Annotated in this window: 48 protein-coding genes (2 of these 48 cut by a window edge); 23 read left to right on the forward strand and 25 right to left on the reverse strand. The window is 29.6% G+C overall.

All coding sequences use genetic code 11. The features are described 5' to 3' along the window. The 13 genes from WG950_RS09690 to WG950_RS09750 all read left to right on the forward strand — a co-directional run. Nucleotides 1–1045, forward strand: the 3' portion of a protein-coding gene (locus WG950_RS09690; protein WP_340931971.1) for an ATP-binding protein. It extends 767 nt beyond the left edge of the window; only the last 1045 of its 1812 coding nucleotides appear in the window; the start codon falls outside the window, past its left edge; the stop codon is at nt 1043–1045. Between the two features lie 53 nt (nt 1046–1098). Next, on the forward strand, nt 1099–1755 hold the full coding sequence (locus WG950_RS09695) for a response regulator transcription factor (RefSeq protein ID WP_340931972.1): 657 nt from the start codon (nt 1099–1101) through the stop codon (nt 1753–1755). A 168-nt stretch (nt 1756–1923) separates the two neighbouring features. Further along, complete coding sequence (locus WG950_RS09700; protein WP_340931974.1) at nt 1924–3354, forward strand: NarK family nitrate/nitrite MFS transporter; 1431 nt, start codon at nt 1924–1926, stop codon at nt 3352–3354. A 126-nt stretch (nt 3355–3480) separates the two neighbouring features. Beyond that, nucleotides 3481–7002: a molybdopterin-dependent oxidoreductase gene (locus WG950_RS09705; protein WP_340931976.1), complete on the forward strand. Its 3522-nt coding sequence runs from the start codon at nt 3481–3483 to the stop codon at nt 7000–7002. Next, the gene (locus tag WG950_RS09710; protein ID WP_340931977.1) at nt 6999–8432 is read left to right on the forward strand and encodes a rubredoxin domain-containing protein; all 1434 of its coding nucleotides are present in this window, start codon (nt 6999–7001) and stop codon (nt 8430–8432) included. Before WG950_RS09705 ends, WG950_RS09710 begins: the two co-directional genes overlap by 4 nt. Next, nucleotides 8433–9179 carry a Crp/Fnr family transcriptional regulator gene (locus tag WG950_RS09715; protein ID WP_340931979.1) on the forward strand — a complete coding sequence of 249 codons (747 nt, stop codon included), beginning with the start codon at nt 8433–8435 and terminating at the stop codon, nt 9177–9179. 277 nt (nt 9180–9456) lie between these two features. Further along, entirely contained in the window at nt 9457–10839 is a 1383-nt protein-coding gene (locus WG950_RS09720) for a CmpA/NrtA family ABC transporter substrate-binding protein (RefSeq protein WP_340931981.1), read from the forward strand. Nucleotides 10840–10866: 27 nt separating this feature from the next. Continuing rightward, complete coding sequence (locus tag WG950_RS09725) at nt 10867–11976, forward strand: ABC transporter permease (protein ID WP_340931982.1); 1110 nt, start codon at nt 10867–10869, stop codon at nt 11974–11976. A 156-nt stretch (nt 11977–12132) separates the two neighbouring features. Continuing rightward, complete coding sequence (locus WG950_RS09730) at nt 12133–12978, forward strand: ABC transporter ATP-binding protein (protein WP_340931983.1); 846 nt, start codon at nt 12133–12135, stop codon at nt 12976–12978. Between the two features lie 11 nt (nt 12979–12989). Next, nucleotides 12990–13808 carry an ABC transporter ATP-binding protein gene (locus WG950_RS09735; RefSeq protein ID WP_340931984.1) on the forward strand — a complete coding sequence of 273 codons (819 nt, stop codon included), beginning with the start codon at nt 12990–12992 and terminating at the stop codon, nt 13806–13808. Between the two features lie 135 nt (nt 13809–13943). After that, entirely contained in the window at nt 13944–15236 is a 1293-nt protein-coding gene (locus WG950_RS09740) for an alginate export family protein (protein WP_340931985.1), read from the forward strand. 209 nt (nt 15237–15445) lie between these two features. Beyond that, complete coding sequence (locus WG950_RS09745; protein ID WP_340931987.1) at nt 15446–15907, forward strand: (2Fe-2S)-binding protein; 462 nt, start codon at nt 15446–15448, stop codon at nt 15905–15907. An 18-nt stretch (nt 15908–15925) separates the two neighbouring features. Further along, the gene (locus tag WG950_RS09750; RefSeq protein ID WP_340931988.1) at nt 15926–18079 is read left to right on the forward strand and encodes a xanthine dehydrogenase family protein molybdopterin-binding subunit; all 2154 of its coding nucleotides are present in this window, start codon (nt 15926–15928) and stop codon (nt 18077–18079) included. Between the two features lie 66 nt (nt 18080–18145). Here WG950_RS09750 and WG950_RS09755 read toward each other — a convergent pair whose 3' ends face one another. The 6 genes from WG950_RS09755 to WG950_RS09780 form a co-directional block, all read right to left on the reverse strand. After that, on the reverse strand, nt 18146–19162 hold the full coding sequence (locus WG950_RS09755) for a helix-turn-helix domain-containing protein (protein ID WP_079737684.1): 1017 nt from the start codon (nt 19160–19162) through the stop codon (nt 18146–18148). A gap of 498 nt (nt 19163–19660) precedes the next feature. After that, a complete protein-coding gene (locus WG950_RS09760; RefSeq protein WP_340931990.1) occupies nt 19661–19813 on the reverse strand; it encodes a hypothetical protein in 153 nt (50 codons plus the stop codon). After that, nucleotides 19814–20356, reverse strand: coding sequence for a hypothetical protein (locus WG950_RS09765; protein ID WP_340931992.1), 543 nt, complete (start codon nt 20354–20356; stop codon nt 19814–19816). A gap of 129 nt (nt 20357–20485) precedes the next feature. Continuing rightward, complete coding sequence (locus tag WG950_RS09770; RefSeq protein WP_340931994.1) at nt 20486–22273, reverse strand: CHASE3 domain-containing protein; 1788 nt, start codon at nt 22271–22273, stop codon at nt 20486–20488. A 1-nt stretch (nt 22274) separates the two neighbouring features. Then, on the reverse strand, nt 22275–22721 hold the full coding sequence (locus WG950_RS09775) for a response regulator (RefSeq protein WP_340931997.1): 447 nt from the start codon (nt 22719–22721) through the stop codon (nt 22275–22277). After that, entirely contained in the window at nt 22722–23291 is a 570-nt protein-coding gene (locus tag WG950_RS09780) for a helix-turn-helix domain-containing protein (protein ID WP_340931998.1), read from the reverse strand. Between the two features lie 94 nt (nt 23292–23385). On the opposite strand from WG950_RS09780, the gene WG950_RS09785 reads away from it, so the two are divergent. Further along, entirely contained in the window at nt 23386–24558 is a 1173-nt protein-coding gene (locus tag WG950_RS09785; RefSeq protein WP_340931999.1) for a DUF3095 domain-containing protein, read from the forward strand. Nucleotides 24559–24609: 51 nt separating this feature from the next. Here WG950_RS09785 and WG950_RS09790 read toward each other — a convergent pair whose 3' ends face one another. The 4 genes from WG950_RS09790 to metG form a co-directional block, all read right to left on the reverse strand. Further along, nucleotides 24610–25314, reverse strand: coding sequence for an OmpA family protein (locus tag WG950_RS09790; protein WP_340932000.1), 705 nt, complete (start codon nt 25312–25314; stop codon nt 24610–24612). Between the two features lie 5 nt (nt 25315–25319). Further along, the gene (locus WG950_RS09795) at nt 25320–25778 is read right to left on the reverse strand and encodes a lipocalin (protein ID WP_340932001.1); all 459 of its coding nucleotides are present in this window, start codon (nt 25776–25778) and stop codon (nt 25320–25322) included. 1114 nt (nt 25779–26892) lie between these two features. Next, nucleotides 26893–29289 carry a hypothetical protein gene (locus WG950_RS09800; protein WP_340932002.1) on the reverse strand — a complete coding sequence of 799 codons (2397 nt, stop codon included), beginning with the start codon at nt 29287–29289 and terminating at the stop codon, nt 26893–26895. 142 nt (nt 29290–29431) lie between these two features. After that, nucleotides 29432–31486 (reverse strand): methionine--tRNA ligase, encoded by a 2055-nt coding sequence (gene metG / locus WG950_RS09805; RefSeq protein ID WP_340932004.1) that lies wholly within the window; start codon nt 31484–31486, stop codon nt 29432–29434. A 125-nt stretch (nt 31487–31611) separates the two neighbouring features. Here metG and WG950_RS09810 point away from each other — a divergent pair, with 125 nt between their 5' ends. Further along, a complete protein-coding gene (locus WG950_RS09810) occupies nt 31612–32619 on the forward strand; it encodes an LD-carboxypeptidase (protein ID WP_340932007.1) in 1008 nt (335 codons plus the stop codon). 2 nt (nt 32620–32621) lie between these two features. Then, nucleotides 32622–32981 carry a YraN family protein gene (locus WG950_RS09815; protein ID WP_340932010.1) on the forward strand — a complete coding sequence of 120 codons (360 nt, stop codon included), beginning with the start codon at nt 32622–32624 and terminating at the stop codon, nt 32979–32981. On the opposite strand, the gene WG950_RS09820 is transcribed toward WG950_RS09815, so the two are convergent. Beyond that, entirely contained in the window at nt 32970–34340 is a 1371-nt protein-coding gene (locus tag WG950_RS09820) for a TlpA disulfide reductase family protein (protein ID WP_340932012.1), read from the reverse strand. The two genes, WG950_RS09815 and WG950_RS09820, sit on opposite strands and share 12 nt — an antisense overlap. Before the next feature lie 104 nt (nt 34341–34444). On the opposite strand from WG950_RS09820, the gene WG950_RS09825 reads away from it, so the two are divergent. Further along, a complete protein-coding gene (locus WG950_RS09825) occupies nt 34445–35239 on the forward strand; it encodes an SDR family oxidoreductase (RefSeq protein WP_340932014.1) in 795 nt (264 codons plus the stop codon). Here WG950_RS09825 and WG950_RS09830 read toward each other — a convergent pair. Further along, nucleotides 35236–35595, reverse strand: a complete 360-nt coding sequence (locus WG950_RS09830) for a hypothetical protein (RefSeq protein WP_077810545.1) — start codon at nt 35593–35595, stop codon at nt 35236–35238. The two genes, WG950_RS09825 and WG950_RS09830, sit on opposite strands and share 4 nt — an antisense overlap. Nucleotides 35596–35676: 81 nt before the next feature. Between WG950_RS09830 and WG950_RS09835 the strand changes: the two genes are divergently transcribed. Together WG950_RS09835 and WG950_RS09840 are read left to right on the forward strand one after the other, a co-directional pair. Then, a complete protein-coding gene (locus WG950_RS09835) occupies nt 35677–36192 on the forward strand; it encodes a CvpA family protein (protein WP_077810544.1) in 516 nt (171 codons plus the stop codon). Between the two features lie 43 nt (nt 36193–36235). Next, nucleotides 36236–36613: a hypothetical protein gene (locus WG950_RS09840; RefSeq protein ID WP_077810543.1), complete on the forward strand. Its 378-nt coding sequence runs from the start codon at nt 36236–36238 to the stop codon at nt 36611–36613. A 55-nt stretch (nt 36614–36668) separates the two neighbouring features. Here WG950_RS09840 and WG950_RS09845 read toward each other — a convergent pair whose 3' ends face one another. The 13 genes from WG950_RS09845 to WG950_RS09905 all read right to left on the reverse strand — a co-directional run bounded on the left by WG950_RS09845 (nt 36669) and on the right by WG950_RS09905 (nt 50426). Further along, entirely contained in the window at nt 36669–37298 is a 630-nt protein-coding gene (locus WG950_RS09845) for a carbonic anhydrase family protein (RefSeq protein ID WP_079737669.1), read from the reverse strand. Between the two features lie 12 nt (nt 37299–37310). Then, nucleotides 37311–39173 carry a SulP family inorganic anion transporter gene (locus WG950_RS09850; protein ID WP_340932017.1) on the reverse strand — a complete coding sequence of 621 codons (1863 nt, stop codon included), beginning with the start codon at nt 39171–39173 and terminating at the stop codon, nt 37311–37313. A gap of 58 nt (nt 39174–39231) precedes the next feature. Continuing rightward, nucleotides 39232–40017 (reverse strand): hypothetical protein, encoded by a 786-nt coding sequence (locus tag WG950_RS09855; protein ID WP_340932019.1) that lies wholly within the window; start codon nt 40015–40017, stop codon nt 39232–39234. A 12-nt stretch (nt 40018–40029) separates the two neighbouring features. Continuing rightward, nucleotides 40030–41613: a SulP family inorganic anion transporter gene (locus WG950_RS09860; protein WP_079737666.1), complete on the reverse strand. Its 1584-nt coding sequence runs from the start codon at nt 41611–41613 to the stop codon at nt 40030–40032. A gap of 84 nt (nt 41614–41697) precedes the next feature. After that, complete coding sequence (locus WG950_RS09865) at nt 41698–41994, reverse strand: hypothetical protein (RefSeq protein ID WP_340932022.1); 297 nt, start codon at nt 41992–41994, stop codon at nt 41698–41700. 36 nt (nt 41995–42030) lie between these two features. Further along, on the reverse strand, nt 42031–42789 hold the full coding sequence (locus tag WG950_RS09870; protein WP_340932023.1) for an SH3 domain-containing protein: 759 nt from the start codon (nt 42787–42789) through the stop codon (nt 42031–42033). A gap of 1 nt (nt 42790) precedes the next feature. Continuing rightward, nucleotides 42791–44563, reverse strand: a complete 1773-nt coding sequence (locus WG950_RS09875; protein WP_340932026.1) for a BatD family protein — start codon at nt 44561–44563, stop codon at nt 42791–42793. Nucleotides 44564–44587: 24 nt separating this feature from the next. Further along, nucleotides 44588–45406, reverse strand: coding sequence for a tetratricopeptide repeat protein (locus tag WG950_RS09880; protein WP_340932028.1), 819 nt, complete (start codon nt 45404–45406; stop codon nt 44588–44590). Nucleotides 45407–45471: 65 nt separating this feature from the next. Next, nucleotides 45472–46521 (reverse strand): vWA domain-containing protein, encoded by a 1050-nt coding sequence (locus WG950_RS09885; protein ID WP_340932030.1) that lies wholly within the window; start codon nt 46519–46521, stop codon nt 45472–45474. Next, entirely contained in the window at nt 46522–47529 is a 1008-nt protein-coding gene (locus WG950_RS09890) for a vWA domain-containing protein (protein WP_340932031.1), read from the reverse strand. It lies immediately after the preceding gene. Then, nucleotides 47516–48433 (reverse strand): BatD family protein, encoded by a 918-nt coding sequence (locus tag WG950_RS09895; protein WP_375240732.1) that lies wholly within the window; start codon nt 48431–48433, stop codon nt 47516–47518. Before WG950_RS09895 ends, WG950_RS09890 begins: the two co-directional genes overlap by 14 nt. A gap of 67 nt (nt 48434–48500) precedes the next feature. Then, the gene (locus tag WG950_RS09900) at nt 48501–49370 is read right to left on the reverse strand and encodes a DUF58 domain-containing protein (protein ID WP_340932033.1); all 870 of its coding nucleotides are present in this window, start codon (nt 49368–49370) and stop codon (nt 48501–48503) included. 66 nt (nt 49371–49436) lie between these two features. Next, nucleotides 49437–50426, reverse strand: coding sequence for a MoxR family ATPase (locus WG950_RS09905; protein WP_340932034.1), 990 nt, complete (start codon nt 50424–50426; stop codon nt 49437–49439). Between the two features lie 148 nt (nt 50427–50574). Between WG950_RS09905 and WG950_RS09910 the strand changes: the two genes are divergently transcribed. From WG950_RS09910 to WG950_RS09925, 4 genes are all read left to right on the forward strand, one after another. Next, a complete protein-coding gene (locus WG950_RS09910; protein WP_079737660.1) occupies nt 50575–51141 on the forward strand; it encodes an RNA polymerase sigma factor in 567 nt (188 codons plus the stop codon). Nucleotides 51142–51208: 67 nt separating this feature from the next. Continuing rightward, nucleotides 51209–52198 carry a FecR family protein gene (locus WG950_RS09915; protein ID WP_340932036.1) on the forward strand — a complete coding sequence of 330 codons (990 nt, stop codon included), beginning with the start codon at nt 51209–51211 and terminating at the stop codon, nt 52196–52198. Nucleotides 52199–52218: 20 nt separating this feature from the next. Further along, the gene (locus tag WG950_RS09920) at nt 52219–55155 is read left to right on the forward strand and encodes a TonB-dependent receptor (RefSeq protein WP_340932038.1); all 2937 of its coding nucleotides are present in this window, start codon (nt 52219–52221) and stop codon (nt 55153–55155) included. Nucleotides 55156–55315: 160 nt separating this feature from the next. Then, nucleotides 55316–57671, forward strand: partial view of a TonB-dependent receptor gene (locus tag WG950_RS09925; RefSeq protein ID WP_340932039.1) — the 5' portion only. 422 nt of this gene lie beyond the right edge of the window; only the first 2356 of its 2778 coding nucleotides appear in the window; its start codon is at nt 55316–55318; the stop codon falls past the right edge of the window.

Here is a 57671-nt window from a genome sequence, read left to right on the forward strand (position 1 = left end):
AAGAGCTTTAAGTCATGCGATGGATGAGACTCTTTTGTTTGCTCGAATATCTCAATTTGGCAATATTATTCATGTTGGAAATAAGTTTTCTAGATTGTTTAAACTATCAAGATTTAAGAAAGATATCTTGTTTTGGAAATTTTTAAGTACCAATGAAAATGAACAACAAAATATAGAAGATTTAATTAATAAGCATAATAAAACGGGTTGGCAAGGAGAGGTCAAAGCAACAACAAAAGACAATCAAGATGTTTGGTTAGAAATGTCGATAATACCTTATAGAGTTAGTGATGATAAATCAGAATTATTGATAATAGGTTCAGAAATTACAAAACGAAAAGCAGCACAATTAGAAATTGATAGACTTTGGCAAGATAGTTTTGATGAGAAAATGAATCAACAAAAAATAATTTCAAGTAAAATTATAGAGAACCAAGAAAAAGAACAAAATAGAATTGCGAAAGATGTGCATGATGGCATTGGGCAAATGCTAACTGGTCTTAAATATAATTTAGAAAGTATCAATTTAGATAATATTGAAAAGTCTAGAGAGAAAATTGAAAACCTTAAGTTGTTAACTACAAGTATTATAAAAGGAGTAAGAACAGCCACTTTTAATTTAACACCTCCAGAACTTTCAGACCACGGTATTGTGCCAGCAATAACCAAGCTAACAAGAGAATTAAGTAAGTTAACCGGTAAAGAAATTTTATTTCTTAATAAGACAGATTTTAATTTAAGGTTAGATTCTTTAACAGAAATAAATCTTTATAGAATTGTACAAGAAGCTGTAAATAATGCGATAAAATATGCAGCATCATCTTATATTTTAGTAACAATGTCGCATAGCAATAAAATACTTAGTATTGTTATTGATGATGATGGTAAAGGTTTTGAGCCTAATAAGATTAAGAAAGTTAAAGATGGAGATGGCGGAATGGGAATGACCTTTATGAAAGAGCGTATAAAGTATATAGATGGTAGACTTTTTATTTCTTCTCAGCCAAATGAAGGTACAAGAATTACGTTAAATATACCTATTTAGATGTACGTATTTTTACGTAAAAATAGTATTTTTGTTGGTCTAAAAAGTTAGGTATGATAAATGTAGTTTTGGCAGATGACCATGTTTTAGTAAGAAATGGTATTAAAGCATTATTAGAAGATGAAACGGGTATTACTGTTATTGGCGAGGCTTCTGATGGTAAAGAAGCAATACGTATAATTTCTACTAATAAACCAGATATTTTAATCGTAGATATTCGAATGCCAGAAATGAATGGTATAGAGGTGGTTGCAGAAATAAGCAAAAACCATAAAGAAATTAAAACATTAGTTTTATCTATGCATGATTCTGAAGAGTATGTGGTAAAATCTATACAAGCTGGCGCCGATGGTTATTTGTTAAAAGGAGCAAGTAAAGAGGAGTTTTTAAAAGCGCTAACAAAAATTGCAGCTGGTGGTAAATATTTTACTGGTGATGTATCTTCTATTATTATGAATAATTTTGTTAATGGAAACGCGAGTGCTGCAGTAGAAACAAAAATGCAAAAAGAACTTCCTTTTAAGTTAACCAAAAGAGAAAAGCAAATACTTAGTTTGGTTTTAGAGTTAAAAAATAATAAAGATATTGCAGAAGAACTTAAAATTAGCAAAAGAACAGCAGAGGTGCATCGTTTTAATCTAATGAAAAAATTAGAGGTTAAAAATTTAATGGAGCTTACAGCTAAGGCTAAAGAATATCAATTAATATAAATTCTTTAGACATCTTTTTATATTACAATCGTTTTTTTAATATAAATTTTACATTTTTCTTAAAATCATTCTTGTGTAATTATTAAATTACTAATAATTAAAATATACGTATAATTATCATTAAAATTAAGTATTTATACTTAGTTTTGTGAGGTAAATATATGTATCATGCCAATTTTAGCACAAGAAAAATCAACAAAATTAAGTTTATTAGATTTTAAAAATGTTTCTACTAGAACATTTTGGATTACTTCCATATCATTTTTTATGTGCTTTTTTGCATGGTTTGGCATTGTGCCTTTTATGCCAGATGTTGTTAAAGACTTAGGCTTAACTCCAGATCAAAAATGGAATTCAATTATTTTGGCAGTTTCAGGAACTGTTTTTGCACGTTTACTAATTGGTAAGTTATGTGATAAATACGGTCCTAGATATTGCTATACATACTTATTAATGTTGGGTGCTATTCCTGTAGTTCTTTGCGGATTAGTACAAACACCAACACAGTTTTTAATTTGTAGGTTATTTATAGGTTTTATTGGTGCATCTTTTGTAATTACACAAGTGCATACATCTTTAATGTTTGCGCCAAATATTGTTGGTACAGCAAATGCTACTTCTGCAGGTTGGGGTAATTTAGGAGGAGGAGCAAACAGACTAGGAATGCCTTTAATAGCAGCAGCGGTTGTAAGCCTTGGTGTTGCAGAAGCAGAAGCTTGGAGGTATTCTATGATAATTGCTGGTGTTATTTGTTTTTGTATGGGTATTATTTATTTCTTTTTCACAAAAGATACTCCTAAAGGAAACTATAGCGATTTAAAAGCTGCTGGAGAAATGGTGGTAACTAAAAAAGATCAAATAGGTTTTTTAGAAGTTTTAAAAGATTACAGAGTTTGGATTTTATTTATAGTTTATGCTGCTAGTTTTGGTATAGAATTAACGGTTTATGGTACTATGGATGATTATTTGCAAAATACTTTTCAATTAGAAAGAGTAACTGCTGGTAATTTAGTGCTTTCATTTGCTTTGATGAATATTTTTGCCAGAACATTAGGAGGTTTTTTTGGAGATAAATTCGGGAAACTAAGAGGTTTAAGAGGTCGTGTTTTGTTTTTGTCGTTTATTTTAACACTTCAAGGAATTGTGCTAATTTCTTTTTCTGGAGCAACAAGCTTAATAGTAGGTGTTGTTTTTTTAATAATGTTTAGTTTAAGTGTTCAAATGGCAGAAGGAGCAACCTTTTCTGTAGTGCCGTTTATAAACAAAAAAGCTATTGGTGCTGTGTCTGGTATTGTGGGTGCTGGTGGAAATGTAGGCGCATTTTTAGCTGCAATATTATTAAAAACCAAATCTTCATTTGCAGAAAAAGCTGCAATTACGGCTAACGAAGGTTTGGGTGCAGAGGTTATAAAGAACGCGCAATCAATCGCTTCATCTAGTGCAGTTTCAAGTGGTTATTTAATAATTGGTGTTATTGTTGTTTTAACAGGTTTGGTTGCATTATCTATTAAATTTTCTAAAGAAGAAGAACAGCTAGAAAGTAAAAAATATACAGAAGAAATAATACCTCAGTTAATTCCTATAAATGTAAAAAGTTAAAATTTATACTCTTTTTTATTGATTTATAAATTCAAGATATTCTTTTTTAAGAAAATCAGAATAATAAAATCAATCTTAGGTTTCTAGAGTTTTAATGTCGTATTTAGTATAAAATCTTGGTCTAAAATGATGAAAAAAGAAATAAAAACAACTTGTTCATACTGCGGAGTAGGATGTGGAATTGTTGTAAAAAAGGATATTAATAACAAGATTTTTGTTGAAGGAGATAAAGAACATCCGGTTAATAAAGGAATGTTATGTTCTAAAGGAATGAACTTGCATTATGTAGCCAATGATACTTCAGATAGAATTTTATATCCAGAAATGCGTTGGTCTCGATCTCATCCAAAAGAACGTGTTTCATGGAATGATGCATTAGATAGGGCTGCAAGCGTTTTTAAATCTGTCATAAAAAAGCACGGTCCAGACTCTGTTGCATTCTATGTTTCTGGCCAGAGTTTAACAGAAGAATATTACATTGCAAATAAGCTTACAAAAGGATTTTTAGGTACAAATAATATAGATACAAACTCACGTTTATGTATGAGTTCTGCTGTTGTTGGCTATAAGAAAACATTTGGCGAAGATAGTGTGCCTATTTCTTATGCAGATATCGAGTTGGCAGATTGTTTTTTAATTACAGGAGCAAATCCTGCTTGGTGTCACCCAATTTTATTTAGAAGGATAGAGCAGCATAAAGAGAAAAATCCGAATGTAAAAATTATTGTAATAGATCCAAGGAAAACAGATACAGCAAACTTTGCAGATTTACATTTACAATTAAAACCAGGAACCGATATCGTTTTATATAATGCCATTGGAAGGCGTCTATATAAAAGGGGTTTAATTGATGAGGATTTTATTAAAAATTACACTCAAGGTTTTCAAGATTATAAGAAAGTTATTTTAGAAACGAGTCTTAAAAAAGCTTCTAAAATATGTGGGGTTCTAGAAGACGATATCGAAAAAGCAGCAGAAATTATAGGGCTTTCAAAGGGTTTTATAAGTATGTGGGCAATGGGTTTAAATCAAAGTGTAATAGGTACAGATAAAAATACTTCTCTGCTAAATTTATCTTTAATTACAGGGCATGTTGGTAAACCAGGTTCAGGGCCTTTTTCATTAACAGGGCAACCTAACGCAATGGGTGGTCGTGAAGTTGGTGGAATGGCAAATTTATTGGCTGTTCACAAAGATTTAAATAATGAAGAACATAGAGCAGAAGTTGCTCAGTTTTGGGGTGTTGATAAAATATCTGCTAAACCAGGGCTAACAGCCACAGAAATGTTTGATGCTTTAGAAAGTGGTAAATTAAAAGCAATTTGGATAGCTTGTACAAATCCGTTAGTAAGTTTACCAAATTCTCATAGAATTGAGAAAGCGATGGCAAAATCTAAGTTTGTAGTCGTGCAAGAAATATCAAATAAATCTGATACTGTAGCTTATGCAGATTTAGTTTTACCTGCAGCTGGTTGGTTAGAAAAAGAAGGAACTATGACCAATTCTGAACGTAGAATATCTTATTTGCCAAAAGAAATAGATGCGCCAGGAGAAGCAAGACCAGATGTAGAAATTTTTTGTGATTTTGCACAAAGAATGGGGTTTAGGGGTTTTAATTATAATAGCACAGAAGAAATTTATGATGAATATACTGCTATGACTAAAGGCACTAAAATTGACGTTTCATTTTTAAATTACGAGAGATTAAAGTTAGAAGGAACTTTTCAATGGCCAGTAAATAAATACAGAAGTAAAGGAACTCCTCGCCTTTTTGAAGATAAGAAATTTTATACACCTTCTCAAAAAGCCATTTTTAATGTGCCTTCATCAATACAAAATACAGCAATAGAAACTTCAGATGAATTTCCTTTAATCTTAACTACTGGTCGTATTAGAGATCAGTGGCATACCATGACAAAAACAGGAAAAGTATCTCGTTTAAAAACACATTATCCAAAACCAGTTTTAGAAATAAATCCTGTAGATGCTTATTTAAATAACATAAAAGATGGTGATATTACTGAAATTAAAAGTGCAAACGGTGTTGTAAGGGTTCGTGCAAAAGTTACAGATGTAATTAAAGAAGGTGTTGTTTTTTTACCAATGCATTGGGGTAAAGTTTTGCAAAGTAATTTAAATAGAGCAAACAATTTAACCAACACGCATTTAGATCCAATATCTAAAGAGCCCGATTTTAAATTCACAACAGTTGCTGTATCTAAATATAAAAAACCTAAAGAAAAAATTATAATTGCGGGTGCAGGTGCCGCTGCATTTCGCTTTTTACAAAATTATCGAGATTATAATGACGTAGACGAAATTCATGTTTTTTCTATGGAATCTAACTTGTTTTACAACCGTGTTTTATTGCCAGAATATGTAACAGAAGAATTATCTTGGGAACAATTATTAAAAATAAAAAATGCAGAATTATCTGAGTTAAACGTTCATTTACATCCAAAAACACTAATAAATAATATCGATAAGAATAACAAAATTGTTACAGATTCTGAAGGTAAAAAACATACGTTCGATAAATTAATTTTAGCTACAGGAAGTAGAGCTTTTATACCAAAAGATGTTCAAATAGAATTACCCGGACGTTTTACAATGCGTAACAAGATAGATGCAGATAATTTTAAGAAATACTTAGAAGACACAGGTCTACCGCCAGAAGAACAACATGTAGTTATTGTTGGTGGTGGTTTGTTAGGCTTAGAATTAGCAGCAGCTATGAAACACAAAAATGTAAAAATTACCATTGTTCAAAGAGCTTCTAGATTAATGGAGCGCCAATTAGATAAAATTTCTAGTAAACTATTATCACTAGATGTGCAAGAAAGAGGAATCCAAATTTATTTTGATAACGAGGTAAGTACTGTTTTTGATGATGAAGAAACAGGTGAATTAAATATCAACCTTAAAAGCGGAAAATACATTACAGCAAACGCAATTGTGTATGCTATTGGTACAAGACCAAATATAGAAATAGCAAAAAGCGGTGGCATTCTTTGTGGTAGAGGTGTTAAGGTAAATCAACATCTACAATCTTCTCATCCAGATATTTTTGCTATCGGAGAAATTGCAGAATTTAAAAACCAGTTATTTGGAATTACATCGGCAGCTGAAGAACAAGCCGGAATTTTAGCAAATTTTATTGCTGGGGATATTAGCGAATCTTATAAAGGATCTGTGTTAATGAATATTTTAAAATTTAACGACTTAAACCTATGTAGCATTGGTAATATTACCGTTCCAGAAAATGATAACAGTTACGAAGAAATTATTTTTACTGATATTTCTAAACGTTATTATAAAAAATGTATTGTAAAAGATGATTTGCTAATTGGTGCAGTTTTAATGGGTGATAAGAATGAGTTTGCAGAGTTTAAAACAATGATAGAAAGTAAAATCGAACTGTCAGACAAACGAGATGTATTATTAAGAGGTTCTTCTAATGCAGAACCCGTTTTAGGTAAACTTGTATGTTCTTGTAGCCAAGTGGGTTCTGGAAACCTAGAAACTGCTATAACAAAAGGTTGTGTAAACTTTACAGAATTGTGTAATAAAACAGGTGCAGGCTTAGGTTGTGGAAGCTGTAAGACAGAAATAAGAGAAATCTTAAATAACTCAAAAGTAAGCATATGAAACAATTAAACAGAGTTATTGTTAAAGGAGGAGTACTAACTCCTGGAGAACTAAAATATATATGTGAATCTGTAGAAAGTTTAGGGTGTAAAACGATTTCATTTGGTTCTAGACAAGATATTTTATTGCCTAAAAAAGTACAACCAGAAGATTTACTTAAGTTTGATAAGTTACAAATTGTAGAGTTTGATGAGATAGGAGTCGAAAATATGGTCTCTTCTTACGTTTGTGCAGATATTTTTCCTTCTACATCTTGGTTAACAGGAGATCGTTATCTTTATATATTAGAACAATTTAAAGAGAAATCAACATTAAAAATTAACATTACAGATCCAAAACAAAGACTGGTTCCGTTATTTACTGGTCATATTAACTTTATAGCTTCAGATCATGAAGATTATTGGTATTTGTATATTAGATTGCCAGAATGGAGTGTTACAAAAATGTACCCTGCTTTAGTTTATAGTTGGGATTTGTTTAAGATTGAAGCTGCAATAGAAAGTTTGCTAAAAGAAGAACCAGAAGATATTGATACCATTTTTGAATTAGTTACAGATGCTGTAGATACTAATAATAGAACGGTAGATAAACCTTTAGATGTTCCATTTTATCCTTTTCCTTATTTCGAAGGAATGAATAAAATAGGATTGGATAAATATTGGTTGGGTTTATATTGGAGAAATAATAAATATGATGTTTCTTTTTTAAAGGAAATGTGCGAGTTGTGTCTTGATAATAAAATTGGTAAAATATCTATCACACCCTGGAAATCTTTTATTGTTAAAGGCATACCAAGAGAATCTAAATTAGTTTGGGAAAAATTTCTTGGCAAAAGAGGTATTAATGTACGTCACTCTATGTTAGAGTTAAACTGGCATTTACCAGTAGCTAACAAAGAAGCATTAAACCTTAAAAAATACTTGGTTGCTAATTTTGATCAAAATGATATTAGTACCTACGGATTAACATTTGGAATTACAGATTACAACAAATCATCTTACTATTTTACCTCTATCGTAATCGAAAAAAATAAACAACCAGAATTAATAGGTAATTTTCAAACAAGAGATACTTATAATTTATTGTATGCAAAAAACTTCGACCCAAATACTAGAGCATATATTACCCATGTACAAGATGTAGATAAGGTAGAGTTACCGGGGTTATTGATGGAGTTGAGTCAATTGTATTTTGATCAATTAGGATCAGAAAAAGAAGAAGAAAAAAGAGCTATTGTAAAAAAAGAAGTTTTAGTTGAAGAAGTACATCAATGCAAAGATTGTTTTACAGTTTATAATAAAGTTTATGGAGACGTTACTCAGAATATTCCTAAAAATACCCCATTTCAAAATTTACCAGAAAGTTACCTTTGTTCACTTTGTGAAGCTCCAAAAACTAGTTTTGAAAAAAGAGTATTAGAAAAAAACTAAATGATTGCCTTTAATTCACATATCAATGCACCACAAAATAATACAAATGCAAGGGTTTGCAATTTATGTAATAGTAAAAATTGCTTAATTCATAAAATAAACGAAACATTTTTAGACAATAATACTTCTCAAAGCACCATTATAAAATGCAAAAGAAGTCAACAATTTATTATTGAAGGAGCACCTGTAAATGGCTTGTTTTTTATAAAAAAAGGTACTGTAAAAGTATTTAGAACAGGTATAAATGGCCGAGAACAAATAGTGCGATTTGCTAAATCTTGCGAAATTATTGGTCATCGTGGTTTTGGCACACAAGAATATTATTCTATTGGAGCTATTGCTATTCAAGACACAGAACTCTATTATTTTTCTAAAGAATATTTACAGAAAATTTTACTAGAAAACCCCAAGTTTTCTTACGAGATGATGTTGTTTTATGCCAATGAACTAAATAGAAGCGAAAACAAAGTTAAGTCGATATCACAAATGACAGTTAGAGAACGAGTTATAGATTCTCTTTTATACATATATAGAAAATTTGGTGATTTAAGAGGTTTTCTAAATCTACCTCTTAGTAGAAAAGAATATGCAGATTATGCTGGTACAACAGAAGAGCAAGTAATACGTGTATTTTCAGCTCTAAAAAAAGAGAGATTAATTATTACAAAAGGTAAAAAAATAGCCATAAATAACCTACAATCGCTTAAAAATGAAATTAGTGAACATAACTACTATTTAGATTTGTAAATAAGAATTAATTATTTTTAATAAAAGCCTTTTAAGTTTAAAATCTTAAAAGGCTTTTTCTATTAAAAATCTAAAATTACGTATAGATAAGTACTTGTGTTTTGTTTTTAAGTTATTGTTTATTAACTATTTGTGATTTTAAACTGCGAAATAACAGGATTAAATATGTGGTAAAAAAATGTTTTAACATGTTTTATTTCATAATTCTATAAGAATACTACTTATATATTTGTTAAAAAAATAAGTATTAATACTTAATTTATTAAAATCTAACAAAATGAAATCGCTAATTAAAAAATCAACTTTAGTTTTATCTACAGCACTTTTATTAGTTGCTTGTGGTGGTAAAGAAACTAAAAAAGCAACAACAGCTGTTCAAACAACATCAAAAACAAAACAATTAAATATTGAAAAACCACAATTAACATTTGGGTTTATCAAGTTAACAGATATGGCACCTCTGGCGATTGCAAAAGAAAAAGGGTTTTTTGAAGATGAAGGTTTGTTTGTTTCTGTAGAAGCACAATCTAACTGGAAAAACGTTTTAGATAGAGTTATTGATGGTCAATTAGATGGTTCTCATATGTTAGCAGGTCAACCAATTGCTGCAGGTGCAGGTTTTGGGCGTCAAGCAAAATTAGTAACTCCTTTTTCTATGGATTTAAACGGAAATGGAATTACAGTTTCTAATGATGTTTGGTCTAAAATGAAACCAAATGTACCAAAAGATGGTGCTGGAAAACCAATTCATCCAATTAAAGCAGATGCTTTAAAACCAGTTATTACAGAATACAAAAACTCTGGAAAAGCATTTAAAATGGGAATGGTATTTCCTGTATCTACACACAATTACGAAATTAGATATTGGTTAGCTGCAGCTGGAATTCACCCAGGAATGTACACCAAAGAAAATGTACAAGGACAAATTGATGCAGAGGTTTTACTATCTGTAACGCCACCACCACAAATGCCAGCAACATTAGAAGCAGGTACAATTTATGGATATTGTGTAGGTGAACCATGGAATCAGCAAGCTGTATTTAAAGGAATTGGTGTTCCTGTGGTAACAAACTATGATATCTGGAAAAATAACCCAGAGAAAGTATTTGTTATGACAGAGAAATTTGTAAAAGAAAATCCAAATACAGCTATTGCAGTAACTAAAGCATTAATTAGAGCAGGTAAATGGTTAGATAAACCAGAAAACAGAAAGGAAGCTGTAAAAATTTTATCAATGTCTCAATATGTTGGTGCACCAGAAGCTGTTTTAGCAAATTCTATGACAGGTACTTTCGAGTTTGAAAAAGGTGATAAAAGAGAAATGGAAGACTTTAATGTATTCTATAAATACAATGCAACCTATCCTTTTTATTCTGATGGAATTTGGTTTTTAACGCAAATGAGAAGATGGGGACAAATTCCTGATGCTAAATCTGCAGACTGGTACACATCAACTATAAAAGATATTTACAGACCAGATATCTGGAAAAAAGCAGCAACACTTTTAGTAGAAGAAGGTAATATTCCAGCAACAGATATTCCAGCAACAGATGGTTACAAGCCAGCAACAGCAGACTTTATAGATGGTACAACATATGATGCTAAGGATCCTATTGGATACATCAACAGTTTTAAAATAGGAAATAAAGACAAAAAGTAATTCTCATAAATTATTAAATAAGAAATTATGAAAGCAAGTAGTTTAACATTAGGAAAAGTATCTCACTTTTTAGGTTTTGGTTTTTTTACGACTTTAAGAAATTTATTTACAGGAAATTTAGAAAAAGAAGACCTAAAGAAGTTTCTGCGTAAAGTAATAGTGCCACTTGCTTCTATATTTTTATTTATTTTGATTTGGCATATTGGTGCCAAAACATTATTTAGTATCGAGGCCGAATTTAAAATCGAAAAAGCATTAGAAGATCAAGGTCAAGTAGCTGCAGACGCATTAACAGCTTGTATTGCTTCTGGTGAATCTAGTTGCCAACCCAATACATTACCATCTCCTGCACAGGTTTGGGAATCTTTTCAATCTTTGTTAAGAGATCATAATATTATTAGTGCAGATAAAGCAGCCTTTATAGAAAAAACTGCAGCTCTAAATAAAACAAGAATTGCTGCGGGTAAAGATGCCATTGTGTATACGGGTAGACCTTCTTTTGTAGATCAAATATTTAGAAGTTTACAAACAGTTTTTGCAGGTTTCTTTTTAGCATTATTAATTGCTGTTCCTTTGGGTATTTTAATAGGTTTAAGTTCGACATTAAAAAGTGCATTTAATTGGTTTATTCAAATTTTTAAACCAGTATCTCCGGTAGTTTGGTATTTATTAGTTTTTATGATTGTAAAAACTGTATTAATAGGTTCTACAGAAGATAGTTCATTTACCATTTCATTTATTAGTGTTGGTTTGTGTTCTATGTGGGCAACTTTAGTAAATACGGCAATGGGTGTTTCTACAGTTGATAAAGATTATATAAATGTTGCAAAAGTTTTAAAATTAGGTACGTTTCAAAAAATATTTAAAGTGGTGTTACCCTCTTCTTTACCACTAATATTTACAGGTTTAAAGATAACATTATCAGTTGCTTGGATGGTTTTAATTGCGATTGAATTATTGGCTCAAAGTCCTGGTTTAGGTTTGTTTGTTTGGGAAGAATTTCAAAATGGAGCAAACGACTCTAATGCCAAAATTATTGTTGCCATGTTTGCAATTGGTATTATTGGTTTTCTGTTAGATAGATTAATGTTAACCATACAAAATTGGGTGTCTTTTGATAAACAAGATGCCATATAAATCGATTTAACTATTGCGTTAGGGATTGAAGCGGCATCCTTTTTTATGCTAGTTCGAGTTTTTTGTGAAGTATGAACAAAAAGTTTCGAGAACAAATAAAAAAGATATAGCGTAAAGCCCGACCTTTTAGGTAACGCCCAAATAAAATTTAAAGAAATGGCATATTTAGAGCTTAAAAATATTTATAAATCTTACGGTAAAGGAGACAATGAAACACAGGTATTGTCTAACATAAATCTAAAGATAGAAGAAGGAGAATTTGTTGCTATTGTTGGTTTTACCGGAAGCGGAAAAACAACGTTGGTAAACTTAATAAATGGTTTGCTAGAACCAACAAGTGGATCTCTTTTATTTAAAGGAGAACCGGTAAAAGGTACAAGTCACGAAAGAGGTGTAATCTTTCAAAATTACTCGTTATTGCCTTGGTTAACAGTAGAGCAAAACGTAATAATGGCTGTAAAAGCGGCGTTCCCAAAACGAGATAAATCAGTCTGGAAACGTAAAGCTGCATATTATATAGAGATGGTAAGTTTAACGCCAGCTATTAACAAATTACCAAAAGAATTATCAGGCGGAATGCGTCAAAGAGTAGCAGTTGCTAGAGCTTTAGCTATGAAACCAGATATGATTATTATGGATGAACCTCTTGGGGCTTTAGATGCTTTAACTAGAGGTAATTTACAAGATCAAATCTTAAAAATTTGGGAAAAAGACAAACGTACAGCTTTACTAATTACCAATGATGTTGATGAGGGAATTTATATGGCAGATAGAATTATTCCCTTACATCCTGGACCAAATGCAACTTTAGGACCAGAGTTTAAGATTGATTTAGAACGTCCGAGAGATAAAACTGCAATGAATGATAGTGAAAGTTTTAAAAAAACTAGAAATGCAATTATTGAATATCTAATGGATATTGGTGATGCTCGAAAAGCAGAAGCAAAGCAACAAATTATATTACCAGAATTAGAGCCAAAAAGTTTTGTTTCTTATTCTTAAAATAACAAAAGATGAGCGCACAAATAATTTTAAAAGAGGATAAAAAAAACATCACAAATACATCTAATGTAATGTTAGATTTAAAAGATTTAAAAAAAGTATATCCAACTCCAAAAGGAGATTATGTGGTTTTAGAACACCTAAATCTTCAAATAATGAAAGAAGAATTTGTTACTATTATTGGGCATTCTGGTTGTGGAAAAACAACAATGTTATCTATGATTGCTGGTTTAAACCCTATTTCTAGTGGAGATATAGCTGTTTTAGGAAAACCAATTAAAGGTCCTGGCCCAGATAGAGGTGTTATTTTTCAAGCGCCAAGTTTAATGCCTTGGATGACTTCTTTACAAAATGTATTATTAGGTGTAAAGCAGGTTTTTCCGCACGGAACCAAAGCACAAAGAACAGATATTGCCAAATATTATCTGCAAAAAGTAGGTTTAGAAGATGCGTTTCATAAAAAAGCATCAGAATTATCTCAAGGGATGCAACAACGTGTGGGAATTGCAAGAGCTTTTGCCATAAAACCAAAAGTATTATTGCTAGATGAACCTTTTGGAATGTTAGACTCTTTAACAAGAGGAGAATTACAAGATATCTTGATTGAAATCTGGAACAAAGAAAAAATTACAGCGGTAATGATTACTCATGATGTTGATGAAGCAATATTTTTAGCCGATAGAGTAGTAATGATGACTAGCGGGCCAAGAGCAAAGATTGGCGATGTTTTAGATATTGATTTTAAAAGACCAAGAACAAGAAAATCGGTACTAGAACATGATAATTACTATACATATCGAAAACATTTAATCGACTTTTTAGAACACTAAATAAACAAAATAAAAAATCTTTAGAACTTAAAACTTAGGATTATGAAACGTTGCAATTTCATATTCCTTAGACGTAAACAGGTAAAAATTAAACATAATAATTCAACAAATCACAGAAAATAAAAACTAAACAACATGAAAAAACATTACTTAATTTTAGGACTGATGTTAGCGTGTTTTCAATTCGCAACAGCACAATTTACTCTAGATGGGCAATTTAGACCAAGAACAGAATACAGAAACGGTTACCAGTCTTTAATACTAGATGCTGCAAATGCAGGTTTTGCAACCAATACAAGACTAAGGTTAAATGCTGGTTATCAAACAGAAGCTTTTAAAGTTTATTTGAGCATCCAAGATCTTTTAGTTTGGGGAGAGAATCCGCAAATAATACCTGTAGATTCTAACAATTCTTTTGCTGTTTTTGAAGCTTGGGCAAGTTTAAAACTTACAGATAATTCAGGCATTAAATTAGGACGACAGGTACTATCTTATGACGATCAGCGTTTTTTTGGTGGTCTAGATTGGGCACAACAAGGTAGAAATCACGATTTAGCGATGTTTCAATATAGAACAGAAAACTTTATGTTAGATTTAGGTTTGGCTTTCAATCAAGATTTAGATGGCGCCGGAGGGCCATTATTTGGTTTTCAAAACGTAGGTACAGCATACCCTGCAAACAACCCATTTCAATACAAATCTATGCAACATTTGTATGCAAAGAAAACTTGGGAAGGATTTAATGCAAGTCTTTTACTAGTAAATTATGGGCATCAAAATTATGATTTAAATGGAAATGCAGATGGTGTAAATAGCTTAATTACAGCGGGTACTCATTTAAATTATAAGAAAGGTAAATTTGGTTTAGCAGGTAATGCTTTTCTGCAAACGGGTACATTTTTTAATGGAAGTACAGATGTTGGAGGCGCTTATCTTTTAGGTTTAGATGCAAATTACAAGGCTACAGATAAAGTTAGTTTTGGTGCAGGTATAGAATTAATTAGTGGTGATGATGCTACTACATCAGATAAAACGGAAGCCTTTTTACCAACTTTTGGTACAAATCATAAGTTTAATGGTTTTATGGATTATTTTTATGTTGCCAATCATATAAATACTATTGGTTTAATAGACATTCATGCAAGTGCAAACATTAAATTGAATAAATCTTCAAGTTTAATGGCGAAAGTTTTAAATTTTAGTGGAGAACAGGCTTTGGCAAGCGGAGAGAAATCTTTAGGAACTGAAATAGATTTAGTCTACAAGAAAAAATTTAACGGGTTTTCATTAGTTGCAGGGTACTCTCAAATGTTTGCATCTGATGGTATGTATGAGTTAAAAGGTATTACAGAAAGTAATGCTTCAAACACTCAAAATTGGGCGTGGTTAATGTTAGTCATAAAACCAAAATTTATAACAGGTAAATAATACTTAACTAGTAAATGTTATTTATAAACTTAAAAAATCCCTTTAAAAAGAGATTTTTTTTTGCGATATTAATTCTTTAGAGTATTCAAAAAAAATACGGTATAAATTTAGTTTGAAAAACGTAATTAGGATAAAATACGCCTAAGAATAGAAAATTCTATATTCTCAATTTTTTGTAACTTCACTCCATAATTTTAAATCTACTTTCTATGCCAAACTACAATTTAAATGTTAACGGAAAAAATGTTACTGTTACTGCAGATGATGATACGCCTTTACTTTGGGTTTTACGAGATGAGTTAAATTTAGTAGGCACAAAATTTGGCTGTGGTATTGCACAATGTGGTGCTTGTACAGTTCACATAGATGGTGTTGCAACAAGAAGTTGCCAAATGCAAGTTTCTATTTTAGATGATACAAAAATTACTACAATAGAAGGTTTATCTAAAGACGGTAAACATCCTGTACAAGAGGCTTGGAAAGAGATTGATGTACCACAATGTGGTTACTGTCAAGCAGGACAAATAATGACAGCTTCTGCTTTTTTATCAGAAAATAAAAATCCATCAGAAAAAGAAATAAGAGAAGCGATGCATGGTAATATTTGTAGATGTGCTTCTTATAATAGAATAGAAAAAGCAGTAAAAGTTGCTTCAGAAAAAATGCAATAATCACTAAAATTTATAAAAATGAAACTACACAAAAAAGATAATTTTAGTAGAAGAAACTTTCTAAAAACCTCTGCATTGGCAAGTGGCGGTATGTTAATTGGTTTTAATTTACTTACAGCATGTAAGCCAGAAGCTAAAATGCCAGTAGATATAGCAAGTTTAAATTTTAACGATTTTAACGCATTTATAAAAATTTCTGATGAAGGTTATGTAACTATTTTTTCTCCGAATCCAGAAATCGGTCAAGGGGTAAAAACTTCTATGCCAATGATTATAGCAGAAGAGTTAGATGTTGATTGGGATAAAGTAAATGTTGCACAAGGTATTTTAGATACAAAAAATTATACAAGGCAAGTAGCCGGCGGAAGCCAATCTATTAGACAAGGTTGGGATGCGTTAAGACAAACTGGTGCAACAGCAAAACAAATGTTGGTAAATGCTGCTGCTGCAAAATGGCAAGTAGATGCAAGTTCTTTAAAAGCATCTAAGGGAATTATTACAAATACTTCAGGGGAAAAACTAACTTATGGTGATGTTGTAAAAGAGGCAGCTCTATTAGAAGTGCCAGAAAATGTTGTGTTAAAAGACCCCAAAGATTTTACAATTATTGGGCAAGAAATTGTTAATGTAGATATTGATAAAATTATAACAGGTAAACCTTTATTTGGATTGGATTACAAAGCAGAAAACATGATGATTGCTGCTGTTTTAAGACCACCAGCATTTGGGCAAAAATTAGTTTCTTTTGATGATTCTAAGGCTAAAAATGTTTCTGGTGTAAAAGAGATTATAAAATTCGAAGATAAAATTGCAGTTTTAGCAAGTTCTACTTGGGCTGCAATGAAAGGTAAAAAAGCAATAAATGCTAATTGGAAAACAGATTCTAAAGCAGAATCTACAGAAGAACATGATAAATTATTAACCAAAATTTTAGATGGTAAAGGTTTAGATGTTAGAAGAGAAGATGGCAATGTAAAAAAGGCTTTTAGTGCTGCAGATAAAGTTGTAGAGAAAACTTATCATTCACCTTTTTTACCACATAATTGTTTAGAACCGATGAATTTTTATGCAAATGTTACTCCAGAAAAAGTGCATTTGGTTGGTCCTATACAAACACCACAATGGACGGTTAATAGAGTTTCTAAACTTTTAAATAGAAAAGAAGAAGATATTTTATGCGAAATGACTCGTATGGGTGGTGGTTTTGGTAGACGTTTATACGGAGATTTTGCTTTAGAAGCAGCAGAAATTTCTAGTTTAGCTAAAAAACCTGTAAAAGTTGTTTTTTCTAGAGAAGATGATATGACTGCGGGTACTTATAGGCCAGCAATTAAATATAGAATTAAAGCAGCTTTAAAAGACGGTAAAGTAACTGGTTATCATTTAAAAGAAGCGGCAGTAAATGGAAATATGTATGGTTTAATTCCTAACTTTTTTCCTGCAGGTTGCATTCCAAATTATAAAGTAGAAAGTGGTAATTATAAAAGTAATATCACAACCGGTGCTTGGAGAGCGCCTTATACAAATTTCTTAGCTTTTGCAGAGCAAAGTTTTTTTGATGAATTGGCATCAGAATTAAATATAGATCCAATTCAGTTGCGTTTAGATTTATTACAAAATGTAAAAAATACTACGGATAAACGTATCGAATATTCTGGTGAAAGAATGGAAGAAACCATTAAACTTGTAAGAACAAAATCGAATTGGGGAAATGCTAAAAATGGTGTTTACCAAGGTTTTTCTGCGTATTATAGTCATAATACACATGTTGCAGAGGTGGCAGATATAGAATTAGTTGAGGGTTATCCGGTAGTAAAAAAGGTTACGGTTGCTGTAGATTGCGGTATAGTTGTAAACCCTACTGGTGCTAGAAACCAGGTTGAAGGTGGTGTTTTAGATGGAATTGGACATGCAATGTATGCTGGTTTTTCATTTAAAGAAGGAGTTCCTCAATCTAAAAACTTCGATTCTTACAGATTGATAAGAATGAATGAAACCCCAAAGGTAGATGTCTTTTTTGTTGATAGTAATAAATCTCCTACAGGTTTAGGAGAACCCGGTTTACCGCCAGCAGGTGGTGCTGTTGCAAATGCAATTAATACTGCTTTAAGTAAAAGATTATATTCACAACCATTTATTAATGAATTTGAAAAGAGTAAAATTCTTAGTTAATTAAAATAAAAAAAACCTCAAGATTTTATTCTTGAGGTTTTTATCATTAATTCAAATTCAAATATATTATGCTGTCATAGCTAACTTGTTTTTCTTTTTATAATCTCTAGGAGAACAGTTATATTTTTCTCTGAATCTTTTAGAGAAATAACTTCTACTAGAAAAACCTAAACTGTATACAATTTCAGAAATACTTAAATCAGTATTTATAATTAATTCTTCAGATTTTTTTAAACGTACAGATCTAATGTATTCACATACAGTTAAACCGTGCATTAACTTAAATCCTTCTTGAATTTTAGCTGCAGTTAAACCAATTTTTCTTGTTAAAACATTTATTTTATGATCTAAATCTGGATAGTTGTTTACATAATCTGTTAATTCCTTAATCAGCTCCATTTCGTTCTGAGTTAAAGAACCGTTAGAATTAGCATTACTATTTATGTCTTTTTTGTGTTGTTCGATTTCTAAACCTAAAATTAAGTTTACAATACCTTTAGTTAATAAAGCTCTAACAACTCCTTTGTTTTCAATAGATTTTAATTGCTTAATATGTTCTGCAATTTTAAGATTATAAGAACCTAAGTATATATAATCTTTCGTTTTACCTGCAATAAAAGCGTCTTTTAAAAGATTATTAATGTCTGTTTGTTGGCTATTATCATCCGCAGTATTTACAGATATAATGGTAGAACTAGTTTCTATACCTTTATAAAGTGTAATTGTGTTTTCTTCTGATACAATATTAGAAACTATACTTGTTTGAAAAGTTTCTACGGTGTTTTTAGTTGCGTTATTTTCGAAAGAATGAGAAATCTTACCTTTAGAACAGTATACAAAGTTAATATGTGTACCTGCTTTAGCATCTACAGCTATTTTAAGGTCTTCTTTAGGTGTAATATTAAATTCTAATAAACTAATACCACCGTCTAAATTAATAGATCTAATAGTACCTTTACCTATGTTGTTATTAATTTTAAGAAATTGCTCATTAGAAGTCACTTTTAACGTTCCCCCAATCTTCTTTTGTAATTTGTTAAAGAATAAATTTAAGCCTCTTAATTTTGAATTTACAGTAATCATAATTGGTTGAGTTTTTTTGATTGTTACTAATTTTATTTGATCTTAAAATTAAATAAGGAAGTATAAATTCTTTATTTAAAATTATACTGCAAAGTAACAACCGAACTCAAGTTTTTTCGTTACACGATTTTTTTTTTTTGTTATATGATTTCTATTTTTTGGTATTAATAAGTTGATTTTCAAGTAATTAAATAATTTTTTACTGAAATTATGTAACAACAAACTGTAATTATATAATTATTTCTGATAATTTTTTACAAGAAGAAATTTGTAGTATAATTTACTATTTAAGAGTTTATATCAATTCAAAATTATAAACTAAAATCTGTAATGATAATTTAATTTTTATTAAAAATAGTGAAGTAGAAGAAGTGAATAAATTATTGAGATGAAATTTTTTTCTAAATAAATTAGGTTAAGTTTTGAAGATGAAATTTTTAGATTAAAAACAAAAAAAAGCTTTAAAGTAATTTTACTTTAAAGCTTTTAATATAAGTTTTATGAGTCTTTAATTTTGTACCAAATTATACCTAGAATAAAAGATGCTAAGAGTAATAAATGAATTAACGGACTTTCTATTGCAAGTACAAAATAACTTACAGCCCATGCTATAATTATTAAAATAAATGTGATGTATAGAAAGTTTTTCATTTACTCTTCATTTAAAAGATTCTCTATATTTTCTTTTTTCTCTTCTAAGAAATACTCAGATTCATTTGCGAGTACATTCATAGATTCGTTGTTAGTTATTTTTGCAAAATCACTCATTACCGCAACTTGCTTATCTATAATTTTATTTAAGGTTAACAAATAAGCTTTCTCGTTAGATTCTTTTTTATTTACAACAAATGGTTTTTTTTCTAAAAACAATACATCATTTACATTAGGTATTAAAATCATTTCTTTTCTAGAAATGTCTTTAATAGAGCCTAAACGTTCTTTAACTCCTTTATTTATAGAGTTTAAAATCTGTTTTGTTTTTGGGGTAACTGAGTCTTTTTCTTTTATGTAATTGTTATAATTAATTATATAAATGTAGTTTTTTGTAGCTTCTACTAATAATTTAGCGTCTGTTTGACTGCTTAATATTTTGTCTTCTTTTTCTTTTGTAGTGGTTTTTTTATCACAAGAAAACATCAAAAATAGAAATGCAGTAAAAAGAAGACTAGCTAGTATTTTTTTAGTACGTTTCATTTATTCTCACTTTTGTTATTGGAATACAAAGGTCGAAAAAATGATAGGATTTTTTGTTACAGAATTAATAAGAGAATTTATACAATTTCCATAAATTGTAGGTATAGCTAGAGAAAACGAGGGTGTTTTTTAGTTAAAAGGAAGATAAACTTCGAAAATTGAACCAATATTTGGCTTACCAGTAGCAAAAATATATCCTTGATGATTTTCTACAATTTTTTTACAAATAGATAAACCAATTCCTGTACCAGAATATTCGTTTTTATTATGAAGCCTACTAAAAAGCACAAATATTTTTTCTGCGTATTCTTCATCAAAACCTATACCATTGTCTTCAAAAGTAATTTTATGATAAAAATTAAACTTGGTGTTCTTTATTTTTTTTACATCGCTAGCATCAACTTTATTATAGGAAATTTTAATATTTGGTGAAACTTCCTTTTTGCTGTATTTTAATGAGTTACCAATTAAATTGATGAATAATTGTTGTAATTGAAAAGGTATAACTGTTAATGTAGGTATTGTTTCTGATGTAATAATGGCATCTTTTTCTAAAATAGTTTCTGCCAATTCTTGTTTTGCATTCTCAAGAATGATATTCATGTTAGTTTCTTCAAAAACTTCTTCAGATTTATTAGTTCTAGAAAATTGTAATAAATCGTCTATTAATAAACGCATTCTTGTAGAAGAGGTTTTTATTCTTTCTAAATATAAATTTCCTCTTTCAGATAAATTAGAAGCTTCTTTTTCTTCTAATCTAGAAATAAAAGTCTGTATTTTTCGAAGAGGTTCTTGTAAATCATGACTTGCAACATGATTAAAAGAAGATAATTCTTTATTGTTTCTTTCTAACTCGAAATTTCTTTCTTCTAGTAATCTATAATTTTCTATCTCATCGGTAATATCTGCAGTTGTACCAATAAGTCTTCTATTCTCTTCGTTATCTGTAAGCACTTTACCATAAGCTTTAAAGTGTCTTATGCTGCCATTTTTTTGAACAATTCTATAGTAAATGAATGGCAAATCTTCTGTTTGTATCATTTTTTCGACTTGTTTTTTCAATTTATCTACATCCTCTGGATGTACAAATTGCATAAAATTTTCTAAGGTAGGTTCAAAAGACTGAGGTTGCTCACCTAATAATCTGTATAAATTATCAGAATAACTAAATTTATTTTCTTCTATAAACCAGTTCCAAGTACCATGTTTACTAACAATTTCTGATTGATTTGTAGATTCTTTAAAAATTTCTAACTGAAGGTTTTTGGTTTGTAAATTTTTAATATCATTATTAATTTTCGAATACGTAAAAAGTAGTAAAAGAAGGGCAATTATTAAAACCGAATAAATAATAATCGGTGTATTTGTTATACTTCTTTCGTTATCTAATTTTCTAATTCTTAAAAGATTGTTGTTATGGGTAATCATTTGATTAATTTCTAATCGAATGTTGTCCATGGTTTTTTTACCTGCAAGAAGTAGTGCATCAAACTCTTTAGAATCTAAATTATCGTTTTTAGAAAACTTAAAAGTCTCATCAAAATAATTTAAGTTTTTATCAATTAATATTGTTAAATCTCTAAGTTTTTGTTGTTGTCTTTCATCTTTTTTTGTTAATTCTTTTAAACGCGCAAAACTGTTATTTGTTTTTTCTCTACCAGAAAAAAATGATTCTAAAAACCGAGTATCTTCAGAAATTAAATAACCTCTTTGGCCAGTTTCGCTATCTTTTAGGTAAGAAAGTATTTGTTCTAATTCGATATTTACTTCATACGTATGCTCTACTAAATCAAAAGATTTAATTAATGTTTGCAGGTGTTTGTATGCCAAACCACCCATGCATAGTATTACAAAAAGACTTATACCAAAGGTAATCTTTAAGAAACGTGTAGATTTAAATATCGATTTTATATTCACTTTATAATCTTAATAAAAAGTTGTCTTTGTTAAGGCCACTTGTTTGATATTGCCAATTCATAGTGACTACATTAGAAAGCACTTTCTTTAATTTTTTAAAGTCGTTTGGTTTTTTAATGTAAACGTTAGCACCTAAAACAAAGGTGTTTTCTATGTCTTCTTCTGATGCAGAAGTAGAATAAATTACAATAGCAATATCTTTAAGTCTATCTACTTTTTTAATTTCTGTTAAACACTCTATACCCGATTTTTTTGGCATGTTTAAATCTAAAAAAAGTATTTTTGGCAGAATACTATCTTCTTGGTTCAAGTAGTTCATTAACTCTAAACCGTCTTTAAAAGTGCTTACTTTTGTGTTAATTTTTAACTCGTCAAAAGCATCTTCAAAGAAAAGTCTGTCGTCTTCATCATCATCTGCTAAAATTATAAAAACATCTTTATGTTGCATTTATTCTTGTTTTTTAGGGTTATTTAGCTCTCTTCTCTTTGTTATTATTCTTTGAAAAGCAGAAGGTGTTATACCTGTTGTATTTTTAAATTGCGTACTTAAATGTGCTACACTAGAGTAATTTAATTTATACGCAATATCGGTAATTTTTAAATCTGTATTGATAATTAATTGCTTTGTGTATTCAATTTTTTGTAGTATGATAAAGTTTTCTATGGATGTGTAGGTAACTTCAGAAAATAAATTAGACAAATACCCGTAACTATGATCTAGTTTTTCTGATAAATACACAGAACTTTTAACATTTATATTTTCATCATCATTAAAAACCATATCTGTAATAGTATCTTTTATTTTTTGAACTAAAATACTTTTTTGGTTTTCAATAACTTCACTACCATATTCTTGTAAACTATCGTTTAATTGCGATAGTTGGTCTTCTGTAATTTTTTCTAAAAACTCTATTTCACCAAAACCTAGAACTTTATGTTTAACATCTAATTCATTTAACTTTTCTTCAATAAGTTTATTACAAACTGCAGTAAAATCAAATTTTATAAATATTTTCATGTGTAGCGTGTTATTTTGCTAATATAATAGATATATTACAATTATTTTATTTAGACATTTAAAAAAGAAATTGTATTGATATAATTTATAGATAATGATTAACAACACAGGGTTTTACAAAAAATTAAGTTACAATAATATTCCTATTAGAGAACTTCTTAAAAATGAAAATTTATTTAATGCTGTACCAAGCAATTGGGTAGTTATAGTAACAGATATTGTAAATTCTACAAAAGCGATAAAAAACGGAGGTCATAACGATGTTAATTTAGTTGCTACAGGTAGTATAATTACTGTTTTAAATAAAATTAAGAAGATCAATAAAAAAATTACGATTCCATATTTTTTTGGAGGTGACGGCGCAACTTTTATTGTTGCAAAAGAAATTCTAGAACCTGTTTATACAGCTTTAGAAAATTATAGTGATCACGTAGAAAAAAACTTTAATTTAAAACTAAGAGTAGGGCAAATGCGTGTAGAAGACATTTATGCAACTGGCGCTACTTTAAGAATCGCTAAATTAAAATTAAACTCTTTTTTAGTAACTCCGGTAATTATTGGTAACGGTTTAAAACTTGCAGAAAACCTAATTAAAGAGCAGTTTATAGAAAATATTGATGATAAAATTGATGATATTTCTATTGATTTAGAAGGTATGGAGTGTCGTTGGAATGAAATTAAGCCCAATAGCGAAGAAAAAAAGGTAATCTGCTTACTTGTTATGTGTAATAACGAAGAAAAACAAGCAGAAGTTTACACAACGATTATGGATGAGATAGATTATATTTTTGGAAGTCTATCTGAAAGAACACCAATAACAACTTTAAAACTAGCTTTAAATACATCTTTTGATAAAATTAAAACGGAAATGTATGCTCGTTTGGGTAAGTTTGATTTAAGTTATCTTATAAAAAACTGGTTAATTACAAACTTTGGTAAATATTATTTTAGGTTTTTTAAGGATGGCAAAGCGTATTTATATAAGGTTTCTCAATTATCTGATACGATTATGTTAGATGGTTCTATAAACACTGTTTTTTCTGGTACAGAAAAACAAATTAGTAAGTTGAGGCTTTTGTTGGATTCATTAGAATCTCAGCAAAAAATAATTTACGGAATTCATGCTACATACGCCTCTATAATGTCTTGTTATATAGAAGATAGAGATGAAAAACATATTCACTTTGTAGATGGTACAGAAGGCGGTTATACAACCGCGTCTAAAGAGTTAAAGAAAAAAATAAATAGTTATAAAGTTTATTCATAAAAAAAGCCGCTTTTTAGCGGCTTTTTTTAATTATATATAAAATATCAGAGGTTATTGTCCTACTTCTTCTTTAGCTTCTTCTACCATCTTTTCGTTAGGTAAAATAGCAACATTTACTCTTCTGTTTTTGGCTCTACCTTCTGCAGTTGTGTTATCATACTTTGGTTGCGTTTCACCGAACCATTGTGTTGTAAATCTACCTCTTTGTAATCCTTTTGCTATTAAATAATTAGTTACAGATTTTGCTCTTTTTTCAGATAAAGTCATATTGTAGCTGTCTCTACCAGAGCTATCTGTGTGCCCAACAACTAAGATGTTTGTATCTGGAAACTCTGCAAAAACACTAGATAGTTTGTTTAAAGTTTCTTGTGATTTTGCATTGATATCATCTTTGTTAGTATCAAAATAAACACCACTGTTTTCATCAAAAGTAACAACAATACCATTATCTACTCTTTCTACTTCCGCTCCAGGAATCTCTGTTTCAATTTGTTTTGCTTGATTATCCATTTTTTTACCAATTAGTATTCCGGCACCACCACCAACAACTCCACCAATTACAGCTCCTAGTTTACTATTTTTTCCGCTACCAACGTTATTACCAATAATGGCACCAATTAAAGCACCTGTTGTGGTTCCTATTACAGCACCTTTTTGTTTGTTGTTTGTATTTTTAGTTGCTTCGCAACTTGTTAAACTTGCTGTTAATGCTATTGCTACTGCAAATGCAGAAATTTTGTTCAATATATTTTTCATAATTGTTATTGTTTTGTAAAGTTCATGTTTATAATAAACGGAGTTCCGTTTACCATTAAGTTTTGTTTCCAGGTCATTTTTGTTTCAGAAAGATTAGATAATTCTAACCTAAAACCAATATTGTTTTCGTTATTTTTTGGTTTTAATAAAAAGTCATAATAACCTGATGTTTCATCAATTTCTTGAATTATAAAAATGAATTCTCTATCACCTGATTCACAACTCGAATTGTTTATTGTATAAATACCAGAATTGTTATTTGGTACAAATTTCCAAGAACTTCCTTCTAAACATTCTTTTGTAGCATCGTTAAAAAGAGTAACATTATAATCGCCTGTTTTGCTGTATGTAATATTATTTAAAGTCCAGTTTCCTTTTATGGTTTTTTCTTTACTTCTAACAGTTTTAGATGCTCCGCAAGAAACCAAAGAGGTTATAAATAATAGTATTAATAATTTTTTCATGAGATATTTTATTTATTCTGATACAAATTAACAAACATGATGGTTGATGGCTTAACTCAAAAGAAAATAATATGAATTCATTTAAAAGCAAAAAGTCGTTAAAATCAAGAAAGTATGATTTTAACGACTATTAAATTAATCATATACATGATTAAATTAGATTGGGGGATTTTTCTTTGATTAGCAATTTTAGGGGGCGCTAACTGATTGCAAATTTACAACCTCAATACACATTTTTATGTACTTATTCTACTAATTGAAGATTGTGTATAGATAAAAAGTAAATTACTGTAGATTAGATGATAATTAGGGTTTTAATGTTTCTAGCAAAAAAAAATCGCTAAAACCAGTCAAGGTATTAGCGATTAATTTTGATTGTTAATTTTAGGGATTTTAACAACTAGTTTTTCTAGTTAGCAATTTTAGGGGGCGCTAACTGATTGCAAAATTACAACCTCAATACACATTTTTATGTACTTATTCTATTAATTGAAGATTGTGTATAGATAAAAGGTAAATTACTGTAGATTAGATGATAATTTGGGTTTTAATTTTTTCAGCAAAAAAAAATCGTTAAAACCAGTCAAGGTATTAACGATTAATTTTCATTGTTAATTTATAGGGATATTAACAAAGTGATTTTTTTCACAGCGTTTGCATAATTAGGGGGATGCTAACGCATTACAAATTTACAACTGTTTTAAATTTGAGTTTTTATATTTTCTATTAATTAATTGTAAAGGTTAGATGAATAACCATTTATTATAGATTAACTTTAAAAACTAAAAATTAATTGTGTAAAAAAAATCGCTAAAACCAATAAAGGAATTAACGATTCGAAGTGATTATAATTTAAATTAGCTATAAGGCTAGGGAATCTTCTAACGGTTTAAAATGTATAATCTCAATGTTATATTGAGGGGTAAACAAAAATACATAGTTGTTTGTTTCTTTTTAAATTAAATCTATTATTCGATATAAAGGTATGCTAGAATACGCTTAAGTGTCGATGAACTGAATTTACAAGCTAATCTATTAAATAAAAAAAACCACTTCTAAGAGTGGTTTTAAATTATACTTATAATTTACCTTTTGTCGAGTTTTTAAATTTATTTTAATAGAATTTATAGTCCTTAAGACTAATTGTCTTTTTATCAAAAATAAACTCACCATCAGCAGATACACCTTCAAAGAACAAGGTGATTTTATCAGTTTTAATATTTTTAACATCTAAATTTAAGTTTCCATTTTCATCAATTTTATTCATAGGAAGCCAATCTACTACTCCGTATTTTTTATAAAAATTGTCTGTATATGAATTGTATTTAGGTATATAGAATTTTTTTGCTTTAGAAAATGTAATAGGAAATTTTATTTCTGTGGTTGTTTGTCTTTTTATTGGTTGGTAAAATTTCATAGGGTTGGTTACAATACGTATTACCCCATCATTATTTGTAAAACCTTCTCCAAATGAACTTCGATTAAATTCAACATAATCCACTATACTCATTGACAAATTAAACAATATACTGTTGTCTAACAGCCTTTGCCCGTCTAAATAGATAATAGTACCTCCTAGGTTACCCTCACTATATGGACTTTGATAGCGAATACTACTACTTAAGCCTATGTCTAAAGTTCCAGTTATATAGTTTTTACGAGCATTAAAACTTAGACCGTAAATGTTTATAAATTCTTCTAAGGTTAGGTAACTATCTTGTAATGTTGTAAATTTTACTTTTGCAAAACTTTCTTTTTTAATTTCTAAAATACGCTTTTCTTCTAAGTTTGTTTTAATTATAACTTCATCTAAAAAATCACCTGTATTTAAACTATTAAAAGTGGTTAGCTCAAAAGTGTTTTCTACTGCATAAAAATTATTGTTTGTCGTTAAATGCATTGCGCTTTTGTTTGTCTGAGGTATACTATTTGGAGAAAATTGTGGATACATTGGTGTTTTAAATAACTTTCCGTCTTTTTTTCTAATTGAAGAAATATATGCTTTCTCGTTATTAGTTGGGTAATAATTATTCAACACAAAAGCACTCTTAGAATCATCATTTAAAGAGATAAATTGTGGTGGGTTATTAGACAAGGCATGAATTAAAAATTGTTTTTGACTATTTTTATCATCTTGAATATTAAACCTTACTGTAATTCCTTTCTCAAAAGAATGTGCAAAGTTGTTTTTTTGAGAGAATAATTTTCTCCAATTAAAGCTACTCCAGCCTTGGGTGATAAGCAAATTGTCTAAATCATATTTTTTTTGATTGTTGATATCTGTAAAATAATATCCACCGTTTTGTAGGTATCCTTTTATGTAAGGTTTAATTAAAATATTAGAGATAATATTAGAATTTTTATTGTACGATTTTGTGTTTTCTGGCAATATCGAAATACTAACGTTGTTAAAATCTTTAAAGCCATTTTTAAAGTTGAAACTAAAGTTGTGTAGGGTGTCTTTAGAATTGTTTACAGAAGCATTTTCGATTGTATTAATATTAATATTTTTGTAATTAAAAAATAATCTTTCTGCAATGGGGTTGTTTTGCTCATCAAATAGTGTAAAAATAGTAACACCAGATTTTAAGTTTTTTAGCGCAATTTTTTTACTGATAACATTTTCTTTGTCAAACTGTATTTCAATTTTGGTTAATTTCGCTCTGTTTTGATAAGCAAGTATATAGGTTTTTCCTTTTAAGAATGGCAAAGTACCTTTGTTTGTAACACAAGAAATTATAACTTCGTTTTCATTGCTATTAAGCTGTATTATAATTCCGTTATTTTTTGAGTTAGTACCAAAATTGGTAATAAAATTTTTGGCATTTTCTAATTGAACTTTATACGTTTTATTTTTAATTGGTTTCATAGAAAAACGCCCAATGCCTAGTTCGTTTAATTTAAAAGAAGTGATAAAGTTGTTTTGTTGATCAAGCACACTCCCTTTTAAATTAGAAATACCGTAACCTAAACTATCTTTGGCAACAACGCCTAGCGTATTAATAACACCAGTAAGCAAGTGCCCGCTTTCTGGTAAAATTTGAAGATCTATTTTATCGCTTTTTTTAGTTTTAGCAACAACTTTTGTTTCTTGAGGATCAATAACGTCAAAGGAATCTGTAAAAAAGCTTTCCTTAGAGAAGTTAAGCATCCAATTTGTGTATGCCTTAAAAGTGTAGGTTCCAGTTTTAAAGTCTTTATCTACATCAAAGACACCGTTGGCAATACCATTTTCTACTTTTAGCAATTGTTTTTTAACAAGTTTTTTATTGCTATCATAAATTAGGCAGTACAAATTAGAAGTACTTTCAGAGAGATTATTTTTGTATTTATCAAAACTATAAGCCGTAAAGCCAATATTTTCTCCTTTGATGTATATAGATTTGTTTAAGTGTGCATAGACTACTTCTTTAAAGTGTGAACTATTGTTTAAAAAAAGAGAGTCTATCGATTGTTTTTTTTGGGCTTGCAGGTTAAGGTTGATCTTGCTACTGTAAACAATAGGCAGCAAATTTTAATAAGGTAGTGTTTTTTCATAGCATATTTTTTTTATAAATATATCAAAAATTATGCCGAATATTTAGAATGTTTCTAATGCTTTAAATAAAAAAAGCCGCTAAAAAGCGACTTTTTAGTTAATTTATTGTATTTATTTAACTCACTTGTTGTCCGTTTTTCACGTCCTTTTCAGGTTCAACAAAAGCTAGTTTTCCTTCTGGTGTGTCTGTCATTAAAATCATTCCTTGGCTTTCTACTCCTCTAATTTTTCTAGGAGTTAAGTTTACTAATACAGAAACTTGTTGACCAATAATATCTTCCGGAGAAAAACTTTCTGCAATACCAGAAACGATAGTTCTTGTGTCTATACCAACATCAACTTTAAGTTTTAAAAGTTTTTTAGTTTTTGCAACTTTTTCTGCTTCTAAAATGGTACCAATTCGAATATCTAATTTTGTAAAATCATCAAACTCTATGGTTTCCTTTTGCGGTTCTACAACTTTATTTTCTTGTTCGTTGGCAATTTTTGTTGCTTCTAGCTTTGCTACTTGAGCTTCAATTGTTTTGTCTTCAATTTTAGAAAACAATAACTCTGCTTTGTTTATTTGATGTTCAGCAGGTAATAAAACATCTTTTGCTGTTATATCTTCCCAAGAAAGGTTTAAATCAAGATTTAAAATACCTTTTAATTTTGTTGATGTAAAAGGTAAAAATGGTTCTGAAACAACTGCTAAAGCTGCAGAAATTTGCAATGCCACATACATAATTGTTTGCACGCGTTCTGCATCAACCTTTATAACTTTCCATGGCTCTTCATCGGCTAAATATTTGTTTCCAAGTCTTGCTAAGTTCATTAATTCTTGACTAGCTTCTCTAAACCTATATCTTTCTATAGATTTACCAATAATATTAGGAAACTCTTTTACAGCAGCTAAAACATCTTCGTCAACTTCTGTATAATTCCCTGCAAGTGGCACTTGCCCTTGGTAGTATTTATTTGTTAAAACAACAACTCTGTTTATAAAGTTACCAAAGATGGCAACTAATTCGCTATTATTTTTAGCCTGAAAATCTTTCCAAGTAAAATCATTGTCTTTACTTTCTGGCGCGTTTGCCGTTAATGTATAACGTAAAACATCTTGTTGATCTGGAAATTCTTCTAAATATTCGTGCAACCAAACTGCCCAATTTTTAGACGTCGATAATTTATTTCCTTCTAAATTTAAAAATTCATTTGCTGGTACGTTGTCTGGTAAAATGTAATCTCCGTGTGCTTTTAACATACTCGGAAAAATAATACAGTGAAAAACAATATTATCTTTACCAATAAAATGCACCAACTTGGTATCGTCTTTTTTCCAGTAATCTTCCCATTTTTTGCCTTCTCTTTCTGCCCATTCTTTGGTAGAAGAAATGTAACCAATGGGTGCGTCGAACCAAACGTATAAAACTTTACCATCTGCACCTTCTACAGGTACCGGAATTCCCCAATCTAAATCTCTAGTTACTGCTCTTGGTCTTAAACCATCATCTACCCAACTTTTTACTTGACCATAAACATTAGGTTTCCAATCTTTTTTATGTCCTTTTAAGATCCATTCACGTAAAAATTCTTCGTGCTTATCTAAAGGTAAAAACCAGTGTTTTGTTTCTTTTAAAGAAGGCACATTACCAGTTATTGCAGATTTAGGATTGATTAAATCTGTTGCGTTATGAGATGTACCACAATTTTCGCATTGATCACCATAACTTTCTTCGAAACCGCATTTTGGGCAAGTACCAATTACAAACCTATCTGCTAAAAATTGGTTTGCTTCTGCGTCATATAATTGTTCAGAAACTTCTTCTACAAAATCTCCGTTTTCATACAATTTTGTAAAAAATTCTGATGCAGTTTTATGATGTATTTCTGATGAAGTTCTAGAATAATTATCAAAAGAAATACCAAAATCTGCAAAAGATTTTTTAATAATACCGTGGTATTTATCGATAATATCTTGCGGAGAAACACCTTCTTTTTTTGCTCTCATTGGTATTGCAACACCATGTTCATCAGAACCACAGATGTATGCAACATCTTTACCTGTTAAACGTAAATAACGTGCGTAAATATCTGCTGGCACGTAAACACCTGCTAAATGCCCAATATGAATAGGACCATTAGTATAAGGTAAAGCTGCTGTAATTGTATATCTTTTTGGAGCACTCATGTGTTCTTTGTGTTAATTTTAGAAGTGCAAAAGTACAAAAAACACGGTTTTAAAAGTCAACGAAAATAGATACATTTACATTCGCTAGTTATTTAAGCTATTAAATGCTAAAAAAAAGATTCATTTTGAAGAAAACACAAGTACTTATTACAATTTTATTAGTTGTTTTTTCAACTATAAACTCACAAGAAAAAAGCAATAATTTAGTTACACCACCATATTTAAAACAAGGAGATACGGTTGCAATTGTTGCGCCTGCAGGAATTTTAAGAGGAAGAAAAGCAACAGTAGATAAAGCTAAAAAATTAGCAGAAAGTTGGGGTTTAAAAGTGGTTTTGGGTAAAAATATGTTCAACCAAAATAACCATTTTGCAGGAACTGATAATGAGCGTTGTCAAGATTTTCAAGATGCATTAGATAATCCAAATATTAAAGCAATTTGGGCTGCTAGAGGTGGTTATGGTTCTGTTAGAATTTTAGATAAATTAGATTTTAATAAATTTAAAAAAAATCCGAAGTGGATAATTGGTTATTCTGATATTACTGCATTTCATAATCATATTCATAATTTAGGCGTAGAAACGATTCACGGAATGATGGCAACAAGTCTAGAAGAAAAGCCAGAAGAAATTATAGAAACAATTGCTAGTTTTAAAAAAGCACTTTTTGGTGAAGATGTAAAGTATGTGTTTGCTGATAATGAGTTGAATAGAAAAAATAGATTAAATATTTCTGAATTAAAAGGACAATTAATTGGCGGAAACTTAGCAATATTAACATCTATGTTAGGTTCTAAAAGTCAATTAAATACAGAAGGAAAAATACTTTTTATTGAAGAAATTGGCGAGTATAAATATTCTATTGATAGAATGTTGCAAAGCTTAAAAAGAGCAGGTTATTTTAGAAAAGTAAAAGCTGTAATAGTAGGAGATATGTCTTTAATAAAAAAGAATTCTACAAAATGGGGAAGTTCTATAGAACAGCTAATTTTAGATGTAATACCACAAGATATACCTGTTGTATTTGATTTTCCTGCGGGTCACGAAGCCGACAATCGAGCATTAATTTTTGGTAGAAATGTAACGTTAGAATTAGATATGGAGAATTGTTTGTTAGATTTTTCTAAAAATTAAAAATGGCTGCACACAATGAACTTGGCGAAAAAGGAGAAAAACTAGCAATAGAGTTTTTATTAGAAAAAGGGTATACTATTTTAGAGAAAAATTACCGCTATTTAAAAGCAGAAGTAGACATCATAGCCAAAATAGAAAACACATTGGCTGTAATAGAAGTTAAAACGCGCTCTACAGATTATTTTGGTAATCCAGAAGAGTTTGTAAACCCTAAAAAGATTAAATTACTTCTTTCTGCAATAGATTATTACGTTACAGAAAACGACTTAGAGGTAGATGTAAGATTTGATATTATTGCAATTATACAGCAACATAAATCAACAAAAATTAAGCACTTAGAAGATGCTTTTCTACATTTCTAAATTGTTTAAATAAGCTTTTAATTTTTCTAAATCTTGAGGTTTTGCTATAATTTTCTTATCACTATCTAACACAAAATAAGTTGGTGTAGAATTAATGTTATATGTTCTAGCAATCTTGTTTTCCCATTTGTTTAGACCTAAAACATGATGCCAATTTGGTAGTGTGGTTTTCATGTTATTCCAACCAAATTCATCATTTTCTAGAGAAAAAGCTACTGCTTTTAATTCGTTTTTATTTGCTAAAAACTTATGCAATTGTGGTATTTCTCTTAAACAATGAGAACAACTAGTACTCCAGAATATTAAAACATAATTTTTAGCATCATTTAAAGTAGATAATTTATAGTTTTTGCCGTTTTCTTTCCAAGAAAAATCGGGTGCAATTCTACCAACTTCAGACGCTAATAAAGATAGTTTTTCGTTTTTATATTTTTCATTTTGTAAAGATTTAGGCAATTTGTTGTAGTAATTGTCAAAAAGATAATCTACCATTTCTAAATTTTTACTTTGCTCAAATTGATTGATCAAAAGCTCTATAACGTTTTTTCTAAACACCACTTCTTTAACCTTTGTAAAAACCTTATTTACAGCATTTTTGTAAAGTATTTGTTGTTGTTCTAAATCTTCTGAGTAATTAATGTAAAAGATGTAGTCGGATATTCTGTCAATTAAAAAAGAAGAATTTATTAATGTTTTGCTAGAAAAATCCATATTATCAAAAAAAGTAGCATTTATATTTTGCATATACTCTTTTGCATTGGTTTTTATTTCTGATGGATTTGATCTAGAAGTTGCCTTAATAAAAGGCTGAACGTACATTCCGTTTGAACTCTCTAAATATTTTTGTTGTATCGCATTAATTGTTGCTAAAGTAGTTTTGTAATTCGTTTTTAAATCTACTTCTGGGTTTCTTAAAGCTGTAATTTGTAAAGAATCTAGTTTTTGTTGTGCAACAGAAACTTCGCTTAAGTAGTTTTTGTAAATAATATTTTCATCAGAATTAGAAAATAAAGTAGTTTGCTCAGGATAATCTGGGTGAAAAGTAAAGCTTACATTTTCTTTGTTGAAGATAAAATCTACAAAACCTGGTGCTTCTGTTCTGTAGGTAATTCTATAAGATCCAATTTTGGCATCTGCAGGTAAATCAAACTGAAAAGTACCGATAGTTTGCTTTTTACCTTCAATAGCAATAGTGTCTTTTTTTATTGTTGTATTGGTAACAAATTTTTGTTTTGCGCCTTCTATTCTATATAAAATTGCCCAATCTGTTTTTATATCATTAGTTAAAGTACCATTAATACTAAATTGTGCTTGTGCAAATGATGATATTAAAAATATTAAAACAAGTACTTTTTTCATTTTTTTCTTCGGATTTTATTTCTCGAAATACTATTTTCAAGAAGTGTACCAAAAATACTATTTCTCTAACAAATTAGGTATATTGTAAACCAAAATTTAACAATATGTCTTTTTCTAATAAAGTAGTTTGGGTAACTGGTGCATCTTCTGGTATTGGTAAAGCTTTAGCAATAGAACTCTCTAAGCAAAATGCAAAACTTATTATATCTTCTAGAAATTTAGAGGCATTAACTTTGGTAAAGCAAGTATGCGAAAATGCTAATAATATTAAAATCTTAGCATTAGATTTAGAAGATTATATAAGTTTAGAAGAAAAAGCTACTGAAGCTATAGCTGCTTTTGGACGTGTAGATGTACTAATAAATAATGGCGGAATTAGTCAACGCTCTATAGTAGAAGAAACAGAAATTACTGTTGATAAAAGAATTATGGATATCAATTACTTGGGCACAGTTGCCTTAACAAAAGCTATTTTACCTCATTTTTTAGAAAATAAAAATGGTCATTTTGCGGTAACTACAAGTATTGTTGGTAAAATAGGAACACCATTAAGATCTAGTTACGCGGCAAGTAAACATGCTTTACATGGTTTTTTTGATAGTTTTCGAGCAGAAGTTCATCAGAAAAATATAAAAGTAACTCTAATTTGTCCAGGATTTATAAATACAAATGTTTCTAAAAACGCTTTAACTGGTAGCGGTAAACCACAAGGAATTATGAATGCAGCTACTGGTAACGGCATGTCTGCAGAACTTTGTGCAAAACGAATGCTAAAGGCTATAAATAAAAATAAAGAAGAAGTTTATATTGCTGGTTTTAAAGAAAAATTAGGCGTTTATGTAAAAAGATTTATACCAAGATTATTTTCTGTTTTAGTTAGAAAAATGAGTGTAACTTAATCTTCTAAATATTTTAAATTATCAAAATAATTTACAATTGCTTCTTTCATTAAAACTGTTTGTTCACCTGGTTTTAAGTTTGGTAATTCTGTAATTATTTTATAATGAGGCCAGCTATCATCATCAAAATAATCAAATTCATAATAACCATAAGGTTCTAAAAGTTTACAAATAGCAATATGCATTAAGTTTACTTTTTCATCTTTTTTAAAGCTAGTTTGCCCAGTACCTAATTCTTGTACGCCAATTAAGTAGATAATTCCATCCATATTTAACTCATCACCATCAGCAAATTGTTTAGTAAGTTTATCTACTAACAAATTCCATTTTTCTTTAAGATTTACTACTTTTTCCATGCTTAAAATTTAAGATTACAAAGATACAATGCCCATTTTTAATTTTTAAAAAAAAGGTGTAGGTTTGAAGAAATTAATTTAATGAATGTTTTTGATATAGTTATTGCAGCATTGCTACTGTTTGGTTTTGTAAGAGGTGTAATGAAAGGGCTTTTTGTAGAAATAGCGTCTTTAGTTGCTTTAATTGGTGGTGTTTATGGCGCAATACATTTTTCGTTTTTTGTAGGTGATTTCTTAAAAAAATCCGTATCTTGGAGCAAAGAATACATTTCTTTAGCAGCTTTTGCTGCAACTTTTATTATAATTATAGTAACTATAGCCTTAATTGGTAAATTGTTAACTAAATTGGCAGATTTTGCATCTTTAGGTATTATAAATAAAATTTTAGGAGGCGTTTTTGGCGCATTAAAAATAGGTTTAATCTTAAGTGTAGTTTTTATTTTCTTCGGAAAAATGAACGATACTATTCCTTTTATTGAAAAAGAAACTTTAGAAAACTCAATTTTATACACTCCTGTAAAGAAAATTGCCCCTACAATATTTCCTTCCATCATTAAAGATGAAAAAGAGGAAAAAACCCCTGTTATAAACATTTAATTAAACTATTTTTTTTGTAGTTTTATATTTATATTAATTAGCCATGAAAAAATTATACTTTTTAATCGCGTTTGCAGGAGCTGTAGTTTTAAGTTCTTCAAAATTAGCTGATTGCAATATTTTAAAAAATAACGCATTCAAGTATAAAGTTGGTAGTAAAGATGTTTTAGTTCAGTTTGGTGAAGATGAATATATCGAATATCACGAAAACAAAAAATATTTTATAAAATCTGATATCGAATGGTTAACAGAATGTGAATATAAATTAATTATTCAAGAATCTACTTTACCTAATTTCCCTTTTAAAACAGGTACCACGATGCGTATTAAAATAGATAGAGTAAAAGGAAAGAAAGTATATTATACGGCAAAACTAGGTGGTAGAAGTTGGGAGTGGCGAATGACTAAAGTAAATAAATAATAAAAAAAAATCCAGCTTTTTTAAAAGCTGGATTTTTTTTGAAATCTAATGTAATTTATAACATAGTAACTTTACCTGTTTCTAAAGAGTAAATACCTCCTAATATTTTAATTTCACCATTTTCTTCCATATCTTTTAAAATAGGACTTTTTTCTCTAATTCTTTCTACCGTTAAAAGTACATTGTTCTCTACCGTTTTAGCTACAAACTCTGGGTTGCTTGAGTTTGCTTCACCTTCAACTTCTTCTGATGATTTTTTTACAGCTGGCATAATATTGTTTAACATAGCAGTTATGTTACCAAGCTCTACACCATCACAAGCTGCTTTTACAGCACCACAACTTTGGTGTCCTAAAACTAATACAACTTTACTTCCAGCAACTGCACAAGAATATTCTAAACTTCCTAATATGTCTGTATTTTCGAAGTTTCCTGCCACTCTAGAAACAAAAATGTCTCCAATTGTTTGATCAAAAACTTGTTCTACGGGTACTCTAGAATCTATACAAGATAATACAACAGCTTTTGGGTATTGACCACCCACAGTTTCTTTTACCAAAGATTTGTAATCTACAGCTTCTAAAGAGTTGTTCATAAACCTTTTGTTTCCGTCTAAAAGATTGTTTAAAACATCATCTGGTGTTAATGCATCTTGTGCTACTTTATTTATTGCTAATTTTCTCATTTTTTTAATTTTTTAAAATTCGTCTTTAATATTTTCTTTAACCCATAAAACACAAGTATCAAAGTTTTTAAAAATGTGTTTTAAAGGGATAAAATCGGGTATGATGTCTATTCTTTCCATCATATATCTTGGTTGCTCTAATAAATCTACAAACAAGACTTCTATATTTCTTTTCTTTAAATCTAACAGCATATCTTCCATCGCATATAAACCAGATTGGTCTAAATATTGCATTTTGCCTAAACGCATAATAACGGTTTTGGCAGTTTCTGGTATTTGTTGCGACAATGCTTGAAACTCGCTAGTAGAACCAAAAAACAAAGGTCCTTTTAGGTGTTTGATAAATACTTCTTCTTTTAAATTTTCTGGAAAATTAATCTCATCAGACCAAACTTCTTCTTTTAAAGATTTTACGTCGGATCTTTTCGCAGTTAAATCTCCAATTTTTTTCATGAACATTAAAGAGGCGATTACCAAACCAATCCCTACGGCATAAACCAAGTTCCAGAAAGTAGATAGTAGTAAAACCACCATCATAATTAATACTTCAGAACTCAATTTTATCGGACCTATTTTTATGTCCTTTGGTAAGTGTGGTATTGCTTTTAAACCTTTATAATCCATCACACCAATTCCTACAGTAATTAAAATTCCGGCTAATACTCCTGCAGGTATTTTAGAAGCTATAGGTCCTAAACCTAACATAATTACAAGTAACATAATACCTGCAATCATACCAGAAATTTTAGTTTTTCCACCGGCATTAATATTTACTACAGTTCTAATTGTTGCACCAGCACCCGGAATTCCACCAAAAATAGCAGCAATTGTATTACCAATACCTTGCCCAACAAGTTCTTTATTGGGTTTGTGTTTGGTTTTTGTCATGTTATCTGCTACAACACTGGTTAACAAAGAATCTATAGCACCTAATAATGATAAGGTAAGCGCTGTAAATATGTAAGGTGTTACGTTGGTTAAACTAAAATCTGTAAAGATTTCCCATTTCGGAATTGGAATTCCGCTTGGTATTTCTTGAATAGTTCTATAATCTAAATTAAAACCAACCGCTATACCAGACATTACAATTAAAGCAACAAGTGTACTTGGTATTTTTAATGTAATTCTCTTAAAACCATATATAATTACAATGGTTCCTAAAGCCAACAACAACTCTAACAAATTGATGTTTTTTAGTGCTCTTGGTAAAACTTTTAAAGCACCTAATGCACCAGAAGCTTCTTTTGCTGCCAATGTTTTAGACTCTCTAGTAACATCTTCTAAACTGATGTTTTGCGCATTATTAATAGTTTCTTTAAAATTATCTAAAACTAATGTGCCTTCACCAACTTGTTCTTTTAAAATGTTTTCTAAAATTATTTCTTGAGCTTCGGGTTTAAATGTATTTACAAACTCTACATCTTCCTTTGGATAATAACCAACAGAAGGAAGTATTTGAGTAAGTAAAATAATAACCCCAATTGCTGTCATAAAACCAGATACAACAGGATAGGGTATGTACCTAATGTATTTACCCAAACCTACAACACCTAAAATAATTTGAAACAAACCAGCTAAAATAAACACCGTTAAAATAGCGGGCATTGCCTTTGTAATATCACCATCGTTTGCCGCAATAATACCAGCAATAACTACCATACTTACGGCTGTCATTGGAGCTGTTGGGCCAGATATTTGTGTATTTGTACCACCAAATAAAGCAGCAAAAAAACTAATAAAAATTGCACCATACAATCCTGCACTTGGTCCTAAACCAGATGAAACTCCAAAAGCTAAAGCTAAAGGTAGTGCAACAATACCAGCTGTAATTCCGCCAAAAAGATCTCCTTTTATGTTAGAAAATATGTTTTTCATTGGTTTATTCTTTTAAATTCTATATTTATCAATTCGTTTAAACTTTACTTTCTCGCGGTTATATTTTATTAGTAATTAGCAGAGAACAGTTTAAGTTTTTAGCAATTGAACTTACTTTAGAATTAATTTCTAGCGTTTTATTTTTGTTTCTATTTAAAAACAACAATTGCAAAGATGAATTACTTACGTAGTTATTTACACTTGCAATTATATTTGATTTTTGGGTTAACACAACTTTTTCGATGTTGCTAATTTTACTGTTTAAAGAATCTGAAGTAGCGCTTGTTTGCAAAAGTTTTATCGGTTTTTTAGAAAATGCAACCAATTGTTCTTTAATACGATTGTTTTCTAAATCAATAGTATCAATAAAACCAATATCTAGTTTGTCATTTGCTGCTAGGATTTTGTCTTCCGAAGAAATCATAATAGCGCCATCAAATTCTTTTAAGATAAACGCTGTTAATTTATCTCCAAGAAAAGACATTGTTTTAGATTTACTTTTACCAAGTACAATTACACTTGGCTTAACTGCAGCTATTTGTTTGCTAACATTTTCTTTTAAATTACCAAATGCAACGTTATGTTTAATATGAACATCATCATCATCTATAGCTACTTTATTAATAATAGTTTTTAGGCTATTGTCTGTAGCTATAAATGTTTGATTTATAGATCGCATTGCAGATAACTGACTCTCTTTTGAAACAACTTCTGTTGCTTTTTTTACACAAAAAAGAGATACATCAGCATTTATAATTCTTGCTAAATTAGTTGCATTGGTAACAATAGCTTCTGTAGCAGAATTTAAATCTGATAGTACAAGAATTTTATGTTTTTCTGACATGGATCTAATGTTTTAGGCTGTTTTTTTAGGTCTTAAATTAAAAAACTCAATATAACTTGGTGGGTTTTCTACAATTCCTCTTTCAGAAATTAATTGTATATCGATATTTCTTTCTTTAGCTTTAAAAGCAAAATCTTCTAAAATTTCGATAATATCATTATCTAAATACCTTGTTTTACGAACATCAATTTCTAAGTACGTATTTTCTGGTAAGCTATCTAACTCTTTTAAAATTGCTCCTTTGTTAAAAAACGTAACTTCTTCTGCTAGTGTCATTTTAATTCTGTTTTTACCATTGCTTTTATCTTCAATGTGTAAAAAGTGAGAATTTTGAAAACTTTTGATTAAAATTACTACAATACCTACAGCTAAACCTAAAGCAATACCTACAAGTAAATCTGTAAATACAATACCTACTACAGTTACTGTAAATGGCAACCATTGTTTCCATCCTAACTTAACCATTTCTTTAAAAACCGATGGTTTTGCTAGCTTGTAACCAACAATTAATAATACAGCAGCTAATACAGATAACGGAATTTTATTTAATAAAGTAGGAATTAAAAGTACCGAGATTAATAATAAAAAACCATGAATAATTGCAGATAACTTTGTTCTACCACCAGATTGTATGTTTGCAGAACTTCTAACAATTACTTGTGTAATTGGTAAACCACCAATTAGACCAGATACAATATTACCAGTACCTTGCGCTAATAACTCTCTGTTTGTTGGTGTTACATTTTTATGAGGATCTAATTTATCTGTAGCTTCTACACATAATAAGGTTTCTAAACTTGCCACTAAAGCAATAGTAAAACCTGTAACCCAAACCTGCGGATTAGAAAGTGCACTAAAATTAGGAAAACTAAACTGTCCTAAGAAAGAATCGATACTATCTGGTACAGGTACACTTACTAAATGTTCTGAATTGATTCCGTATTTAGAGTTTTCACTAGTTACAAAATAATAAACAATACCAGCAACTACTGCTACTAATGGGCCTTGAATAATTTGAAAAAACTTACCTTTTTTAGATAAAACATTGCTCCAAAGTATTAAAATAGCCAATCCAATAATACCAATAATTGTAGAACCTAAACTAATGTTATTTATAGAATTTATAATTTCTGAAAATGTATTTTGACCATCTACTTGAAAGAATGCAAAGTCACCTTCTGGATCTGCATCATAGCCAAAAAAGTGTGGTATTTGTTTTAGTATAATGATAATACCAATACCAGTTAACATACCTTTAATTACTGATGAAGGAAAATAATAACCAATAATTCCTGCCTTTAAAAAACCAAAAATTAACTGAATTACACCACCTAAAACTACAGCAACTAAAAAGTTTTCATAACCTCCTAAAGTTCCTATGGCAGTTAAAACAATTGCAGCTAAACCTGCAGCCGGACCACTTACCCCGATTTTAGAACCACTTAAACCACCTACAATAATACCACCAATAATACCAGCAATTAAACCAGAAAATAAAGGAGCACCACTTGCCAATGCAATACCTAAACATAATGGTAATGCTACGAAAAACACAACTATACTAGCAGGAATATCGTTTTTAATATATTTAAACATATATAAATATTTTATTCTTTACTCTTTTTAGAATAAAGTTTTTAATTAAATTTAATAATAGATTTTTACTTGTACTTCGAGAAATTAAAGTACAAATTCTGGTGGTTGGGTAATAATTTTTGGATAAGGAGAAACGTAACTTTTAGAAGTAAATTGTACGATTCTTTTTTTCTGAATTTTAGTAAAAGAAATACTTGAGTTTGAATTTACATTCACTTTTAATTCTTTTACCGGATTTTTCCAGCTATTTTCTTCCTCTTCTTCACTCAAGTTTAAGTAAATTGAAATATCTTGATTTTTGTCTACCAGTGTAATTATTGTTGGTGCAGATATTAGCCCCACAAATAGAAAGGTAAAAAAAATGGCAATCTTAATTTTCAAATTATCTTAAATTTTGTTGTAAAGGTGTAAGTTGGTTTAGTTATTATCTAACATTTTTATTTCATCAGAAATTATCCAACCTATCTTCCCGTCTGCTAATTTAATCTTTTTCCAATTATCTACCGCATCTAAAACAATTACTTTTGTACCCTCGTGTAAAGTAAAAACTTCTTCTGAGTTTAAAGTAGGTGCATTTCTAACTTCTGTTTTGGCTGCAAATACAATGGCTTTTTTTGTGTTTTTAGAAAAATTATATTGATTATAGGTAATGCTAATTGCTGCAACAAATAATATAAAACTAATAATAGCTAATGTAAAAAAGAATCTTTTTTTAGTTGGAGTATAAGCAAAATAGAACAATAAAAACAAGACTGCGCTTAACAACACAAATACAATTGTTACAACAGCCCATTCATTATAAGACAACTTTTGAAGGTAATTTGCATTAAATTTTTGTAAAAAAGTTTTTGGTACTTCTTCGATATTATCTAAAGCTAAACGTTTTGCAAAAACCAGATTGTTTTTTACATCTTGGTTTAAAGGGTTTAATTGTAAGGCCTTTTCATAGTAAAATATTGAAGGCCCAACTTTATTAAGTTTATAATAAGAATTTCCTAAATTATAAAATAACTCATCAGAAATAGCATCTTGTTCTAATATTTGTTTATAACTTTCTATTGCTTTATCGTAGTTGCCGTTTCTATATAATTCGTTTGCAGAATTAAATAAGCTATCAATATTCTGTGCTGCTAAACTGTTTGCAATTAGCAACAATAAAAATAAAAATTTCTTCATCTTATAACTGTTTATCTAATTGAACAATAACTTCTTTTGCTCTTTCAAACTCTTCTTTCATTTCAGTAGCTGTAAATGGAGTGTATCTAGCAAAATCAGAACTTTTTAAAACATCAATAAATTTTAAAATAGCATCTTTATCTACACCTTTGTTTTCTAATATTTCTGTTATCTTTTCTTTACTAATATCAGAAGTTTCTATTCCTAATTTAGCTTTTAAGTAATTGTGCAAAGCCCTTTCTAAGGCTTCGTAAAAAGCTTCTTTTTTACCTAACTGTTTTTTAGCTTCAGATAAATATTTTTTAACTAGTTTGTTTGCTTTTCTAGTTTTATTACCAATAACGTCGTTATTTCTTTCTTCTGCTTTTCTAGCTAAAAATAAAATAATTGGTATTGCTATAAATGGTAAAATTAAAAGAATATAGAACAAGGTAGACTTAAAAAAGTCTTTTTGTAGAGTTGTAATAAAATCTGTTTTTATTGCAATGTATCTAAAATTATTACCTGTTGTAACAACATTTTGTTTTCTTACAAGAGTTGTGTCTACAGTTACCAATTCTTTGCCTTCTAAAACATCTACAAATAAATCTTCTGTAGCAATAGTTTTGTATTTTTTCTCTTTCGGATTAAAGAAAGAAAACGAAATACTTGGTATTTTATATTTTCCTTTGTATTGAGGAACTAAAGTGTAATTATCTGCAATGTAACCAGAAATTCCGTTAGCGCCAACACGTGTGCTTTCTTTGCGTTCTGGCTGATACATTTCTAATTCTGCCGGAGTTTCTACTTCGGGCAACTCAAATAAGTTTAAATTACCATTACCAGAAACTTTTACTTTTACTTGGCTACTTTCGTTTGCTTTTAATACCTCTTTACTAAGCGCAACATCAAATTTAAACTGACCAACGGCGCCGTTAAAGTTAGCAGGTTTTCCTTCTAAAGGTAATGCTCTTGGGTTGATGATTTTTTTAGCAGAAGCAAATTCTCTTCTAACATTTTTTGTAATTGCGTTTCCAAAGAAATCTGTTCTGCCAGAAGGTACACCAATTACGATATCCATTTTCATGGGATCTATCGAAAGTTTACCTGTTTTTGTAGGAATTAATAAGGCTTTCTGAAGTACAATATATCTATAATTTTCACCATTGTATTTTCCCATTTTTACAGGAAAACCGTTAATTTTAATGTTCTGATTCCAGAAACCATTATATTTTGGTGCTTCGGTAACGTTTGTATCGTAAACGCTTACATTTTCACTTACATATAATCTGTATTCTACATAAACACCTTCGCCAACATAAGGTCTAGATTTAGAAATTTCTGCAACTAGGTGTATGTTTTGTTGTGCAATATAATTTGGGTCGTTAGGGTCTTTTGGAATTTCTACAGCATCTAAAACAATAATTTTTACAGGATCTGATTTTATTGTTTTTCCATTAAAAGTAACAGATGCGCTTCCTATAGAAAGTTCTCCTTTTCTTTTTGGCTGAATGATGTATGTATAAGATTGCGAAAATGTAACTTTTCTACCACTTGGTGTAGAACTGATACTTTGGCTAACAGATTGACTTGGCCCACCAACAATTTTAAAATTAGTAAAATTAGGAGGAGTAAAATTATCTCCGCCTTGTTTGTCAATAGAAAAAACAACTCTTAAACGCTGATTAACACCTAGTTTGTTTTTGCTGACTTTCGTTTTTAATGTTGCTTCTTGTGCAACAAAAGAAAAACTTAATAAGCAAATAATTATGGATATGTAAACTTTCGACTTCATCTTCTTTTTCTGTAAACGGCTAATTTACCAATCTTTTTCTTGTTTTACTTTTTTACCCTTTGCTTTTTTGGCATTCATTTTCTTTTGGGTTTTTTTCTCTTCGTTATTTAAACTTTCTAGCAATTGTTTAACTTGCTGCGGAGTCATTTTACCCTGTTGTGGTTTTGGTTTTTGCTGATCTTTTTTATTGTCTTTTTTAGGATCTTGCTTTTTGTCTTTATCCTTGTCACCATCGCCGTCTTTATTCTCGTCTTTTTTATCTTTGTCTTTTTGGTCTTTATTGTCCTCGTTCTTATCTTTATTCTTGTCGTCTTTATCTTTGTCCTTTTGGTCTTTTTTATCTTTATCCTTGTCTTTGTTTTTGTCGTCTTTATTGTCTTGCTTTTCTTTTTCTAAAAGCTTTTGAGCAACGGCTAAATTGTAACGAGTTTCATCATCTTTTGGATTATTTCTTAAAGAATTTTTAAAAGCATCTACAGCACCTTGGTAGTTTTTAGACTCCATCATGGCATTACCAATATTATGGTAAGCTTCTGCTCTTGTAAACTTGTTTGTTGCAGTTTTTGCTGTTAATTCGTATTGAGGAATTGCTTCTTTAAAATTTTTATTCTGATAAAAAGCATTGCCTAAATTATAAGTAGCTTTATCGTAATTAGAATTGTTGCCTAATGCTTTTTGATAAGCCACAGAAGCATCTGTAAATTGTTGTTTGTTATAAAGCTCGTTACCTTGACGTAACATTTTACGTGCAACTCTTTGTTGTGCTACAGTATCTTTTTGCGCTACTATTTCTTTTGTTGAAAATAGCATTAAAAAGACAACTACTATGTATGTAAATTTCATTATCTGTTTTGTTTTTTACTTCAAAATACTTGGTTATAATAAGTATTAATAGAAGCTGTGTTCTACTATTTTTTTAGATTCTTTTCTTCATTAAATAAATCTACTTTTCTTAGCCATTTTGTTTTCTTATCAAATAAGAATACATCTATCACTAGAAATAGCAAACCTAATGCCAAAAACCATTGAAACTGATCTTTATAATCAGAAAATTGCTTGGTTTCGAATTCGTTTTTTTCTGCATTGGCAATTATCTCTGCCATAGCATTTACAGGCTTCTCTGTGATATTACCATCAATATAAGCGCCATCAGCTACATTTGCAATTCCTTTTAAAACTTCTGGTTTACGTTTTGTAATTACAGTTTCGCCTTTATTGTCTTTTTTATAACCAATCATAGAGCCATTTAAACGCATTGGTATTGGTCCTCCTTTTTCTGTTCCAACACCAACAGTATAAATTTTTACACCTTCGTTGGCTAAGTTTTGTGCAACTTGTTTTGTTTCTTCTTGATGATCTTCACCATCAGAAAGAATAATTAAAAAACGATTTGTTTGATCGTCGTTATTATAATACGTTTTTGCTAGTTCTAAAGCGCCATTAATATCGGTACCTTGGCTAGAAACCATATCTGGATTGGCGTTTTGTAAAAACATATTTGCGGCACCATGATCTGTAGTTATGGGTAATAACGGATAAGAATTACCTGCATAAACAATAATACCAACTCTATCAGAACCTAATTTATCTATTGTTTTAGAGATAATTTGTTTTGCTTTTTCTAGTCTATTTGGTGCAATGTCTTCTGCAAGCATACTTTTAGAAACATCTAAAGCAAAAACAATATCTACACCTTCTCTTTTTACAGTTTTTAGTTTTGTACCCATTTTAGGGTTTGTTAGAGAAATAATTAAAAAGCTAATTCCTAACAGTAGAAAAACTAATTTTAAAGTAGTTTTAAAAGCTGATGAATTTGGTGCTAATTTTTTTAATAAAAGAGCATTAGAAAACTTGCGTTGTGTTCTTTTTTTCCACCAAAAAACCAACAAGAAAATAACAACCATTACCGGAATGATTGTAAGTAAATAAAAATAAATTGGTTCTTCTATTCTGTACATTTATATAAAACTCTTAAATAATGTGTTTCTTAAAATAAATTCTAAAACTAATAGGCCTAAACCTAAAAAGACAAAAATTCTAAATTTTTCTTGATAATTGTAATACTTAAACTCTTCTATTTTAGTTTTTTCTAGCTTGTCAATTTCATCATAAATCTCTTTTAAAGATTCATTATCTGTAGCTCTAAAATATTTTCCTTCTGTTTCTGCAGCAATTTCTTCTAAAAGTTTTTCGTCTATTGTTACTTGTTGTTTTCTAAAGTTTAATTTACCTGTTCTTGGGTCTCTACTCCAAGGAAAATCTGCCATACCATTTGTACCTATACCAATAGTATACACTTTAATCTTTAATTCTTTTGCTAACTCTGTTGCTGTTCTCGGGTCGATATTACCAGAGTTATTTACACCATCTGTTAGTAAAATAATTACTTTACTTTTAGCTTTACTTTCTTTAAGCCTGTTAACTCCAGAACCTAAACCCATTCCTATAGCAGTTCCGTTTTCTAATTGCCCCCATTTTAATTCAGAAATGGACCTTTTTACAATGCCTTTATCACTAGTTATAGGTGTTTTCGTAAAACTTTCACCTGCGTAAACAACAATACCAATTCTATCGTTTGGCCTTCTATCTATAAAATTTACAGCAACTTTTTTAAGTGCTTCTAGTCTGTTTGGTTTTAAATCTCTTGCAAGCATACTGGCAGAAATATCGATTGCCATTACAATATCGATTCCTTTATTTGTTTTTGTTTTTTTGCTAACAGAAACATTTCTTGGTCTTGCCAATGCTACAATAATTGCGGCTAAAGCTAGTAATCTTAAAACGTAAAGTATAGGTTTTAACTTTGCTAGAATAGATGTTTCTGCTTTAAAACCTTTTATACTTGGCATTGTTAAAACTGCTGTATCTTTTTTTCGCATAAAAAAATGCCAAACAGCTAATAACGGAATTAATATTAATAGCCAGAGAAACTCAATATTTAAAAATTCGAAATTACTCCAGTTCATCTTCTTGTGCTGTTATTTGTTTAGGTTTTAAATTTCCTATAATAAATTCTGCGTCTTTTCTATCGTCTTCTATCTCTATTGCTAATGGTTTCGATTTCGCAAATTTTACTAAATCTGCTTCACGTAGTAAATCTTTTAACTTGGCAATTGTTTCTTTAGAAGTTTCTATTGTATCAGACTTTTTAAAATCGTTAATCATTTCTAAAACTTCATCTGTGGTGTTTTCTAAAGCAGGTACATTTAATTCTCTTTCGATGTAACCTCTAACAATTTCTGTTAGTTCAGAATAATATTCTTTTACTTTATTGTTTTGCCACAATAGTTTTTCGTCTAATTCATTTAATTTAAAAATAGCTTCTTCGTAAGGAGGCAAAGTTCTGTAAGTTGGCACTTCTTCTTCCTCTTTTCTTTTTCTGATTACGAACCAATAAATCCAAAAACCAATAATTGCCAAAATAGCCAAAGCAATATAAATGTATATTTTAAAATCGTCGAAAGTATATGGTTCTGCTTTTATAGCTTTAATTGGAAATTTCTTGACTTTTGTAGTATCTACAGCAATTGTAGCAACATTTACCAATAAAGAATCTGTTAAATAAGCTTGGTTTTTAACAAAGATTTGTTGTTGCGGAATGTAAAATGCACCGCTATCAAAACCTGTTAAAATGTATTTTCTAATTAAGCTATTTTTAAGAGTATCTACTTTTGTAGAATCTACAATTTCTAAACCTTTTAATTTTATCTTCGGAATAATTACATTCTTTGTTTCATCTACAGAAATTTTTAATTGAAACTGTTCTCCAATTCTAATATTGGTTGTATCAATTTCTGCTTTTACCATTGGGTTTTGTGCAAAACTTATGGTCGAAATAAGAAATAATATATAGAATATCTGTTTTTTCATCATTTTAGCTCTCGATACTAATTTGTTCATTCTTCTCAAAATTCACCCGAACTGATATTTTGTTAATTTACTTTCCTTTATGCTTAAAATATCCTAATAATTTTTTTACATAATTTTCGTCTACTCTAGTATTTACAGCGCCTGCACCACTTCTTTTAAACATGTTTAAGTAATAATCTGTTAGTCTTAAAGCATTTGCTTTATAATTGGTTCTTACAGATTTTGATGCGGTATTTATAGTTAAAACGTTACCTGTTTCTGCATCTAACATTGGCACCATTCCTAGATTAGGAATTTCTTCATCATGTTTATCAAAAACTCGAATACCAGTTAAATCGTGCTTTTTCGCAGCTATTTTTAGTGTTTTTTCATAATCATCATCCATAAAATCTGATAACATAAAAACAATAGCTCTTTTTTTAAGCACACTAGATAAAAACTTTAATGCCGCTGCAATATTAGTTTTTTTACTTTTAGGTTGAAACTCGATTAATTCTCTAATAATTCGTAAAACATGACTTTTTCCTTTTTTAGGTGGAATGAAGAGTTCTATATCATCAGAAAATAAAATTAAACCAACTTTATCGTTGTTTTGAGTTGCAGAAAATGCAAGTGTTGCTGCAATTTCTGTAACTGTGTCTTTTTTAAATTGTGTTGAAGTACCAAAAAGTTCTGACCCAGATACGTCTACTAAAAGCATCATGGTTAGTTCTCTTTCTTCTTCAAAAACTTTAATATACGGTTCGTTGTATCTTGCAGTTACATTCCAATCAATTGCTCTAACATCATCACCAAATTGATATTGGCGAACTTCAGAAAAAGTCATACCACGCCCTTTGAAAGAAGAATGGTATTCTCCGCCAAAAATATCATTAGACAAACGCTTTGTCTTAATTTCTATTTTACGAACTTTTTTAAGTATTTCTTTTGTATCCATTTTTTGCTTTTGGCTTTTAGTGAGTTAGCTTTTAGCGAAAGGCTAAAGGCAAATTGCTAATAGCTTCTATGGCACTTCTACTTCGTTAATAATAGAATTGATAATGTTTACAGATGTTACATTTTCTGCTTCTGCTTCATAAGTAATACCAATTCTGTGACGTAAAACATCTTTTACAACAGCTCTAACGTCTTCTGGTATTACATAACCTCTTCGTTTTATAAAAGCATAACATTTAGCTGCTTTGGCTAAATTGATGCTTCCACGAGGTGATGCACCAAAATTTATTAAATCTTTTAATTGTGGTAAGTTGTATTTTTCTGGATAACGTGTCGCAAAAATGATGTCTAGAATGTATTTTTCTATTTTTTCATCCATATAAACTTCATTAGCAACTTCTCTTGCTTTAATAATTTGGTCTACAGAAATTACCGGATTTACTTTTGCGAATCCGCCAGTTAAATTTTGACGCATAATTACTTGCTCGTCTTGTAACTTAGGATAATCTATTACAACTTTTAGCATAAATCTATCTACCTGTGCTTCTGGTAATGGGTAAGTACCTTCTTGTTCTACAGGGTTTTGAGTTGCCATTACTAAGAAAGGTTCGTCTAATTTAAAAGTTGTGTCGCCAATGGTGATTTGACGTTCTTGCATTGCTTCTAGTAGCGCAGATTGTACTTTTGCTGGTGCTCTGTTAATCTCATCTGCTAAAACAAAGTTTGCAAAAATTGGTCCTTTTTTAATTGCAAAGTCGTTTTCTTTCATGTTGTAAATCATGGTTCCAACAACATCTGCAGGTAGTAAATCTGGTGTAAATTGTACTCTACTAAAACTACCTTGTACCGCTTTAGATAGCGTGTTAATTGCTAGGGTTTTTGCCAAACCAGGCACACCTTCTAGTAAAATATGACCATTACCAAGTAAACCAATTAGCAAACTTTCTATCATTTGCTTTTGACCTACAATAACTTTGTTCATCTCTAAAGTAAGAATGTCTATAAAAGCACTTTCTCTCTCAATTTTTTCATTAATAGCTCTTACATCTATATCCATTGTATTTTATATTAGGCGTTATATATCTCGTAATAATCTTATAGTAACAAAACTACAATTTTAACATATTTGTTTTTGTTAAAAGTAGGTTAAAGATGATTGATATATTTTTGTTATTTTTAAAAATTATTAGCCCTTAAAAATATAAATGGAAAAATTAACAGACAAATATTTATGGAAATCTTTAAAAGAAGGTGATTTAAAAGCGTTTTCTGTTCTTTTTGAAACTTATTATTCTAATTTACATAGTTACGGTTTAAAAATATGTAAAGATGAAGCGCTAACAGAAGATACTTTGCAAGACTTTTTTATGTACGTTTATGAACATAGAGAAAATTTAAGCGATTTAGATACAATTGCACCTTACCTTTTTACATCTTACAAACGATTTTTATTAAAAGTAATTAAGAAAAATGAAAAAGTAAAACCAACAGATTTTTCAAATGAAAATTTTGTAGACATTCAATTTACGGCAGAGGAGTTGATAACAAACCAAGAAGTTGAAAGCTTTAAAAATAAAAACTTAACACAGCTTTTAAATAAATTACCAAAAAGACAAAAAGAGGCAGTTTACTTAAAATATTACAGCGGTTTAAAAGCGAAAGAAATTTCTGAAATAATGGGTATTAACTACCAAAGTGTCGTAAATACTTTACATAAAGCAATTAAAAACTTAAAGGAAGAAATTTCGATTATTAAATTATTTAAGTTTTAGTAAAAAATAAGGGTATAAAAAAGCAATAAATACCTTATACAAATAGATTCTATACATTTAATAGATAATGAGTAAGAAAAATTACGATAGCATAAACGATTTTTTAGATGATAATTCATTTAAAAATTGGGTTTTTCAAAACAACGGAACCGATGTGGGTTTTTGGGATTTTTGGATAGCTAATAATCCTGATAAACAAGATTTAGTTAATGAAGCTAAAGATCTTGTTATTGGTGTTTCTTTTAATAAAAAACAAGTTGGTAAAGAAAAAGTTGCTTTCGAATGGCAAAAATTAGAAGCTAAAATTAAAGCAAAACAAAAACAACCAAAAAGAAAATTAAGACATTTACATAAATATGGTGCAGTTGCATCAATTCTTCTATTGGTGGTTTTAAGTGTGTATTTTATCAATAGAAATACTAGAATTACGCACAAAACAAATTACGGAGAAATTTTAACGATTAAACTTAAAGATGGTAGTGATGTTACACTAAACTCTAATTCTAGTTTATCGTATTATAAAAATGAAAGTAGAAAAGTTTGGTTAAAAGGTGAAGCCTTTTTTCAGGTTGATAAAAAAATAGCAACCAATGCTAAGTTTTGGGTGTTAACAGATGATTTGTCTGTAGAAGTCTACGGAACATCTTTTAATGTAAGTACAAAAAGAAAGAAAACAGATGTGTTTTTAGAAGAAGGAAATATTTGGCTAAAACTTAAAAACGGTCAAGATAAAAAGATGATTCCGGGGAACTATATTTCGTATTCATCAGAAAAAAATAAAGTATTAGAAGATAAAAACATTTTTAATGCTAGAATAAAAACTTCATGGAAAAACGGTTCTTTATTGTTCGATAACTTATCTTTAGAAGATGCAATGGAAAAAATAAAAGAATCTTACGGGTTTTCTATAATTTTTAAAGATGAAGAGAGCAAAAAATTATCAATTACAGGTGCTGTACCAATTACCAACATAGATATTTGTTTACAAGCTATAGAAAAATCTGTAAATGTAGCAATTGTTAAAGAAGACAACTCTTTAGTAATTAGCAAAAAATAAGTGTAATTTTAAATTTATAGATGTTTTCGAAAATAGTATTTTTAAAATTTTTATTACTTGTTTTTGTTGCATTTATCACCTTACCTACACTTTCTCAAAATTATAAAAAAGAAAAAGTTCCTTTAGCTGTTTTACTAGATAAAATTAGTAACGAACACAAGATTTTCTTTACATATAACGCTAATTTACTAGCGAATAAGTTTGTGCAAGAAGAAAGTTTTGTAAACTTATCTTTAAAAGAATCTATTTCTTTATTAGAAAAAATTACACCCTTTTTATTTGACGATTTAGGAAATAGTTATTACGTTATTTACAAAAAGAAAGAGTCTAATAAACGAAAAATTCACGCTAGAGGAAATACCGTTTTTAAAAAAGATATTGTTGTTGATAGTGCATTTTTGAATAAAAAAATTACAGTTAAAGGTATTGTTTTAAGTTCAGAAAATATTCCTTTAAGCGGTGCAACATTGCAAGAAGAAAAAACTTTAGTAGGCACAACCACAAATGCAGATGGTACATTTGAATTCGAGGTTTTATCTAACAACAGTATTATTGTTAGTTTTATTGGTCATAATTCTAGAATATTACAATTGTATCCAAATAAATTTCATACCATAATATTAGCATCAGGACAAGATTTAGATGAAGTACAAGTGGTTGGTTCTAGAAATAAAAACAGAGTTGCAAGCGATACGCCTGTTGCAATAGATTTTATAGATATCGAAAAAACAGCTACAAAAAGTAGTCAAGTAGAAGTAAATCAGTTTTTGCAATATGCAATTCCTTCATTTAATGCTACCAAACAATCTGGTGCAGATGGCGCAGATCATATAGATCCCGCAACTATTAGAGGATTAGGACCAGATCAAACTCTAGTTTTAATTAACGGTAAAAGAAGGCATCAAGCTTCTTTAATTAACCTTTATGGTACACGCGGTAGAGGTAATTCTGGTACAGATTTAAATGCAATTCCTATTTCAGCCATTAAAAGAATAGAACTTTTAAGAGATGGCGCTTCTGCTCAATATGGTTCAGATGCAATTGCGGGTGTTTTAAACATTGTTCTAAAAGACAATGATAATTCACTAGATGTTAAGTCTACTTTTGGTTTTTACAATGCAGACCCTAATCGTTTTTTTCCGAAAAGAACAGATGGTTTTACAACTAAATTGGGTTTAAACTACGGAACAAAAATAAGTAAAAATGGATTTTTTAATTTTTCTGCAGAAGCAATTTCTTTAGAAAACACCACAAGACCAGCAACAGAAGCGAGAGAAAAATACGGGCAAGCAGAGGTAAAAGGAGTAAGTTTTTTTTTAAACTCAGAAATTCCTATTTATAAATCGACAAAACTTTACTTTAACGGAGGCGTAAATTATAAAAATACAGAAGCTTTTGCGTTTACAAGAAAACCGCAAAGCGAACGAAATGTTCTAGAAATTTATCCAACAGGATTTAATCCTTTAATCACTTCCAAAATAATTGACAATTCTTTTTCGGTTGGTTTGCTAACAACTTATAAAGATTGGAGTGTTGATTTAAATAATACCTTCGGAAGAAATAACTTTCATTACTTTATTAAAAACACCTTAAATGCAACTTTGGTAGAAAACTCGCCAACAGAGTTTGATGCTGGCGGGCATCAATTAATTCAGAATACAACAAGTGTCGATTTTTCAAAATATTTTAATGAAAAAACTTACGGATTTAATGTGGCACTTGGTTTAGAGCATCGTTTAGATAAATATAAAATTTTTTCTGGTGAAGAAGCCTCTTATGCTGCTTACGATGTAAATGATAATTTAGTAAATTCGGATACTTCTTTAGAAGATTATAAAACGTTTAATGGCAAAATAAGACCTGGCGGTTCACAAGGTTTTCCTGGGTATTCTCCAGAAAATGAGTTAGATAAAAGTCGCTCTAATTTTAGTTTTTATTTAGATACAGAAGTAGATTTTTCTAAAAAATTTATGATTGGTTCTGCTGTTAGATACGAGTATTACAGTGATTTTGGTAGCACATTAAATTTTAAGTTTGCTTCTCGATACAAAATTTCAGATAAATTTAATTTAAGAGGTTCTTATAGCACCGGTTTTAGAGCGCCTTCTTTAGCACAAATATATTACAACTTAACGTTTACTAATTTTATTGGCAGCAAGCCGTCGGAGTCTTTTTTAGTGCCCAATAATAGTCCTATAGCTAGAAGGTTTAATATCGAAAAATTAAAAGAAGAAAAAGCCAAAAACTTTAGTTTAGGTTTTGCTACAAAATTTAATAAGTCTTTTAATGCAACCTTTGATGCTTATTACGTTGCAGTTAAAGACAGAATAATTTTAAGCGGTAATTTTGATGCGTCAGATTTGGGTTTAGGCATCGAAAATGTACAGTTTTTTGCAAACGGAGTTAGTACAAAAACAACTGGTATTGATGTTGTTTTAAATTGGTATAAGAATTTTGAAAACAGCAAGCTTTCATTAGACTTTTCTGGAAATATCAATCACATGATAATTACAGATATTAATAATAAAGAGTTAGATGAAGAAACTTTTTTTGGCAAAAGAGAACAACAATATTTACTAGCTTCTGCACCAAATAATAAATTTAGTTTGGGTGTAAATTATCAGTATAAAAAACTTAAAACGGCTTTAAATTTTACAAGATTTAGTAGCGTTATACTAATCGATTGGCAAATTAGTCAAGATTTAGCTAATTTTAATAATTCAGAAGCAGAAAGGTTAGATGCTTCTATAGATATTTATCAGCCAAAATTAACAACAGACTTACATTTTAGTTATCAATTTAATAAACTAATAAATTTGCAAATTGGTGCAAATAATCTTTTTAATATTTACCCTACAAAACAAGAAAGCTTTACTGATAGCGGAGGTTTGTGGGATGCTACGCAAATGGGAACAAATGGTTCTTTTTACTACACAAAATTGAATATAAAATTATAAATACTGACGATTCATTTAAGTTTTTTGATTTTTATTGAAAAAAAGTCAATTTAAAAAGAGTATACTTTTATTTTTTTTGTCTTATGTAATAAATCGAGCATTTCATTTTGTTAAAATGGATAGTTCAATTTAAACACATTTACTAACTAATAATTTATTTATGAGACAAAAGTATTTATTAAAACTATTTACAGTTGCTTTTATGTTTATGCTACCACTTGGGTTTATGGCACAAACTATAAAAGGGAAGATTACAGACAAATCTGGTAGTGCATTACCTTTTATGAATGTTTTGGTTAAAGGAACTTCTATAGGAACAACTACAAGTGATTCTGGAGAGTTTAGCCTTAACGTTAAAAGTTTACCAGCTACATTGGTAGTATCTTCTATAGGCTACAAAACAAAACAAATTAATGTTACAGATACTTCTTTTCTAAACATTACAATAGAAGAAGGAGATGAGTCTTTAAATGAAATTGTAATTACGGGTTCTAGAGCACCAGCTCGTAGTAATACAAAAAGTCCGTTACCAATAGATATCGTTTCATCTAAAGATTTAGTTTCTACAGGACAAACAACTTTTGATAAAGCATTACAGTACAAAATACCTTCTTTTAATACGGTACAAACTCCTGTTAACGATGCAACATCTTTACTAGATCCTTATGAAATTAGAAATATGGGACCAAGTAGAACGTTAATTCTTATAAACGGTAAACGTAAAAATTTAAGTGCATTATTGTATACACAAACTTCTCCTGGTAGAGGAGAAACAGGTTCAGATATTTCTGGTATACCAACAGATGCAATTAAATCTGTAGAGGTTTTAAGAGATGGTGCTTCTGCGCAATATGGTTCTGATGCAATTGCAGGTGTAATAAATATTATATTAAAAGATAGTCCAAATGCAGGTTCTGCAACTTTAAGAACAGGAATTACTTCTGAAGGTGACGGAGAAATGTTTGGTGTAAGTGTAAATAATGGATCTACAATTGGTGATGACAAAGGTTTTATTAATTATACAGTAGATTTTTCTAAAACAAGTTTATCAAATAGACCCGGAACAGTAGATGCTGCTGGAGAAGCTGCAGATTTTGGAGCAAATATTGCAGATGTTCAAGAGTTTTTATCTAGAAGACCAGATGCAGGAAACATTAACGGAGCGCCAGAAACTGCTGCTGCTAAATTTTTAATTAATGGTTCTTATAAATTAAGTGAGCAGTCTAACTTATATTTTAATGCTGCATTTGTAAATAAGAAAGTAAATTCTTTTGCAAACTATAGAACTCCGTATTGGAGAACCGTTACAGATTTTCCTTATTTAGCAGATTTCTTTCCAGGAGACAACCCTAATACAGCAGGAGGTTATGATGGTTATGTACCAACTTTTGAAGGAGATTTAAATGATTACAATGCTACAGTTGGTTTTAAATCTGTAATTAACGATTGGAATGTTGATGCAAGTTTTACAACCGGTGGAAACTCGCAAACTTATAAAGTAAACAACTCTCATAATAGAAACTTTGTGTATTCTCCTTCTACTTGGGTAGATGCTAATAACAACGGAACAATTGATGATGGTGAAGTTACAGAAGGTTCTCAATTATATAGAGAAAACAGTAAAAAATCTTTTGATCCAGGAGGAACTTCTTTTTCTCATAATGTAGGTAATATTGATGTTTCTAAGATTCTTTCTGATAATTTAAGTGTTGCTTTTGGTACAGAATTTAGATATGAAACTTTTGAAATTATAGAAGGTGAATTAGGTTCTTATGATGGTGGAGGAGCAGATTCTTTCGCAGGAAATAGCCCAGAAAATTCAGGTCAATTTACACGTTATAACTTTGGTGGTTATGCTTCTTTAAACTGGAATCCTACAGAGAATTTAACTTTAGATGGTACAATTAGAAGTGAAAATTATTCAGATTTTGGAAATGCTTTTGTTTGGAAAGCAAGTGGTGCTTACACAATAAATGATAAGTATACATTAAGAGGTTCTTTATCTACAGGATTTAGAGCGCCAACATTACATCAAATTTATACACAAAAAGCTCAATATAGTTTTGTGCCAGGTCAAGGTATTCAAGTAGGTGGTTTGGTTAACAATGTATCTTCTCAGGCAGGATTGTTAGGAATACCTAAATTAAAAGAAGAAACTTCTACAAACTTTACTTTAGGTTTAGGAGGAAAAGTAAACAGAAACCTAAGTTTTACAGTAGATTATTATAGTATTAATGTAGAAGATAGAATTGTTCTAAGTACAGAGATTACACCACCAGCTTTACCAGCATTTGATGGTTTATCAGATTTAAGCTTTTTCGTAAATGCTTTAGACACTAAAACTTCTGGTTTAGATGTTGTAATTGGTTATAATAAAATAGAATTAGGAGATGGTAAATTAGGATTTAATTTATCGGGTAACTATACGATCAAAAATGAGAGAGATGGCGAAGTTAAAAACCCTGCTTCTGTAGCTGCTACAGGTCAGTCTGTTGTTAATGCAACTCAAGAAGCAT

Origin of the sequence: Polaribacter marinaquae (assembly GCF_038019025.1) — a bacterium.
Lineage (GTDB): Bacteria > Bacteroidota > Bacteroidia > Flavobacteriales > Flavobacteriaceae > Polaribacter > Polaribacter marinaquae.

What these genes read in the sequence shown, in the direction of transcription:
- metG (WP_340932004.1), bottom strand. Translation starts at nt 31,486, where the DNA reads ATGAGTGCTCCAAAAAGATATACAATTACAGCAGCTTTACCTTATACT.
- WG950_RS09870 (WP_340932023.1), bottom strand. Translation starts at nt 42,789, where the DNA reads ATGAAGAAATTTTTATTTTTATTGTTGCTAATTGCAAACAGTTTAGCA.
- WG950_RS09830 (WP_077810545.1), bottom strand. Translation starts at nt 35,595, where the DNA reads ATGGAAAAAGTAGTAAATCTTAAAGAAAAATGGAATTTGTTAGTAGAT.
- WG950_RS09900 (WP_340932033.1), bottom strand. Translation starts at nt 49,370, where the DNA reads ATGGATACAAAAGAAATACTTAAAAAAGTTCGTAAAATAGAAATTAAG.
- WG950_RS09730 (WP_340931983.1), top strand. Translation starts at nt 12,133, where the DNA reads ATGGCATATTTAGAGCTTAAAAATATTTATAAATCTTACGGTAAAGGA.
- WG950_RS09695 (WP_340931972.1), top strand. Translation starts at nt 1,099, where the DNA reads ATGATAAATGTAGTTTTGGCAGATGACCATGTTTTAGTAAGAAATGGT.
- WG950_RS09910 (WP_079737660.1), top strand. Translation starts at nt 50,575, where the DNA reads ATGGAAAAATTAACAGACAAATATTTATGGAAATCTTTAAAAGAAGGT.
- WG950_RS09750 (WP_340931988.1), top strand. Translation starts at nt 15,926, where the DNA reads ATGAAACTACACAAAAAAGATAATTTTAGTAGAAGAAACTTTCTAAAA.
- WG950_RS09735 (WP_340931984.1), top strand. Translation starts at nt 12,990, where the DNA reads ATGAGCGCACAAATAATTTTAAAAGAGGATAAAAAAAACATCACAAAT.
- WG950_RS09880 (WP_340932028.1), bottom strand. Translation starts at nt 45,406, where the DNA reads ATGAAATTTACATACATAGTAGTTGTCTTTTTAATGCTATTTTCAACA.
- WG950_RS09915 (WP_340932036.1), top strand. Translation starts at nt 51,209, where the DNA reads ATGAGTAAGAAAAATTACGATAGCATAAACGATTTTTTAGATGATAAT.
- WG950_RS09775 (WP_340931997.1), bottom strand. Translation starts at nt 22,721, where the DNA reads ATGCAACATAAAGATGTTTTTATAATTTTAGCAGATGATGATGAAGAC.
- WG950_RS09860 (WP_079737666.1), bottom strand. Translation starts at nt 41,613, where the DNA reads ATGTTTAAATATATTAAAAACGATATTCCTGCTAGTATAGTTGTGTTT.
- WG950_RS09855 (WP_340932019.1), bottom strand. Translation starts at nt 40,017, where the DNA reads ATGTCAGAAAAACATAAAATTCTTGTACTATCAGATTTAAATTCTGCT.
- WG950_RS09890 (WP_340932031.1), bottom strand. Translation starts at nt 47,529, where the DNA reads ATGAACTGGAGTAATTTCGAATTTTTAAATATTGAGTTTCTCTGGCTA.
- WG950_RS09745 (WP_340931987.1), top strand. Translation starts at nt 15,446, where the DNA reads ATGCCAAACTACAATTTAAATGTTAACGGAAAAAATGTTACTGTTACT.
- WG950_RS09835 (WP_077810544.1), top strand. Translation starts at nt 35,677, where the DNA reads ATGAATGTTTTTGATATAGTTATTGCAGCATTGCTACTGTTTGGTTTT.
- WG950_RS09725 (WP_340931982.1), top strand. Translation starts at nt 10,867, where the DNA reads ATGAAAGCAAGTAGTTTAACATTAGGAAAAGTATCTCACTTTTTAGGT.
- WG950_RS09760 (WP_340931990.1), bottom strand. Translation starts at nt 19,813, where the DNA reads ATGAAAAACTTTCTATACATCACATTTATTTTAATAATTATAGCATGG.
- WG950_RS09840 (WP_077810543.1), top strand. Translation starts at nt 36,236, where the DNA reads ATGAAAAAATTATACTTTTTAATCGCGTTTGCAGGAGCTGTAGTTTTA.
- WG950_RS09795 (WP_340932001.1), bottom strand. Translation starts at nt 25,778, where the DNA reads ATGAAAAAATTATTAATACTATTATTTATAACCTCTTTGGTTTCTTGC.
- WG950_RS09895 (WP_375240732.1), bottom strand. Translation starts at nt 48,433, where the DNA reads ATGAAAAAACAGATATTCTATATATTATTTCTTATTTCGACCATAAGT.
- WG950_RS09825 (WP_340932014.1), top strand. Translation starts at nt 34,445, where the DNA reads ATGTCTTTTTCTAATAAAGTAGTTTGGGTAACTGGTGCATCTTCTGGT.
- WG950_RS09905 (WP_340932034.1), bottom strand. Translation starts at nt 50,426, where the DNA reads ATGGATATAGATGTAAGAGCTATTAATGAAAAAATTGAGAGAGAAAGT.
- WG950_RS09815 (WP_340932010.1), top strand. Translation starts at nt 32,622, where the DNA reads ATGGCTGCACACAATGAACTTGGCGAAAAAGGAGAAAAACTAGCAATA.
- WG950_RS09700 (WP_340931974.1), top strand. Translation starts at nt 1,924, where the DNA reads ATGCCAATTTTAGCACAAGAAAAATCAACAAAATTAAGTTTATTAGAT.
- WG950_RS09720 (WP_340931981.1), top strand. Translation starts at nt 9,457, where the DNA reads ATGAAATCGCTAATTAAAAAATCAACTTTAGTTTTATCTACAGCACTT.
- WG950_RS09780 (WP_340931998.1), bottom strand. Translation starts at nt 23,291, where the DNA reads ATGAAAATATTTATAAAATTTGATTTTACTGCAGTTTGTAATAAACTT.
- WG950_RS09705 (WP_340931976.1), top strand. Translation starts at nt 3,481, where the DNA reads ATGATGAAAAAAGAAATAAAAACAACTTGTTCATACTGCGGAGTAGGA.
- WG950_RS09710 (WP_340931977.1), top strand. Translation starts at nt 6,999, where the DNA reads ATGAAACAATTAAACAGAGTTATTGTTAAAGGAGGAGTACTAACTCCT.
- WG950_RS09740 (WP_340931985.1), top strand. Translation starts at nt 13,944, where the DNA reads ATGAAAAAACATTACTTAATTTTAGGACTGATGTTAGCGTGTTTTCAA.
- WG950_RS09755 (WP_079737684.1), bottom strand. Translation starts at nt 19,162, where the DNA reads ATGATTACTGTAAATTCAAAATTAAGAGGCTTAAATTTATTCTTTAAC.
- WG950_RS09790 (WP_340932000.1), bottom strand. Translation starts at nt 25,314, where the DNA reads ATGAAAAATATATTGAACAAAATTTCTGCATTTGCAGTAGCAATAGCA.
- WG950_RS09845 (WP_079737669.1), bottom strand. Translation starts at nt 37,298, where the DNA reads ATGAGAAAATTAGCAATAAATAAAGTAGCACAAGATGCATTAACACCA.
- WG950_RS09820 (WP_340932012.1), bottom strand. Translation starts at nt 34,340, where the DNA reads ATGAAAAAAGTACTTGTTTTAATATTTTTAATATCATCATTTGCACAA.
- WG950_RS09885 (WP_340932030.1), bottom strand. Translation starts at nt 46,521, where the DNA reads ATGTACAGAATAGAAGAACCAATTTATTTTTATTTACTTACAATCATT.
- WG950_RS09765 (WP_340931992.1), bottom strand. Translation starts at nt 20,356, where the DNA reads ATGAAACGTACTAAAAAAATACTAGCTAGTCTTCTTTTTACTGCATTT.
- WG950_RS09785 (WP_340931999.1), top strand. Translation starts at nt 23,386, where the DNA reads ATGATTAACAACACAGGGTTTTACAAAAAATTAAGTTACAATAATATT.
- WG950_RS09875 (WP_340932026.1), bottom strand. Translation starts at nt 44,563, where the DNA reads ATGAAGTCGAAAGTTTACATATCCATAATTATTTGCTTATTAAGTTTT.
- WG950_RS09920 (WP_340932038.1), top strand. Translation starts at nt 52,219, where the DNA reads ATGTTTTCGAAAATAGTATTTTTAAAATTTTTATTACTTGTTTTTGTT.
- WG950_RS09715 (WP_340931979.1), top strand. Translation starts at nt 8,433, where the DNA reads ATGATTGCCTTTAATTCACATATCAATGCACCACAAAATAATACAAAT.
- WG950_RS09850 (WP_340932017.1), bottom strand. Translation starts at nt 39,173, where the DNA reads ATGAAAAACATATTTTCTAACATAAAAGGAGATCTTTTTGGCGGAATT.